The sequence below is a fragment of the Clostridium aminobutyricum genome (genome assembly GCF_017255415.1).
In the GTDB taxonomy this organism is placed as follows: Bacteria; Bacillota; Clostridia; order Peptostreptococcales; family Anaerovoracaceae; genus Aminipila; species Aminipila aminobutyrica.
On the sequence record NZ_JAFJZZ010000001.1, the window covers coordinates 57672 to 113717 of the forward strand.

Consider the following 56046-nt stretch of genomic DNA (forward strand, 5'->3'; position numbering starts at 1 on the left):
TGGAACAGATTTCGAGGACTTCAGATGAGATTCGAAAGGTGATTAAAGAAATTGATGATATTGCTTTTCAAACCAATATTTTGGCTATTAATGCTGCTGTGGAGGCGGTTCATGTGGGTGAAGCCGGAAAAGGCTTTGCTGTGGTTGCCAATGAAGTACGGACGTTAGCAGCAAAATCGGCTAAGGCTGCAAAAGAAACGGAAACAATGCTTGAAAAATCCTTTGTTATGGTGAAAAATGGAACAAAGGTGGCCAATCAAACCGCGGTTACGTTGATGGATTTTCTGAGTAAAACTGAAAATGTGCATACTTCAATCTATGAAATTTCTCAAGCTTCCGGACGCCAGAAGGAAGAGATGGACTCTATTGTAACCAAAGTAGAAGACATTTCGGCTGCGATTCATATTAACTCTTCGACGGCGGAAGAAAGCGCAGCGGCAAGCAATGAACTCAGAGAGCAGGCTCAAATTTTGAAAAATTTAGTAGAGCGTTTTCAGTTAAAAGACCAAGGCGAACCTGTGCTAAATTTTACGCTAGAAGATTAGGTAAAATCTGTTATAATGGACGAAAGAAGAACAGCGTAGAGGAAGCTGGTGCAATAAGCCAACATCCTGTTCGGATGTACCAATAATCATACGTGGATGGAGATTATATGTTTTACATTTTAAATGATAGAGTTGCAAAGTCCATTGAATTAGCAGATTTAAAAGAAAATGATATCAGTGTAGGCTATCTTACCTTACAAGACCTGGAAACAAATATTGACAGGCTAGAGATCAACGAAAATATATTGCATGATTGCATGTCTGATCAGACACATTTTAGAGACGGTGTAGATGCCTATGAGGATTTTAGCTTTGGTATCATCAATATTGTCAATGTGATGGATGTCAAAGGGGCTAAAGACAGGGTGGCTTTTATCATCAAGAAAAACCAATTTATTTTAGTGAAGCTGATTGATGAAGATGATAGCTGTCGGCTTATATTTCAGAACTCAGTGAAACGATTTAGACAAAATGCAACCCTCGAGAAAGTAATATTCGGAATTTTGGACGGCTTCTTGGTTCATGGGAATGAAGCACTGGAAGCAGCAGAGCAGAAGATTTTGAGGATGGAACAAAATCTTGCAGAAGGAAAGATGTATCAGGAGTTGAATCAGGATATTTTCCATCTTCGACAAGAGTTGTCCTTGCAAAAAAATTATTACGAACAGCTTTTCGATATAGGGGAAGATCTTCAGGAAAATGGAAACGGTTTGTTTGATGAGGAAGTGCTGCACTATTTTAGAGTCTTTACGGCAAAAGCGGAACGATTGAGTGACCTCACGCAAGCGTTAAGTGATAGTTTGATTCATTTCAGGGAAGCCCTTCAAGAATACTCAAACTATAAACAAAATAATATCATGAAGGTCTTTACGGTAGTGACTACTATTTTCCTTCCTTTAAATCTAATTGTAGGCTGGTACGGAATGAATTTTCACATGCCGGAACTGACTTGGAAATATGGGTATGCTACGGTCATTTTGCTATGCATTATAGTAGTCATTTCTTGTTTCGTTATATTTAAGAAGAAAAAGTTCTTTTAATAAGGCTGATCGTTAAAGCTGTAATCTTTCATGTGTTCCCGGATAAACTCGATAAATTTGATGGAAGCGGAAGAAAGCGCTTTGTTTTTATTGTAGATTAGACTGTAAGAGTAATCAAATTCGAAGTCAGGTGCATTGAGCCTCTTTAATAATCCGAATTGCAGCTCAAATTTTACGGCAACATAAGGAATAAGGGTAACGCCTAAGTTGGAACCCACCGCTCTTTTGATGGCATCGATATTTCCTAAACACATGCTGATGTTCTCAGGAAGGTCCAGTTCATCGATGAGTTTTTTGTAATAGATGTATAGCTGTGAATTGGTTTTATGTACAACGAAATTCATTTTGCTCAAATCGTCACGAGTGATATTTTGATGATTGCAATATGGATTCTCCGGCGAGGCAACAATAATCAGTTTATCATCCAATAGCTTTTCTGCGAAAATATAATTGCTGTAAAGATAGCTTCCTCCATTGATGGCGATATCGAGGGTACCGTTATTGATAAGGTGAGCTACTTCTGTTGTATTGGCAATATCCAAATTGATTTCTATTGTTGGATATTGCTTTTTAAATTCTCCAATGATTTCAGGCAAAAGATACGTGCCCGGCGTGTTGCTGCCGCCTAAGTGCAGGGTGCCGCCAATGTATCCTTTTTTATCGGCAATACCGTTTTCCAGTTCTTCAATGATATCAAATATCCGGTTCGTATAGCCTTGAAGCATAAACCCATTTTCACTCAAGCAAATCTTATTGCCGATTTTATTAAATAGTTTTAATCCTATTTGTTCCTCTAACTTCTTGATCTGAACCGAAAGTGCAGGCTGACTGATATGAAGAATATCAGAAGCCTTTTTGTAGCTTTCATGCTGTGCCACCGCATTAAATATTTCAAGGTAATGTAAGTCCATTTTTTCTAACTCCTATTTCGTTATATTTGTAAAGAAGATTAACTTTGGTATATGATACACATTCATATTATGTATTTGATTTAATACATAAAGAATGTTATTACTAAGATAGAAGAATAAATTATTACATGACAAATTTTTTTCTAAGGAGTGAATAGTATGCCACTTAGTATCTTTATCCCAATCCAGGTATTCGGAATCGGGGCTGTTATAGCCTTTGGAATTGCTGTATTAATTAAGTTTATGCTGGATGCAATCATTTTTTTAACTAAAAAACCTAAAAAACAATAATTAAAAGTCAGCAAACCCAAAAAAAGAACCGCAATCAATCAAGAAGGTAGGCGATAGAATGGAATTATCTCAATTATTTCAGGGCATCGGTACGATGTTTGAACAAGAGCCAAAGATTGTTGTATTTCGAATTGTTTTAATGTTTGTAGGATTTCTGCTAGTTTACTTGGGCGCGAAAAACACCTTGGAACCGCTCATTATGATTCCAATGGGATTAGGAATGTCTGCAATTAATGCAGGTGTACTCTTTATAGAGGGGAACCAGATCGGAAATTTAATTATCGATCCAATGTTGACCAATACGGATGAGTTGATGAAATACATGCAAATTGATTTCTTGCAGCCAATTTATACGTTCACGTTCAGCAATGGATTGATCGCCTGTTTGGTTTTCATGGGAATTGGGGTGCTATGTGACATTGGGTTTGTCTTGGCTCATCCCTTTTCCAGTATGACCTTGGCCATGTTTGCAGAACTCGGTACGGTTGCAACGTATCCGATTGCAAAGCTGATGGGATTATCGGATGGGGCGGCGGCAGCTGTTTCCATTATCGGAGGGGCGGATGGCCCGATGGTGCTGTTTGCTTCACTCAAATTAGCTCCGGAATACTTTGTTCCCATTACCATTGTGGCTTATCTATATCTCAGCTTGACTTATGGCGGATATCCGTATCTGATTCGCCTGCTGGTTCCTAAAGAATTAAGAGGCAAAGCGGCCATCAGTCCAAAGCCGGTTCATCGCATTTCTTCCAAAGATAAACTGATTTTTGCAGTTGCTGCGAATACCGTACTATGTTTATTATTCCCTGTAGCTGCTCCTTTGTTTTTAAGCTTTTTCTTAGGTATTGCAGTAAGAGAAGCGGGGCTTACAAAATATACAACACTGATCGAGAATGGGTTTCTTTATTTTGCCACATTTTTCTTAGGCTTGATGCTTGGCGTCTTATGTGATGCACGAACACTTCTTGACCCTGTTGTGTTGAAATTATTGGTTCTCGGTATGCTTGCTCTATTGCTTTCAGGAATCGGCGGAATAATAGGCGGATACGTTATTTACTTTATAAAGAAAAAGAACTTTAATCCTGCAATCGGTATCGCCGGAGTATCCTGTGTTCCTTCTACAGCGAAAGTTGTGCAGAAAGAAGTATATAAAATAAATAAAGAAGCGTTTGTAATGGAATATGCTTTGGGCGCTAATATATGCGGAGTCATAACAACAGCTATTTTAACCGGCATCTACGTAACGCTTTTACAATAATAAAAAAGGCTGCAATATTATTTAAATATCTGCAGCTTTTTTGTTATGCAGGAAATATCAAAACAAACCTGCGAATGAAACGTGAGCGGCTGCGGGCTAAAAAGTTCATCAAAGACGATTTTTTCTTATAAAATAAACTTGACAGGGAAAAAGGTACCAATTATGATCTATGATGTAAGTAAGCACTTACTTACATCATAGGGAGGTTCATTATGATTCAAGATATTCATCCTACTAAATTTGCTATCATGCAAGCAGCAGTAGAAGTTTTTGGGCAAAAAGGCTTTAGTGGGGCCACAACAAAAGAAATTGCTCAAATCGCTAATATATCAGAAGGTACCATTTTCAGACATTTCCCCAATAAGACTGAAATCTTATATGAGGTAGTCAACCAGGTTGTACCTCTAATAGGTGTCGAATCATTGCAAAAAGCAGTGGCAGATTCAGCTGATATGGATGCAAGGACTGCGCTGAGATATATCCTTCAAGATCGCTTTGAGAACATCAATAAATTAAAAACCTTTATACGGATTATTCTCACGGAGATTCAGTATGATGAAAGGTTACGTGATATTTATGTGAATCGGGTTTACAATCCTATCAGTCAGATCTTAAAGACATTTTTCTTGGAAAGAATGGAACAGGGAGAATTTAAGAAGAAGTCACCGGAACTCTTTTTAAATATGATTTTTTCTTATGTTCTTTTTTCCATAGTAAACCCGGAATTACTAAAAAATTTAAATCAACAAAGTTTTTTTGATCAAAATGCAGCAGACGAATTGGCTGATTTATTATTAGACGGAATAAAAGGAGGAAGCAATGAATAAATGCAGAATTTATATTGTACTCATGATTGTAATAGTTTTTTTGTTAAGCGGATGCACTTTGTTTCGCCAAGAAGCAAAAATAGTCGATGACAAGAGTGATACAGAAAAGGTAACGGCTCAACAAGGGTCAATAGACGAGAAAGATGCGTTGAGCGGACGTGCAGAGGCGGGAGAAGCTGTCAGCGTGGTGAGCAAAACTGCCGGCAAGGTTGCAGCGGTTTTAGCTGATATAGGCTCTGAAGTGAAAAAAGGTCAGGTTCTACTCCGCTTAGATGCGCGAGATTTAGAAGCAAGCGTAGAGTCTGCCAAAGCAAGTTTAGAGTCCGCTAACGTTGCTTACAAATATGCGCTTGAAAATCAGCAGAGAGCAGTAACCCTGAAGGCACAAGGGGCGATGAGCCTCGCAGATTATCAAAATAACTATGAAAGTGTTTTAGAAAAGGCTCAAAGTACTGTTGACTTGGCACGGGCCAATTTGGACAAAGCGGAGATTGCTTATCAAGACAGTATTATCGTAGCACCAATGGATGGCACTGTAACAAAATCAACTGTAGAAGTAGGCGAACTGGTAAATTCTCAAACTCCGGCTTTTACGATAGTCAATTTAGATCAGGTTAAGATTCAAATTCTAGTGAATGAAAATAAAATAAATTCGTTGCGGGTAGGACAAACCTATCAAGTGAAATTGTCAGCCATCCCGGAAGAGACATTTGTCGGTAAAATTACCGATATATCCGAAGCCATGGATACGGACTCTAAAGCATATCCGGTGCGGATCACCGTAGAAAATCCACAGCATTTGATAAAGGACGGAATGTTTGCAAAAGTATATTTGTCGGAATCAAGCGACAGCAGCACACAGAATTCAGGAGGGCAACAGTAAAATGAAAAATAAAAAAGTTAGGATAATCCTTGGTTCGTTGATTGTGGTATTAGCTGTTGTCTGGGGCTATTTCGGATATCAGAACACGCACTATATTACAACAGATGATGCAAAAGTGGATGCGACGATTATAAAGATCAGCCCTCAGATAAGCGGCAAAATGAAGGAGCTGTCTTTTGAAGAAAATCAGATGGTTGAAGAAAATCAGATTCTGGCCAGACAGTCAGACGAATCGTTGCCTTCAGGAGCCAATATCGATATGACGGTAATCAGAAGCCCAATTAGCGGTCAGATTATTAAGAAGATGGCAAGCGTTGGTGAAATGGGGAATCCTTCTGTACCTATTGCGCTGATGGTCAACCCAAGCCAACTTTACATAACGGCCAATATTGAGGAAGACAAGATTGAATCGGTTAAAGTGGGTCAAGAGGTTCATTTTACAGTGGATTCCTTCTCTAAAGTTTGGTTTAGGGGAAAAGTGGAATCCATCGGCAGCGCCGCCAATTCGATGACGTCTCTTCTTTCTGTCCAGAGCAGCGGAAACTCCTTTATTAAGGTAACACAGCGCATTCCCGTAAAAATCAGCTTTAGCGGGGAATATGAAGAAAAGCTGCTTCCAGGCATGAATGCTGAAGTAAAAATCTATCTGTAGGAGGAAATACGTATGAATTCTTCGACGGATTTAAAAGAGCAGGCTAAAATTCCGATGGTGCCTCTTCTGGTTGTAGTTGTGGGCGCATTTATGTCCTTTTTGGACAGCAGTATCGTGAATGTTGCCCTGCCCCATATGATGTCTGTCTTCGGGATTTCAAGCAGTGATATGCAGTGGGTTTTAACGGCTTATATGCTTACCTCGGGAATTGTAATACCGACCAGCGCCTTTTTGTGCAAACGGTTCGGACATCGCCGTGTGTATATCGTTTCTTTGACTATTTTCACGATAGGATCCGCTTTGTGCGGGATTTCATGGAACCTCAGCACGATTATCGCGGCAAGAATTATTCAGGCAATCGGTGGGGGTCTCGTTATCCCAGTTAGTATGGCAATCGTTTACTTTTTAGCCCCCCGTGAAAAAATGGGAATGGCCATGGGTATATGGGGTCTGGGAGCGATTTTAGGACCTTCTATCGGGCCGACATTAGGCGGATATATAGTAGATACGTGGAGCTGGGAATGGATTTTCTTTGTAAACCTGCCGATTGGTATCCTGACCGTACTGCTATGCCCGTTTTATTTAAAAGAAACGCCGACGGATAAGAGCGTAAAATTTGACTTACTGGGAACTGTTTTTATCGCCGTTACCTGCTTTTCCTTACTTTTAGCTTTAAGCAAGGGTACGGATTGGGGCTGGACGTCCCAAAGCATCATTTCATTATTTTTAATCAGCGGGTTTGTCTTAGTGGCGTTTATTGTGTGGGAAGGCTCCATAGAGCATCCGCTTATTGATATCCGGGTATTTAAAAATAAAGTGGTGCTCGCCAGCATGATGGCCATGTCCCTATTAACCATAGGTATGATGGGTGTGATATTTGTCGTTCCGCTCTATTCGGAAAATTTGTTAGGTTATTCACCGCTCAAAACAGGACTCATCATGATGCCGATGGCATTGGTATCTGCTGTTATGATGCCGATTAGCGGGAAACTTTACGATAAACTCGGAGCCTTTAAAATTGGACTTGTAGGCGTTATTATCGCCATGATAACAACACTGAATTTGCAAAGGCTCGGACTAGACACCTCTTCCGGTGACTTACAGGTGATGTTAGCTGTGAGATCGTTGGGTTTCGGATTAGCTCTCATGCCGATTGGCAATACCGCAATGGCTGCTGTTCCTGAAGCGTTGGCATCGAGTACTTCTGCTATTGTAAATACGATTCGACAGGTTGCGGGTTCCATGGGGATAGCTGCAATAAATTATATTATTGTAATCAAACAGGCCTATCATCAAGAGGTTTTGAGGGATTTAATTCATTATGGTTCGTATCCTGCCTATAAGACCATGACCCAGCTGCAAGCGGCATTTATGTCAACCGGCATGGATAGTGTGTCTGCACAGGGCAGTGCATTAGCCACGATCAACGGCTGGATTGTCCGTCAGGGGGCAATGGATGCGATCACAGACAGTATAGCAATATTGGTCTTGATGATGGTAATGGCATTACCGTTTATATTCCTGCTTTCGCCTAAGCAGGTGGAAGGGGCACGCCTTCGTCAGCAAAAACAGATTCAATAACAATCACCTCTAAAAAACTTTATAGAAGGTATAGAAATAATTGGGAATAGTGGTAAAATAAAAGCACTGTGGAGAAAATCCTCACGGCAGAAAACGCTATAAATGTATTGGAGGGGGGCAATAAAATGGAAGTCATTAAGACCAAAGATTCAAAGTTTACTTTAAGATTTGCAAAACCTGAGGATGCAGGTTTGGTTGTAGAGTACATGAAAAAACTTGGGGCTTATCAAAAAATGCTGGATAAAATCACAGCTACTGAAGAAGGAATTTCCAGAATTTTATCGGAAGGAAAAGGGGAAGCCATTTTTGGAGATTATGATGGCGAAACAGTTGCCTTTATGTATTTTTTCCAAAATTCTTCTGCTTTTATCGGGCAAACCGGGGTTTATATTGATGCCTTTTATGTAGAAGAATCTATGCGCTTTAAAGGACTGGGAAAGATAATGATGTCCTTTATTTCAAAAATAGCGCTTGAAAGAGGCTGCCAGAGATTGGAATGGGGCTGTTTGGATTGGAATGAACCGACAGTGAAATTTTATAAAGATTTAGGTGCTGTAGGCGTGGATATCATGACGATATATCGCTTTACACCGGATAAGCTGGAAGCAAACGCAGAGCAGTTTTAATACATTTGAAATCATCATAAAAGCCTGCATTAATCTTGCAGGCTTTTCTTTGTTTTTTTCTCATTTTTATTGGCATACATCAAATGATCTATGTGATTTATAAATTGTTCGATACTGGAATAGCTTGAACTAAATAGCTCTGCTCCTAAGCTGCATTCTAACGTATAGCTTTTCTCGGAGAGGGCATTGTACTGTGCAAAGCAGGTATTGATTTGATCGATCAGTTCTTCCAATTGATTTCTGGAATTACAATCGAAGAGAATAAAAAATTCGTCTCCGCCGGCCCGTGCGATAATTCCTTTTTTCTGCAAAACACTTTTTATTAACTCAACTGATTTTCGTATGGCAAAATCTCCTTCTAAATGACCATATTGATCGTTTATTTGCTTTAGACCGTCCATATCAGCAAAGATGACACCGAACGGATGGTCTACTTCCAGCTTAATTCGTTGAGCAATATACGTTTCAAAAGATTCTCTCGACCACGCCCCTGTCAATTTATCCAGATGTACCATTCGCTGCTGTAAAAAAATATAAACTAAAATAAGCGAAAAGGCAGAACTGCTCCACATGAGAAGAATTCCATAAAACAGCGTTTGAAGGAGACCGCCGATAAGCGGTAAAATCCCCGATACCAAAAGTGGAATAAATTCCTCTGCTACAATTTTTTTTCTATTCTTTAAGATAAAGGCGAAAGCAATGAGAATATATAAATAGATAATAACGGCAGAAACCAAAAATAGAGGTCCACGGTGATAAATATTTGAATGATCAATTGAAAATACAAGAGCGTAAAATGGAGAGAGTACTGTAATAATACAATTAAATACTACCGGAATCAGCAATATGATTTGTTCTGTTTTCGAAATATAGGCATTGGGAACGACGCATCTGCAAATAAAACTATATAAAAAATATGTTAGCAGGGGGCCCGCAGAAAATAGACAGACATGGAGCAGATTGGAAAGCGGGTTACACCACGGCTCAGGTCTTCCGTTGAGAACACAAGTAGCTGATTCAAAAAAGAGCTCCAGAATAATCACAAAAGAGGTTATCAGGAAGGCTCTATTGAGTCGGTCTGTTCTATCCAGATGATTATATGCAATTAATAAGACTACGGTCAGTAGTATCATTGCTGCAATATTAATATCTATACGTAAGAATACATTCATTGTTCTACCAACTTATCATCTAAATCAAATTGATTTCTTTACTCTGCTATTCTAGTATATTAACAATTCGTTTTTTCGCTGTCAATAAGGCTAATTAGGTATTTTTTGGATACTATTCCTATTTGATATAGAGGTAGAATAATGAGCGGAAATGTGATGCATACTAGCAGTAACCATTCAATCGAAGGAGGAGTAATCATGCCAAAAGATAGTCAGCCTGATAACAAGCAGGCGCGTAAAGAAAAAGCAAAAGGTCAAACGCCGATCACCGAGGAAAACCAAAATCACAATAAAAATGCTAAGAAACAATCGATTAAGCATAATGATGTTTAAATCGCAGCAAAATTGTTGTAAAAAGATGAAAAAAGTGTTGACTTTATGTATTCGTTTATTTATAATGAGGTCTAGCAAAAGCGCTTAGAGACTTTTGCAGGAATTTTTAAATTAATCCTTATATGAATTTTATAAGTTGATGTTAAAATTTTTAACATTGAGTTGGTGACTGTACAACCGTGTGCTTCAGAGGCACATCACACTTGTGAAAAAATCAATAAGAGTAGTAAAAGTAATTCTTGCTATATAGACTCTAAAAGGCTACATTGGATAAATAAAATGCGAATGGAAATTCAAATATAAATAATACAAATAGTAGAAAGATTCAAGTGTACTGTTTTAACTAACTCATTACATTTGGATCTTTTTTTGTTGTATCAACGTTTGCAAAGGAGCAACTTTTATGAAATTGGATCAGAATAAAATGCCTATTTATGAAGCATTAAATAAATTTAAAAAGGAGCGAATCGTTCCTTTTGATGTACCCGGACATAAGAGGGGAAAAGGAAACCTTGAATTGACGGAATTTTTAGGTGAAAAATGTATGTCGGTCGACGTGAATTCCATGAAGCCGCTGGATAATTTGTGCCATCCGGTATCAGTTATCCGTGAAGCCGAGGAACTTGCAGCAGATGCCTTTGGCGCAGCGCATTCCTTCTTTATGGTTGGAGGGACAACTTCAGCGGTGCAGAGTATGGTTCTAGCTGCTTGCAAAGAAGGTGAGAAAATCATCATGCCGCGGAATGTGCACCGAAGTGCAATTAATGCGTTAATCTTAAGCGGAGCCATCCCGATTTATGTCAATCCGGAATTGGACAAGCGTTTAGGCATCTCGCTTGGCATGTCTTTGAGTGAATTAGAAAAAGTCATAAAAGAAAATCCGGATGCAAAAGCGGTACTCCTAAACAACCCAACCTATTATGGGATCTGTTCTAACTTAAAGGCAATTACGGACTTAGCTCACCGTTATGGCATGCTTATGCTTGTGGATGAAGCTCACGGAACGCACTTCTACTTTGATAAAGGCCTTCCGATGTCAGCCATGGAAGCAGGTGCAGATATGGCATCGGTAAGTATGCATAAGTCAGGAGGAAGTTTGACTCAAAGTTCTTTCTTACTGTTGGGAGAAAAAGTGAATGCGGATTATGTAAGGCAAGTTATTAATCTGACGCAAACTACAAGCGGAAGTTATTTACTTATGTCCAGTTTGGATATATCCAGGAAAAATTTAGCCCTTAACGGTGAAGCGATTTTTGCAAAAGTGCGAAAGCTTGCTCAATATGCCAGAGATGAAATAAACCAAATCGGTGATTATTATGCGTACAGCAGAGAACTGAACAACGGCGATTCTGTTTTCGATTTTGATGTAACCAAGCTGTCTATTAACACGTTAGATGTAGGGTTAGCCGGAATTGAAGTATATGACTTACTGCGAGATGAATATGACATTCAAATTGAATTTGGAGATATCGGTAATATACTGGCGTATATTTCTGTGGGTGACCGGGAAAGGGAAATCGAACGGCTGGTAAGCGCTCTTTCAGAGATTCGTCGACGATTTAAAAAAGAAAGAGCCGGCATGTTGGAACACGAATATATCAATCCGAAAGTGATAGAAACACCAAGAGAGGCCTTCTACGGCGATAAGGAATCTGTTCCGATCATGGAAACGGCAGGCCGGGTTTGCAGAGAATTTGTGATGTGTTATCCTCCGGGTATTCCGATTTTGGCACCGGGAGAAAGGATTACAAAAGAGATATTGGAGTATATTCAATATGCGAAAACAAAAGGATGCTTTATGACCGGACCGGAAGATATCAATATAGAATATTTAAATGTTTTATAATAGATCTGGCAGAATAAGCAAACGATATATAGAAGTTATCTTTATGACAGGTAGGAGGAACAGGAATGGAATTATGGTTCACGGAAGAGCATACCCCCGAAGTGAAATTGTCTATAAAAGTAGATCGGCAGTTGTTCAGTGCGCAGAGCGAATATCAGCGAATTGATGTATTTGATTCCAAAGAATTCGGACGATTTTTAACGCTGGACGGTTATATGATGTTAACCGAAAAGGATGAATTTATTTATCATGAAATGATTGTACATGTACCGATGGCTGTACATCCGAACGTAAAAAAGATCTTGGTTATTGGTGCCGGTGACGGCGGTGTCGTTCGGGAACTGACCAAATATGAAACGATTGAGCATATCGATATGGTTGAAATCGATGAATTAGTCGTAGAAGTATGTAAAAAGCATCTGCCTTTTACTGCTTGCTGTTTTGACGATCCGAGAGTTCACATTTTTTATCAAGATGCGTTGAAATACATTCGAACTTGTCAAAATGAATATGACTTAATCATCGTAGACTCTACCGATCCCTTTGGACCGGGAGAAGTACTTTTTACGAAAGAATTCTATGGGAACTGCTATAAAGCGCTAAAAGAGGACGGGATCGTTGTAAATCAACATGAAAGCCCGTTTTATCAAAAGGATGCGTTAGCGATGCAGCGTGCGCATAAACGAATCGTAGAAAGTTTTCCGATTTATAAGGTATATCAGGCACATATTCCGACTTATCCGTCCGGACATTGGTTATTTGGATTCTCGTCCAAGAAGCATCATCCGACGAATGAATTTAATCCAACTAAATGGAATTCTCTTGGCTTGAAAACACGGTACTATAATACGCGATTACATGTGGGAGCATTTGCGTTGCCGAATTATGTGGAGGAGATGCTGAAAGATGTGGAATAAAAATATAGAAACGTTTATTGGCTGTGAGTCCTCTTTTGAAGAAGCGGAAATTGTCCTTTTCGGTGCTCCTTTTGACTCGACGACCTCTTATCGTCCGGGAACCCGATTTGCGAGCAGAACCATGCGGGCAGAGTCCTTCGGGCTTGAAACGTACAGTCCTTATCAGGATAAAGATTTGACGGGAATCCATGTATTTGACGGAGGTGATTTGGAATTGCCCTTTGGGAATACCGAAAGGGCATTAAACGAAATCAGAGAGGCCGCTCAAGAAATAGTAGATGCCGATAAAATTCCTTGCATGATTGGCGGGGAGCATTTAGTGACGTTGGGCGCAGTGAAAGCGGTTTTCGAAAAATATCCGGATTTGCATGTGATCCATTTCGATGCGCATACGGACTTAAGAGACGACTACTTGGGGGAATCTCTTTCCCATGCAACGGTGATACGAAGAATATGGGACTTAGTGGGAGACCATAAAATTTTTCAATTTGGGATTCGAAGCGGAGACCGAACGGAATTTAATTGGGCGAAGGAACACACCGATCTGCATAAGTTTAACTTTGAAGGCTTAGAACAAGCCGTAGAGGCTTGCAAAGGACACCCGGTGTATTTCACTATTGACCTGGATGTAATGGATCCTTCTGCTTTTCCGGGAACAGGTACCCCGGAGGCAGGCGGAGTGACGTTTCTGGAATTATTAACTGCTATAGGTAAAGTTGGAAAGCTTGATATTGTTGGGATGGATGTCAACGAACTGTCTCCGATTTATGACCAATCGGGAGCATCCACAGCTGTGGCCTGTAAAGTACTGAGAGAATTACTGCTTGCAGTGAATAAATAAAAATGTTATTGCAATATTTTAAAAAGGATAGGAGAAAAGAAAAATGGGAAAAGCGTTAATCATTGGTTGTGGTGGAGTAGCAGGGGTTGCCATTCATAAGTGCTGTCAGAACAGCGAAGTTTTTGAAGAAATTATGATTGCAAGCCGTACAAAAAGTAAATGTGATAAATTAAAGGAAGAATTGGAAGGAAAAACTAAAACCATTATTCATACAGCACAAGTCGATGCAGACAATGTGGATGAATTAGTTGCGTTAATCAACGATTTTAAACCGCAGCTGGTGTTAAACCTCGCCCTTCCATATCAGGATTTAACCATTATGGATGCTTGTCTGGCAACAAAGACACATTATATCGATACAGCAAACTATGAACCGATTGATACGGCTAAATTCGAATATAAGTGGCAGTGGGCTTATCGTGAAAAATTTAAAGAAGCAGGTATCATCGGTTTGCTTGGAAGCGGCTTTGACCCTGGCGTAACCGGTGTATTTTCAGCCTATGCAATGAAGCACTATTTTGACGAAATCAATTATATTGATATTTTAGACTGCAATGGCGGTGACCACGGCTATCCGTTTGCCACAAACTTTAATCCTGAGATCAATATCCGTGAAGTTTCCGCTAACGGAAGTTATTGGGAAAACGGTGATTGGGTTGAAACGGAACCGATGGAGATAAAGAAAGAATATGACTTTAAAAGCGTAGGAATGAAAGATATGTATCTTCTTCATCACGAAGAATTAGAATCTCTTGCACTAAATATCAAGGGTATCAAGCGGATTCGTTTCTTTATGACTTTCGGCCAGAGCTACCTAACGCATTTAAAGTGTCTTGAAAACGTAGGAATGACTTCCATTGAACCGATTGAATACGAAGGAAAGCAGATTGTTCCGCTTCAGTTCTTAAAAGCTGTTTTACCGGATCCTGCAAGCCTTGGCCCAAGAACAGTAGGAAAGACAAACATCGGTTGTATTTTCCAAGGGAAGAAGGACGGGCAGGACAAGACGTACTATGTATACAATATCTGTGATCACCAAGAATGCTATAAAGAAGTCGGCTCACAGGCAATCAGCTATACAACAGGTGTTCCTGCTATGATCGGTGCCATGATGATCATGAACGGAACTTGGACCGGAGCAGGCGTATATAATATTGAAGAATTTGATCCGGATCCATTCATGGAAGCATTAAATAAATGGGGACTTCCTTGGGAAGAAGATTTTAACCCAACGTTGGTTGACTAAGGATGGGAACCATGACATTACAAACAATTCATACCCCAAGCTATGTAGTGGATGAGGAACTCCTGATTAAGAATTTAGAAATCTTGAAGCATGTCATGGACGAGACGGGGTGCCGCATCCTACTGGCTCAGAAATGTTTCTCTATGTTTTCCGTCTATCCGTTGATCGGCAACTATCTGAACGGAACGACAGCAAGCGGTCTATTTGAGGCAAAATTAGGCAAAGAACACATGGGTGGCGAAACCCATGTGTATGCCGCTGCCTTCAGAGAGGATGAAATCGATGAGATTTTAGAAGTTTGTGACCATATCGTATTCAATTCTTTTTCACAATGGGAGCGTTTTAAGGAGAAGGCGCTGAAATCCGGTAAGGAATGCGGGCTTCGTATCAATCCACAGTGTTCCACACAGGAAGGCCACGAGATCTATGATCCTTGTGCTCCTTTTTCCAGAATGGGCATCACGAAAGAACAGTTTCGGGAAGAGCTTTTGGAAGGTATCAGCGGACTGCATTTTCATACGCTTTGTGAGCAGAATTCGGATGCATTGGTGACTACCTTGGAAGCGTTTGAAGAACAGTTCGGCCCTTATTTATATCAAATGAAATGGGTGAATTTCGGAGGCGGGCATCACATTACCAGAGACGATTATGATCGAGATACCCTCATCAAAACGATTAAACAAATTCGTGAGAAATATGAGGTAGAGGTTTATCTGGAACCGGGTGAAGCCGTGGCACTGAATGCCGGAACCTTGGTCTCAACCGTGCTGGATATCGTGCACAATGGGATGGATATTGCTATTTTGGATACTTCGGCTGCTTGTCATATGCCGGACGTACTTGAAATGCCGTATCGTCCTCCGATTATCGGGGGAAAGCTTCCCGGGGAAAATCCGTATACTTATCGGTTGGCTGGACCTACTTGTCTGTCCGGCGACGTGATTGGGGACTATTCCTTTGAAAAACCGCTTCAAGTTGGAGACCGTGTGATTTTTTGTGATATGGCAATTTACTCCATGGTAAAAAATAATACGTTTAACGGAATGAATCTGCCCCATATTGCATGGAAAGAAAAAAATAAAGATAGCATAACTATTATAAAAGAATTTGGCTATATGGATTTTAAAAATCGGCTTTCTTAAAATTTTATGATAATTTATGAAGTTTTCATATAATGTTCACAAAATTGTAGTATAGTAAGAGAGGATAAAATTTATAATAAAGCCATAAAATGGTGGAAACGGAGACAATTAATAATGAAACTTAAAAAAAATTCGGGTGCTAAATCAAAGATTTCAATCCTCTTGTATGTGGTCGCTGCGATTGTAGCAGTTTTCGGAATTGCAATGCTATCTGTAAATATTTATATTTTTAAATCTACAATCAGCCAGTATGTGGCTCAGGGTTATCCGGCAGAGCTGGTAATGCAAAGTCTGATTCCAAGCCAATTGCTTCCTGGAATATTTGAACCGATTGCGTTATATGGCGGACTGGCGTTTGTACTCATTGGTGTAGGAGTGGCGAACAGTAAAATTGCTGCACACTTTGCAAGTGTAACAGCAGAAGAATTTAATACGTTTGATGCGGATGAAATACCGGTTCTTGAATCGGATGAATACGGCACTGAGTATGCAGATGCTATAGAACCGATAGAATCAGAAGAAGAAGCACAGGATATCGCTGATTTAGAAGATTCGGAGATCACTGATGCGGAAGAAACAAAAAACGCCTAACGTTTTTTATTACGTAGGAAAATATCGCTTGCGATAGGACGGAGTATCATAAAAAGCTACCGCTAAAACGCGACCGAATGGGATCTAAAATCGCCTCGCAGAGGCTTTTTTTAGATATTCATATTCGATGGCGTCCGTCGGACAAACGCTTTTACATCGTCCACATCGAATACATTCTAAACTGTTTGGATTTTCTAAAGGACTTACATTCATTTTGCATGCGTTTGCACAATCGTGGCAACGTATGCATTTTTTTTCATTTACCTTAATTTTATAGGCTGAAATTGGGTTAAATACGGAATAAATCGCACCTAAAGGACAAATATATTTACAAAATGGGCGATAAATGATAATAGACGCTATAATGGTTATGACTAACAATAGCATTTTCCAAGCGTATAACCAACCGATCGTTTGCTGAAGGTTCTTATTCATAGCTACCAATGGTATACCGCCCTCCAGTGTTCCGGCAGGACAAATAAGCTTACAAAAATACGGTGTACCTTGTCCAATAATATCAACGATAAATAGTGGCATTAGAATAACAAAAACGACCAATATTACATATTTTAATTTTCGTAAGAGCCGGTCTCCTTTAAAGCGAGTTATCTTTTTCCAGAAAGGGATGTGATACAAACCTTCTTGTATTAAGCCAAAAGGACAGAGCCAGCCGCATGCAAAACGCCCTGTTAATGCACCGACAAAAATCAAGAATCCGACGATATAATAGGAAAACTTGAATTCATAACTTCCTATAACAGCCTGCAACGATCCTATAGGACAAGATGCGATAGCTCCTGGGCACGAATAACAGTTCAGGCCCGGCACACAAACGTTTTTTATCTTTCCTTGATAGATCTTTCCTTGAATAAAACCGATAATAAAACTGTTTGTAATCAGGGCCCACAGCAGCTGTATAAAATGTCTATGTTTATCATTGTTACTGATTTTTCTATCCAATTCCGATACACTCCAAACATATATTGATTGCTTTTTCAAACATAACAGGAGTTTCCCCGCGAGAAACTCCGTAAATGATTGAACATATGCCAATGAAGGCAATGAATATAGGAAAAAGGTTTGAATGCATCTTCTTTTCAGTCTGCATAAAAGTTCCTTTCTGCTATTTCTTCAGCTTTGCAAGTTCTTTTTCTATAATTTCAGTCCATTCTGCTTTGGAATGGGAACCCAAATAAGTTTCACCGACAATTTTACCGCTTTTATCAACAAAGAATGATTCCGGTACAGAGTTGACTCCCTTTAATCGACCGTTACGAAGGACATCATCGGGTAATATAATGTCGTACTGTGCATTCGTTGATTGAATGATCTGATTTAATTTATCTAATTTCGCTTGATCGATTTTACCATTTTCATTGACATCAAGAGGAATTCCGATTACATTAACTGACTTGTCGGCCATTTCTTTGTCTATTTCATTTAAATAAGGGATTTCGTTTATGCATGGCGAACACCAAGTTGTGAATAGATTCACAAGAGTCAGGTCATAATTAGAAAATATATCTTTTGTTACTTCATTTCCATTTAAATCCTGGGCTTTAAAATTGCCGATGTCTGTTGCATTGGCCTCAACGGATGAAATGGTATCGGCTGCATCTGTGTTATCATTTATATCCCTTGATGTATAAGAGCATCCGGTAAATACAGAAACACTGAGGATTCCGACTAATAATAGTGAAAGTAATTTTTTCATTTTGATTTTTCTCCTTTATTTTTTTAATAATTTTTGGCATAATTTTAAGTACATGCAGAAACTATAAGCGAAATGTAATTAAAACTGTATTTGATAGTTAGTATGACTAAAATCAAAAAGATTACACCGACTTAATTTTAGAAATTTATTGCTTCAAAATAAGTAGAAAAGGTGAATTCATGAAAAAAATAATAAATCTAGCCAATAAGCTAAAAGGCTTGAACGATGCAGTCGTTCGTTATCCGTTAACATCCCTGTTTTTGCTGGCAATTGCAGCAATTATTACGATTTCCATCCATTCAGACAAAAATTATGAAGAATATATGTGGAGCTGTATATTTGGTGCCGTTCTATGTGCTGTTTTGCAATCTGCACACGAACGGTTTTTTAATAAACTCTCAAAAAGAGTCGCTTTAATGGGAATCGGTATTATATTGACCTTGTCTTATTTTTTATTAATAAATAACGCCCCTGAATTCAGTATGGAAATCAGTATAAGAACGTGGGTCGCATTGATGGCATTATTTGTTGCCTTTATGTGGGTTCCGGTTTTTCGCAGCCGGTTCAGTTTTAATGAAAGCTTCATGGTTACCTTTAAAGCATTTTTCCATTCGTTGCTTTATGCCGTTGTTATTTTTTTAGGGTGCAGCTTGATACTGGCTGCTATCGATACACTAATTGTTCCGATAAATGGGAATGCCTATATGGATACTGCCAATATCGTTTTTGTGTTATTCTATCCGCTGTTTTTCCTTTCCTTGATCCCGACCTATCCGGGAAACCGTGATTATGAAGTGGGACTTGGAAGCTTTGAAGACCGTGAACGGCAACTGAACAAGGCCGCCTCTTGTCCAAGATTTTTAGAGGTACTTATTTCCTATATCATCATTCCGATTATAGAAATTTTTTCGGTGATCCTTGTAGTTTATATCGTTCTAAATATTAGAGGAGATTTTTGGACGGACAATCTATTGGAGCCTATGCTGATTTCTTATGCGATTGCTATTCTATTTGTGTATGTACTTTGCAGCACATTGGAAAATAAATTTTCCGCTTGGTTCCGGCTGATTTTCCCGAAAGTCTTGGTTCCTATCGTTCTTTTCCAGCTCGTATCCTCTCTGATTATTTTGAGAGATTCAGGCGTTACGCATACCCGTTATTTTGTCATTTTGTTTGGCATTTTTGCAATTCTCTCCGGTGTTTTCATGAGTATCGCTCCGGTTAGAAAGAACGGCGTACTCGCGGCTATGTTGATTGTTTTTTCCGTGGTAGCTATTACGCCGCCGATAGATGCATTTACAATCAGCCGTATTAGCCAAGAAAACAGGTTAAAGGGCGTACTTGTACAAAATAAAATGCTTGAAAACAATGAGATAAAGCCGAATGGGAATATTTCAGATGAAGATAAAAATAAGATCGTATCCTCCGTAGAATATTTGGATGCACTGAAATATACAGGTAAGATTTCTTGGTTCCCTAAAGACTTTGCTATTTATGAAGACTTCTACGACACCTTTGGATTTTATAAATATGATATCCCTGATAAAGAATATAAAAATATTTATGTAGCTTTTAATACCGAAAAGCCGGTAGCAATTGAAGAATATGGTTATTTTACGCGCACCTCTGTGAATAGTAATGACAGCGGAAAAATGACTGTTTGCACGATAACACAACAGGACAAAACGTACACGATGATAAAAGAAAAGGGAGGCGAATCCCAAAAGATAACGATTCTAGACGAAAAGAATAATGAGATCATTTATTTTAATACGAATGAAATATTCTCAAGATATAAGAGCTACGCCATAGACCAGTCCCGATTATCGGAAGAGGAAGCTACATTTTTGGTTGAGAATGAGAAAGCTAAACTGAAACTGCTCGTTCAAGAAGCCAATCTTAGTCTCTCTCCTAATCAGCCGTTCTATTATGCTGATTTATATATTTTGGTACAATTAAAGGAATAGAATAAAGGAAAATTCGAACACCCAACGCTTTTTGGATTCGTTGAATGAATCAACCGATCCATCGGTGTTGGTTGTTCGAATAAAACCTATTGAAAGGTAGGTAATGCTGAAATCGCATCGATTGTATCACTATTAGGGTCATTTCTCAGGAATTCTCCGCCGTCTTTTCCGCGGACAACGATAGTACCGTCTATCCGTCCTTCTTTTGCCATCAATATTGCATGATTGATTGGCACAACTATTTCATTTTCAAGCATTACATCGGTTATATCTCCCTCTTTATTTTTTTTGATCTTTATGATCTTGCTTGTCTGTCTTGACATATGATTTCTCCCATCCTATTACAAGTTTGTTAACGTCTCTTTCGGATATCTATTAAGTATTTACAAAATAAATTTGAAATATTCGCACGGAGAGAGAGCAGACTTTCATTTATTTTGTAACAAAACAAATGGGAGTGTTTATCATAGAATAAGGGAAAATATAAGGGAGTGAAAGTATGCGTATCTCGCAATTATATCCTGTTGCTGTTCAAACCTATATAGATGGCCGAAACAATGGCGACGACAGGATGACAGAATGCATTGTGGTTGGAAAATGCAATACCAATATCTATTATGCATCTGATTTGATCTTTCCGCCAATTTTGCTAGGTGATGATGAAGTTGTCCAACGTGCTGTTTTGAAAATGTTTTGCAAAAGAGTATGCGGCTCCTTTGAAAATATAAATGTATGTATCAATGACAGTAATAACTGCATCCGAGTAGATCAAATGGGAATCTATGCGTGGGATGTGACTAAGAGTATAAATTTAAATAACAGAGAGCGTTTTGTAGTATGCGCGCATACAAAGGACCTGATCAATACTTGCACGATAAGGGAATTTGAAGCTTTTGAGTGTCATACAAAACCTGTTCTGGAACTTACTATTGCAAATGAAATGCCGGAATCTCAGCATCGGTTTGTGAACCTTGTAAAGGAATATTGGGTGGATGACATATGGAAAAATACAGAGTGGATTGATACCAGCTGGTTTGAAGATTATTATTTTTTCATTGAGAATGTAAGCGGAAATGTGGTAGAGTTTATGCTGGAAATAAGCCCGGACAAAAATATGGTGTTTCAAGATACCGGACCCATTGCTTTGGCCGCTCAGGAAACTGCTTATTTGCAACCGATGAGGGTTGCTCAATTTCTGAGACTATCCTATAAAAATGTTGCCGTAAGCCAATCAAATCAGATTAGAATCTGTTTTCAAGGCAAAAAAGAAAAGAAAAGAATGGCAATTTCATGATACTGACATATTATAATTGAGGGTAACACCAAAACCAAATATGGAGTGATTTAACATGCCAGGAATGCCAATATTTCAAGATTCACCTAGTCAATTAAAGGGTCAAATTTATGTTCTGGACAGTACTACAAGCAATGTAGTGCCTCTAGAAGTGGATGCAGCAGGAAATCTTCCTATTACAGGTTCTGTAACCTTTGAAGCAGGCGCAGAAGTAAGTTTAGCAGCGGGAACTACAGTAGGCTTAGAAGCAGGAACAGATATCAATACAGTTACCGAAGTTACTACGGTAGGTACTGTAAGCAATGATGTAAAAATTGTAAATGGTTCCACAGCATTGACAGTAGGCTTAGAAGCAGGAACAGATATTGACACAGTTACCGAAGTTACTACGGTAGGTACTGTAACCAATGATGTAAAGATTGTAAACGGTTCCACAGCATTGACAGTAGGCTTAGAAGCAGGAACAGATATTGACACAGTTACCGAAGTTACTACGGTAAGTACTGTAACCAATGATGTAAAAATTGTAAATGGTTCCACTGAGTTAACTGTAGAGTTATCAGCAGGATCTAATCTAATCGGTAAAGTAGAAAACCAGCTTGTTTTTACTAACTTGGATTCATTCGGTGCAGCGACTCCTTTAACATCAAATACGATTGATGCAGGATTAACTGTAAATTCAAGTACTCAAGATATTTCACAGCAATCGTCCTATAACTGGTTTATAAAAAATACCGGAACCACAGCAGATCAAGATATCACATTAAAAGTAGAGTTAAGCCCAGACGGAACAAACTGGCTCGAGGATACAGGGACAACGATATCCGTACCATTTGGAACTTCCAAAATGATTACAGTTACAAACTTCTTACAGTTTGCAAGATTCGTAATCACTGGAGGAACGTCGGATACAACCGTTATCTCATCGTATCAGGCACAGCATTAAGCAACTTGAAAATTTCCGGAGCGGAGTTTCTTCCGCTCCGTTTTTTTATGATTTTATCGTTTAAAAATACTTGGTCTGTTTAGATCAAGCTTGGAGGAAGTTAAATGAATGAACGTTTCCTCGACTGCTGATAAAACGGCAGCAATCAGGACGGGATACAGGATAAAGGTTTTATCATATAAAAGAAACAGCGGAGCAATAAATACAAGAAAGCCAGACAGCTTATTTCCCCAAGTATGGAGTAGAGCCGCCGAATGATATTTATGTACAGCGATTGCAATATTAATGCAGCGAAGGATAAAAATGAAGAGAATCCACGGTAAAAATCCGAATATATCATTGCCCATCCAGTAAATGACTGAAATCGTGATCGTTATAAAAAACAAAACATCTGCAAAAGAATCCAGTTTCGCGCCAAACTCACTTTGCGTATGCGTTTTTCGAGCAATGAATCCGTCCAAGACATCGCTGAATCCGCAGATCAGATATAGGATTAAAAAAAGCATAGCGTGGTCCAATAAAAAGAATAGCACAAAGAGAAGTATGATTCGAGACAACGAAATAAGATTTGCTAAATGTTTCAAAATCCTTACCTCCCAACCCACAATAAAAGAAAACATAAATTGTGATCTATATATTTTAACAAAAATTATAACATATTACACTATTATAAGCCTAGATTTGTTCCAAAATATCATCTTCAATCATACTATATAAAAAAATCTATTATGAATCAGGTGTCATATGGGAGAATATAAAATTTGTAAACATGCCAACAAGAGTTCGAGGAATAATGGGATTATCAGGGTGAAGGATGCATTTATAGAGAAACTTTCTATGGAGAATAGAACCGGCTATGTAACGATATCTTACGGTGTTAAAGGTGACTTTAACATGATTCATATGCAAATGGTGGTTTTGATCGTAAGCCACGATACATCAATTCAAAACAAGTTCGGCCGAACTATTTCCTTTAGAGATTTACGTGAAGGGATGATCATAGATGCTGAATTTTCTACCGTAATGACTAGCAGCATCCCGCCTCAATCCAGAGCTTTTCGTATAACGGTTATGGATCAAAATCGTTCTTCGCATGTGGTTGTAGATGAAGTGCTAAGTGTGGATCTTAGAAACCGTTTCCTCTATACCGGAAATGCACGGGACCTGTCAAGTCAGATGAAGTTTCTGATAACCGACAATACAACCATATTGAACAGCAGGGGCAATTCTATTCCATTAAAAGATATACGGCCCGGTCAAATTGTTCGAGTGAAGCATGCATCCTTTCAAACAATGAGTATCCCCCCTCAAACTACTGCATTTGGTGTGCGGGTATTATAATCTTTGTAATACCGAGGACTCTAATCGAGTCAAAAAAGTATTTCCAATGGATAGCGCCTCAGGCAAAAATTGGCTGCCTGAGGTGTTTTTATGTATATATTGAAAATATACCGGACTTATGGCATAATATTACATAGATTTGTACGAAAATTTGGTAAATGGGGTTATGAGATATTTACTTTCCGAGTTAAGTTATTGCGGGGAAGTCCGCTGTTTTGCGGAAATGGCGTAGACATTTTTAAAGGGGAAAATCATGGGCTACAAAAGCAAAAAATTTGAATACAAAGCGTTAAACTCATTTCTAAATACAGTACCGGGCGGAATAGGAGTTTATGAACTCTCAGACAAAATTAAAACCATCTATGCCAATGATGGTTTATGTGCGTTATTTGGCTATTCCAGAGAAGCGTATCACAAGTTGATTGCCCAAGACAGTACTGTAGTAATTCATCCAAGAGATCTAGAAGGCTTGAAGAAACAACTGGATATTTGTATCAAGGAAAAACGAAGAGTGAAGTATTCCTTCAGAGCGAAAAAAAGAGATGGAAATTGGGGTTGGATACTGATACAAGGCAGCCAAATCGGTGATAATGAGGGACGACCTATTTTTGTTGCGATGGTGATTGACATTTCCAAAGAGAAAGATGTGGAAAGAGAACTACAATTAAGTGAAGAACGGTTTAAATTTGCGTTTTCTCAAACTTCTGCACAAATTATGGAGTACGATATCAAAACGAAAGAAGTCATTACTTATGACAGCAAAGATGCAGACAGTAGAATCTATCGTGTAGATGATGATGTACCGCAAAGCTATTTTGACAATGGAATCATTCATGCTCATTTTATTGATGATTGCAGCGAAATGTTCCGTAAAATTGATGAAGGACAAAAAAATGTAACGAAAACCATCAAAATGAAACAAAAGGATGGGGAATACCATTGGATGAAACTGTCCTATACCAATATCTATGATGAAGACGGGAAGCCCTATAAGGCGATCGGTATTGCAGAAAATATCGAAACCATTATGGATATTCAGATACAAGCCAATATGGCACAGCAATATCGGGCAGCCATTACCAGCGATGCAATTATTGCGATGGACTGTGACTTGGCAGAGGACCGTTTAGTCAAATGCGACACGAACGTGAATGGATTCATCAAATTGAACAATATGGAGTCCTATACCGAAGCGATTGAATTTGTTTCAGATAAATCTGCAGATGCCGCTCAAAAAGCAGAATTCATTCATCGGTTTAGCAGAATTAACCTGTTATCTTACTTTATAGACGGCAAAAATGAGGTTTATTTTGAACATCAGAACAAAGACGAAAACGGTGAGCTGATATGGATTGGTACGACGGTTAATATGTTTCGGCATTCTGAAACGGGCAATGTGTGTGCTATTTTACATATAAAAAATATAGACGAACGAAAAAAGTATGAAGTATCTTTAAAGGCTATTGCAGAGAGAGATTCTCTTACGGCGTTATACAACCGAAATGCTATGGAGAATATTGTTAAAGCGGCAATGGAGGAAGGTCAGCGGGGAAGAGCTGCTTTTTTCATGTTGGATATTGATAATTTCAAAGAACTTAATGATACCTACGGGCATATGTATGGGGATCAGGTTTTAAAAATGGTCGCTGATAAATTGAAATCGACCTTTCGTACCAATGATATCATTGCCCGTATGGGCGGCGATGAATTTGCAGTGTTTATTCAACATATCCCTTCCGATGAATTCATTAATTCCATGGCGATGGAACTTTGCAGACGTCTTTACATAAAAATATCAGAGGGCAACACCTCACAAAATATTTCTTGTTCTTTGGGAATCGCCTTCTCACCGGATAACGGTGCGGATTTTCTTGCACTATACAACAATGCAGATATGGCACTTTATTATGCGAAAGGGAATGGAAAGAACCAATATGCGGTTTGCAAGCGTGCGCCAAAGAGGAAAATGACAGAAATTCGACCAAACAGTGAAGATATCGTTACTCATAAGTTTAAGCTGGATTGCCGGAAGGAATATGACAGGTTAACGAATATATTCAATAGAGAGAGCTTTTATAAAGAAACGAAAAAAATGCTCGAAGAGAATCCGGATATCACTTATATATTAATTCGCGGAAATATCGAACGATTTAAACTAATCAATGATTTATTTGGCACAGAAGTGGGAGACCGCGTACTTAGAGGAATTGGGGAGGAACTAACCTCTCGATTGAAAGATAAAGGGACGTATGGACGTTTGGTATCGGATAATTTCGTGATGTGCTTTCCCTATAAGAAATTAGATATTACCGGACTAATGGAGAATTGCGAAAGTTTGTTCGCCAGTTTTAAACTAAATTATAACATACAGGCCTGTTTTGGCATGTATATCATTACGGATATTACCATTCCGGTGGACCTGATGTGTGACCGGGCAGGACTTGCCATGCAGACTGTCAAGGGAAACTACATGAAGCGATACGCTTTTTATGATAATAACCTGAGAGATACCATTTTGGAAGAACAGGAAATTATCAGTGAGATGAATCAAGCTTTAGAAAGCGGTGAATTCCATATCTTTTTACAGCCTGTTTACAGTGCCGTTACAGGAACGCCGATGAGTGCCGAATCTCTTGTGCGATGGTTTCATCCCAAGAAGGGCATTATCTCTCCGACAAAGTTTATTCCCTTGTTTGAGAAAAATGGCTTTATCATGAAGCTGGATTTGTATGTGTGGGAATGTGCTTGCAGACAACTGCGAAAATGGAAGGATGAAGGGCATGATATGATGCCGATTTCCGTTAACATCTCACGGGTAAACTTTTTCAATCCTAATTTGTGTGATGAACTGATCGGATTAGTAAAGAAATATGACCTTGAACCGGAGCTGTTAGAATTGGAGATTACGGAAAGTGCTTACACGGATAATCCGGAACAGTTGGCTCAGACGATAAAGGTGCTGCAGGCGTACGGCTTCCCAATTTTAATGGATGACTTCGGAAGCGGATATTCTTCCCTGAATATGCTCAAAGATTTACCGGTGGATGTATTGAAAATAGATTTAAAATTTTTATCGGATTTTGAAAAGTCGACACGTGCAGGAAGTATTTTAATTTCTGTGGTACGTATGGCAAATTGGCTGGATATACCGGTTATTGCAGAGGGTGTAGAAACCAAAAGTCAGTTGGACTTTTTAACCAATATCGGCTGTGATCGGATTCAGGGCTATTATTTGGCAAAGCCCGTCGCTACCTCTGAATTTGATAATCTAATGTAAAAGAATGGGACGCGGCGTATTCGATCGTTATTTGGCAATAATTTGCGTCCGAAAGGACGAAGAATAGGAGAAAGACAGTGGAATTCAGACCATGTATTGATATACATAACGGACAAGTAAAACAAATCGTCGGAGGTTCCTTAACAGATATCAATAACCAGGCTTCCGAGAACTTTGTCTCAGAACAGGATGCGGGCTTTTATGCGAAACTGTATAAAGACCAAGGCATTAAGGGAGGGCATATTATCCTGCTGAATCCGGATTCCTCAGAATATTACGAGAAGACGAAGGAACAAGCGCTGCTTGCGTTAAAAGCGTATCCCGGCGGCTTGCAGGTAGGCGGAGGGATCACGGCAGATAATGCAGAGGAATTTCTGCATGCCGGTGCCACTCATGTAATCGTGACTTCCTACGTTTTTAAAGATGGACAGATTCACTATGAAAATTTATATAAACTCGTAGATAAGGTGGGCAAAGAGAAGATCGTTTTAGATTTAAGCTGCCGACGAAAAGGAACCGATTATTATATTGTAACCGACCGATGGCAAAAGTTCACGGACGTAAAACTGAACCATGAGATACTGGATGAATTGTCGCGGTATTGTGATGAGTTTTTGATTCATGCAGTTGATGTGGAAGGGAAAGCATCCGGAATCGAAAAAGACTTGGCTGAACTGCTTGGGGAGTGGAATGGAATACCGGTGACATACGCCGGAGGCGTAGGAAGTTTTGACGACTTGGCTGATTTAAAAAGATTAGGTCAAAACAAACTTAACGTCACCATCGGAAGTGCTCTTGATATTTTTGGAGGGCCTATGAATTATGAAGAGGTACAGCGCTATATTGTTCGGGAATCCTTTTCCTAAGGAAAAGTAGAACGCGACTAAACACCATATGAATACAGCATTTAGTCGCGTTTATATTGAAACCCATCTGTACAGATATATTGGGTTACTACTTTGGGGCTGCATGTAATTAGCAGCCATGCCGATTATGAAAAATCGATAATCGGCAAATGAGATCGGGATTTTATCCACTTGTGAAGAAAGTGGAGCAGAAAAAACTTTATACATATTGTATGAAGTTATGGTTTGCATTTTTTGATAACTTATACTTGAAATTAAAGAAATTGATATAAAAATCTGAGAATCAAAAAACAATTAAATCTTTACAAAGAAAAGATAGTAGTGTAAGCTGAATGATAATAAAACTAAATAATGATGCTAGGGGTGCCCAACTGTCTTATCCTTTTTAGAACTGTGATAAGGGGTTGTGCTGAGACTGCAATAGCTAAACCCTTTGAACCTGATATGGCTAGTACCATCGATAGGAAAGCTTTTGAATTTTAAGATGATAGATAGAAGATAAAGAGTGTTTCTGATGGAGACACTCTTTTTTTATCGAATAGGAAATGGATTCCGGATATGAATAGACGTTTACAAAATAAAAATATAATGGCACCTGCACTTGTATTTATACTCCTATTGGCAATTTGGGAATGCTGGGTGGATCTGAAAGGTATTCCATTGTATTTATTGCCGTCCCCTTCGAAGATTGCATTATCGCTTATTTCTGAACGGGGGGATTTAAGCTTGCACGCTGCGGTAACGCTTGAAGAAACCATAATAGGGCTAGTGATCGCTTTTTTATTCGGCCTGTTGATTGCCGTTTTAATGGATCGATTTTCTTTGTTTCGAAAGGCGGTTTATCCGCTTCTAGTGGTGAGCCAAACCATTCCGGTCATCGTTCTTGCGCCTATTTTTATTTTGTATTTAGGATTCGGCTTAGCACCGAAAATATTGATTGTAGTGCTCATGTGCTTTTTCCCGATTGTCATCAATTTTGCAGACGGCATGGGGCAAGTGGATATCAATCAAGTGAATCTTGTCAGGCTGTTTGGCGCAGGAGAGTGGAAAGTGTACACGATGATTAAAATACCGGCAGCCGCATCCTCGATGTTTTCGGGCTTAAAAATAGCAGCGACCTATAGCATTACAGGGGCAGTAGTAGGGGAATGGCTTTCTTCAAACAGCGGACTCGGCTATTACATGCTCCGCGCAAAGAATGGATTTATGCTGGATAAAGTTTTTGCCTGTGTGGTCGTTATCGTAATCTTAAGCCTGTGCATGAACGGCCTGATCAAGCTGTTAGAATATGCGTGGATGCCCCATTGCAGAACAGAGAAAACCAAGGAAAATGGATTAAACCAGATATGATTTTCCTATTAAAAATAGTACAAAAAGAGAAGGAGAAGAAAATGAAAAAACGACTAATAAGTATTGGACTGGTGGCGGCATTGCTGCTTTCAATGACCGCTTGCGGAAACAAGAAGACGGAAGAAGAGAATGCATCAAAATCTGAATTAAAAGATGTAACGGTTATTTTGGATTACGTTCCGAATACGAACCATACGGGACTATATGCGGCGAAAGATCTCGGATATTATGAAGATGCCGGTTTAAATGTAACAATTATCGAGCCTACAGACGGGGTAACAGCAACGCTGGTTGCTGCCGGAAAAGGGGATTTCGGTATTAGTTATCAGGAAGATGTAACCTACGCGTTAGCATCGAAAGATCCGCTTCCCATTAAAGCCATAGCGACGATCATTCAACATAATACGTCCGGCTTTGCGTCTATCGCCTCTAAACATATTCAGACACCGAAGGCTTTTGAAAATAAAGTGTACGCAGGATGGGGAGCCCCCTCTGAAGAAGCGGTTATTCATGCGGTGATGAATGCGGCGGGAGCAGATTTCAGCAAATTGACAATGGTTACGGCAGATGGTGCAGACTACAGCACATTGGACAATAAGATTGATCTTATGTGGATGTTTTGGGCGTGGGACGGAATAGCAGCAACAAGACAAGGCTTGGATTTAAACTACATTGAATTGAGAAGCTTGGATAAGAGGCTGGATTACTATACTCCTGTGATTATTGCAAATACCGATACTATTGAAAATGATCCTGAGCTGGTTCAGGCATTTATGGATGCAACAACAAAGGGCTATGAATATGCGATAGACAATCCGGCCGCTTCTGCAGAAATTTTGCACAAGTATGCAGATACGTATGATTTAGAAATGCTGAAGGAATCACAGGAATATCTAGCGAAAAAGTACAGTGAAGACAGCGAAGTGTGGGGCCTGATGAAAGATTCTGTATGGGATGGCTATACTGATTTCATGGTAGAAAACGGTTTGATTGATAAATCCATTCCGGCAGCGGAATGCTATACGAACGAATTTATTAAAAAGAAGTAAATAAATCGAAAAGATTTGAGAAAAGCAGGTTAAAATGAAACTGAGGGTGATTGATACATCTTGCTCTTTTCAGGGCAACGCTGTTTTGGAAAAAATGAATATGGAAGTGGAAGAAGGACAGTTTGTCAGTATATTGGGACCTTCAGGCTGCGGTAAATCTACTTTGCTGAATTTTATAGCAGGACTCATTCAGGCTGATTGCGGTCAAGTACTGGTAGATGGCAGACCTGTTGAAGGAATTTCGGAGCATTTTGCTTATATGCCGCAGCAAGATTTATTGCTCCCATGGAAGAACATCATGGATAATGTTTGTTTATATGGACGTATTCATGGAAATATAAAGCCTATGCGGCAGCAGGCCGAAAAAATTTTTGAACGTTTCGGACTTGCCGGATATGAAAAGAAATACCCGTTCCAGCTTTCAGGAGGCATGCGACAGCGTGCGGCATTCCTCCGAACGGCTTTGTGCAAGGCGGATATTTTGCTCTTAGATGAGCCTTTCGCGGCGTTAGATGTGATTACCAGAGGGGACATGCAGGATTGGCTTCTCAGCATTCGAGAGGAGCTGAACCGAACTATGGTGTTAGTTACTCATGATATCGATGAGGCGATCTATTTGTCCGATAAGATAGTTGTTCTATCAGGGAAACCTGCTTCCGTTCAGCGAGAGCTTGTCATCATGGAAAAACATCGTACAAAAGAGTGGCTTTTCGCCCAAAAGGAAATTAGAGAAGAAATTTACCACCTGCTAAAGAACCAATCAAACAATTTGGAGGGATCATGATTTTTGACAGCCATGTACATATTGATGCGGAAAATACGGAACCATTTATAAAAGTATGTAAAGAATATCAAATCGGTGCGTTAATTAATGCCGAGTCGGTTTGTGAGTATGAAGCAGCACAGCAGGTGATGCAAAGTCAGCCTACCTGTTTTGTATCATTCGGAATTCATCCGTGGAAATCCAAAAAATTTTGCTCCGAAGAAAAGCCTTTGCAAACTTCAGAGCGGGTGGCAGCCTTAGAAAACTACTATAGACACGCGGATGCAATCGGTGAAATCGGGATGGACAGCGTATGGTGTGACATCGATTTGATGATTCAACGGGAAGTCTTTACAGCCCAACTGGACATGGCGGAGGCTCTTTTAAAACCAATTGTATTGCATACGAAAGGACAGGAAAAAGAGATTGCACAAATCCTCCGGAATTATTCTGTCAAAAAGCTGCTTCATTGGTATTCCTGTAAAGAACATTTGGAAGAATACCTGGAGCAGGATTGTTATTTTACTGTTGGCCCGGATTTTAAACGGAATCAAGCGGTCAGCTCATTGATTGAACGAGTGCCGCTGGATAGACTGTTGGTGGAAACCGATGGAGCTATGGCCGTTCAATGGGTGCTGGAACGAAAAGTATATGAACAAGAACTGCCGGGCATTCTTTCAGGTACGATTCAGGCCATTGCCACTATTAAAAATAGGAAAGCTTCCGAAGTGGAACAACTATTGGAAGAGAATTTTTATCGTTTCCTGCAAGGGAATGGGAACAGCCGTTGACGTGAGTGACTGTGAAATCATTAGATAGTAAGACCCATAAATATTTTATTAAAAATGACATCGAAAAATGATGTCATTTTTTTATATTTAGTTTACCTATTTGTCTAAATATGGTATAATACGCATATAGAGTATACTAAATGGAGGGAACGATGAAGTTTTTATGTAGTGGTTGCAGCTTAAATGATGAAATAGAAGAGTATAAAAAGAATTTGAATAATTTAATATCGAAAGACGCTATAAGCTTTTTAGATGAACGGGTTATCGGGTGCAGTCAAGCTTTAGATAAACTGATCTGTAAATGCGCATTCTGTGAAAAAAATCTGAACGTGAACATTACTGATTTACGCAGTTTAAAAGACAGACTCGGAACCTATTCCACTTTCTATTATTATGGAGAAAAGCATCTTTTTGCTAACCTACTTATTTATATTACGGAGGGCATAAAGAATAACGAACTGATTTACATTTCCATGCAGGAACAGCTATATGATCGATTAATAGAGTTTTTGAAGGCCAAAGAAATAGCTATTCATTCCATTCAGTTCAGACGTATTGAGGATCTTGTTCTGAGCAACAAACAAGAGGGGTTAATCAGTTTAAAAGATAAGCTTAATCAAATAGGTTTAAAAGAGCAGTTGACACAATATAGTGGAATCCGCTGGATTGGCCAGCCTGCCTACGCAATCGAAAAGACTTCACAAGATGAGTTTTTAGGTTTAGAAAATTCTTTAAGCACAGCGATACAATATACCGCCACTTCGCTTCTTTGCATATATGATGCGTATGATTTTATACCTGAGAAGCAATTTATCAATAAAGAAGTAATAAACAAATCTTCTGTAGCACCCTCATGGTTTAAAGAAATAGAATTAAGAGAAATTGTCTAATGTGTTTAGCCGAAAAATTAAAATGATAAAAATTCTTTTCTGTTTTGTCGGTTTTTAATAATGAATTTGCATTGACATGAGATATAGAGCAGTATTATAATCGTAAGGTAGTGTTTGATTTCGGCTCACTGAGCTGGTTAAAAAGCACTGAGCAATTATAATTTGCGGATATGGCGGAATTGGCAGACGCGCACGGTTCAGGTCCGTGTGTTGAACAGACATGCAGGTTCGAATCCTGTTATCCGCACCAATTACCTTGGAATTTAAATGATTTCAAGGTTTTTTCTTTTACAAGATGAAATTATAACCACTAATTTAACGCACACGGTCTTTTGAGAAAAATGATGAGCCGTGTGAGGCAGAAAGGTGGTTTTTTTATGTCTAAAATTAAGATGTGTGACAGCGAAAGTAGGAGCATTAAAGATGGTTGTGAAGAATTTTTATTGATGTGTAAGGTAAGAAATTATTCAAAATACACGATTAAGTATTATGAGAATGTAATACGTTCATTCGAAATTTTTTATAGCCTTGATAATGACATTGAAGAGGTTACGGAATTACTTGTAAATAAGTATCTTCTATTTCTTAACAATAAGGGTATTGCGGGAAAGACAATCAAAACGTACATAGGTGGTATACGAACGGTGTTTTACTTTTTTATGGAGAAAGGTTGGATTGAAAGATTTATCATTAAGATGCCTAAATTTGAGAAGCCCATTAAAAGTGTTTACACAAAAGAGGAACTTACTATATTGCTGAAAAAGCCAGATTTAAAGAAATGTGGTTTTACTGAATATAGAAATTGGGTAATCGTGAATTATTTAATTGGAACAGGTCAACGGCTTAATTCAATTATTAATATTAAAATCGGACATATTGATTTATTAAATGCCGTTGTATTCTTGCGTGTGACAAAGAATAGAAAAGAAACGATACTTCCTTTAACATCTTCATTGGTTGATATTTTAAAAGAATATTTGAAATACAGAAAAGGGAAAACCAATGATTATTTATTCTGCAACAGTACGGCAGATCAAATGAGCAGAGGTTGTATCACTTGTGCTATAAGAAACTACAACAGGGCGAGAGGAATTGAAAAGACTTCAATACATATGTTTCGACATTCATTTGCATATAATTATTTGCTAAATGGCGGTGATGTCTTTAGGCTTCAAAAACTGATGACTCATAATGATATTTCAACTACAAAAGAATATCTAAATTTATCGCTTGAAGATTTGCAAGTAGATTTTGAAGAGTATAACCCCTTAGAAAATATCGTTAAGAAAAACCATACGATAAAAATACGATAGGAGTGTGATTATAAAATGGAAAAGCGTTTAATAAATAAGGAAACTTTATCTAATATTGCGCACTTAATATATCATTCAGATCAATTAGATATTCCAATGCAGTATGATTATGAGCAGTTAATAAATAATGATCTATCAGAACTGAATAAACAGCTACATTCTAAATTATCCTATGATGATGCAGAAAACCTTTTCAATATGATTATAGATTATGGAGAGAATAAGGGGATTAAGGATTTTGAAGAAGGAATGATTACAGGAATCAGATTATACAAGGAACTTATATATACATAGCATAAAATCAATTTGCAGAAAGATATAAGCCACTTTATTTTTCTAATGGATAGATAATACCAAAAGGCAATAATCTTCGAAATTAGGACTAACAAGTGGCTATTTTTATAAGGAAATCACTATTATGAAAATTAAAAGTGAAGAGGATATTTAAATAATGTATTACCATTATTCATTTACAGTTCAAAACTATAATGGTAAAATTATCTAACATATAGTAAGAATAGTAGGAAAGGTCGTGATCTAGGATGAAAGCAACAGGCATAGTAAGAAAAGTAGATGAATTGGGAAGGGTAGTTCTTCCAAAGGAATTAAGAACGGTATTAGATATAGAGATAAAAGACCCTATTGAGATTTATGTTGATGATGAATACATCATATTAAAGAAGTACAATCCTTCATGTATCTTATGTGAGAGCATGAAAGATTTAGAGAATGTGAACGGTAAGAATATTTGTAAGAAGTGTATTGAGGAATTATAAAAGCAAAACGTTTAATATAACTGTGTTGCATGTTGAAGGAGATTGACATTATGATTTTTATAGAAGAAGATGGTCAATATATAATAGTAAAATGTGAGGAATGCGGAACGGAACATAAAATTCATAGGATAAAATATAAACAATACGGTGATGAATATCATTTCAATCCTAAAATCATATGCCAATGCGGGAATACTGAGAGTATTATTAAAAAAGATTTAAAGCGCGATTGTATAGATCAAACTGGTGATATAGGTGCGGTTAAATGCCCTTATTGCGGTTCAACTCAGATTCAAGCATTTAACAAAGGCTTTGGGTTAGGGAAAGCTGTTGTAGGTGGTGCATTGTTAGGATATGCTGGATTATTAGGTGGATTTGTTGGAAGTAAGAAAGTAATGGTTACTTGTTTGAAATGTGGTAAACGATGGGAAGCAGGTAAATATTAATATATATTTTGTAAATTTAACTTACTTTAAAGAAAGGTTGTTAATATGTTAATCAAATGTGAAGAATGTGGTAAAGAAATATCCAGTAAGGCTATTGCCTGTCCTAATTGTGGATTCCCTGTTTCTATAGACAATATGAATGAAAATGTAGCTGAAGATAACGGTTTAGTATGTCCTATATTTCCAGATGACTTAAATATAGGAATGTTTTTAAAGGTATCAAAAGATACTGCAATACAATGTAAGTTTGATAAATCAGATAATGATTTTGAGAAATTTCAAGATGAAAAAATGATGATAGTATTATGTAAAAATGGTATTGATTTAAAAAGTTTTGGAACTAATAAATTAGAAATTCATAAGTCCCAAATAATTAAATTAGAGCACATTTCAAAACAAGAAATTTTAATTAAAGGTAAGTCAGTAATTGGTCGTGCTATTATTGGTGGTGTCTTAACTGGTGGTGTTGGGGCTATTGTTGGCGGACTATCAGGTATAGGTGAAAAGAAAACTAAAATAGGTTTAAATTATCTAGTTATTAATTTTTGGGATATTGAAACTAAGACACCGCAAGTTATAATATTAAATAGCGAGCAAGATATGAGCGGATTAGTTTTTAAATTTAACAGGGAAATTATGAAATAAATTTAAAAATAAAAGGAATATAAATGACTAAAAACATCAAAAAAAATATTATATACACTCCTTATACCGATATCGTTTTCATTAGGGTATTTTTACAAATATCCAGTAAAACCGATATTCCTATAGACCGTGATCTCTTTAAGTCACACAGCAAGCTGTTTTTTCAACTGACTACTATATATAAATGGATTATAGGACAGTTTCAGCCATTTAAATTTTGAAGAGGATCATTGTACCTAAAACATAATAAAAACGAAAATAAGGACTATTTCGTGCGATTTAGTCCTTGAAACTGGAAGCATCTGAACAACCTCTATAATCTTTCTAAAGGGAAATGAAATTTAGTTTTCCATCTATTGTCTGTAAGGTCCGGAACATTATTCCGTACATATGGAAAGGTACGTCTTTAATAACGCACCTTTTGACACCCTCATCTTGAAGGTTTCAAATGAATCCGACAAAACGGAAAGCATGAGCAATTAAGAAATTTGCATATTCAACTGCTGATATATTTATATTTACTTTGCAATTTAAATATTAAATCAAAAGCTACAAATACAAAAATATATTGAAATTTCAATGCTTATAAATGGTAGGGCGATACTTTGTATTTGAGCGTGATAATATAAAATCCTATTATCATCTAATACTAAGAGCAATACAATTTTTGCTTGCGTTTTATCTTAAAAACCTTTAAACCCACCAATTTCAATGAATTCATGTACATGATGCAGAGTGGGCATATTTGCAATTTCAGTATTTACATACAAAAAAACACTCATAACTTGAGTGCTTTTTTGTAAATGTTTATATTTCATTATTATTTTTTTCTTCTGAAGAATCTTTAACTACATATTTATCTAAGTATTTTTTTACGACATCACTAATATCATTGAATAATTCTTGTCTGACAGATTTATCCGTACCTTTTAAAAGATAAAATGGGATTCTAATTAGTGCAAGAGTAAAACCTATATCAAATTGTATATTCTCCATAAAATTCCCTACGCTTGCAAAAGCATATTGAGAATTATTTTTGAAAGCTTTATCAAACTTAAATTGAATATTATCTGTTATTTTTTTAAAACTTTTTAGGTTATTATCATTGTTCTCCTCATCATAATAAACGATTTCTCCATCCTTATTGCTATCTTCTGTATTAGATTCAATTTGACTTTCGGAATTAATAAGTTCTATTATATAATCTTCAGCTTCTTCTTGGCTTAAATTAAGTAAAGCAATCCAAATACTTTTAAAATCTTCTTTTTTTATACTCTTAATTGTACCGCTTTCTATTAAAGAAATAAAATTATTAGCCTTTCCTATTTCCATTGATAATTTTGATTTATTCCAACCTTTTTTTGTACGTTCCATAATTAATAATTGTCTTAGTGTATCATTCATTGAAATGACTTTCATTAAATTCACCTCTTTTTATAATTTATAAGAATTATAACATATAATAAGTATGGATGCAATAAAAAATAAGCGTATAAATGAGTAACGTTTATAATTTGTAATAAGTATAAAAAACATTAAATTGAATTTCCTATAAAAAATACGTTTTATTGACAATAAATATAAAAATATAGCTTAAATATGTGAATAGGTGTATAAAATATAAAATTAATTGAAAATAATAGAGCGATTTCTAAAAATAAAATGTAGTATTTGGATACTAGTTTGCAATCATATTTATAAAAAATACATAAATATGATTGACATAAAACATATGAATATATATAATGGCAATATAAACTAACAAAGAATGGGGATATAAAAAATAAATATAAAAGAAGGAGAAAAGAAAGATGAGAAAACAAAACCTATCTACAATTAAAGAGGACTCAAAATTAGTACAGGGAATCAAGAATTTGGCAGTAGATTACAGACCTGTAGATATTAAGAGATTATGCAAGGCGATAACCACAGAAGAACAGTTAGCAGACTTTGAAGCATTTAATAAGATGCTTAAGAATTATTACGACCAACGTTTAATCAGCAGAGAATTTATTGGGTACATTGATAATATCAGAGCAATCATGGAAATGAATATAAGATTAAAGGCGGTGGGTATAGTAACTTATAATCACAGATTAAGCACACAAGCATTGAACGAACTGACAGAAACAATTCATTCTGATAAAGATTTTGAGGATTTTGTGCAGATTTGGAAAGATAATTGTCATTGCCCTGGTTATTTGTGGATTTTAAAGTTATATAAAGAAAGTAAAGGTATTGATACAAAAAATCAAAAGCGTACTGAAGAACTGGAAAAGGCTATGTTCGGCAAGAATTACGATGCACTTTTGGAATGGAGAAAATCAAAGACTATTTGTGTAGAATGTTAAAGATTGAAAGCGGTGTATATAGACAAGCAGTTATCTGTTTGTTGATATAAATAGTAAATTGAAAGGCGGTGATGCTTTTGATTGTAATTAAATTTTGCAAATAAAATAAGCCATATTCTTTATGAATAGATGTCCCCACATCTATTTTGAATAGGCTCATACAAAATAATTCAATTAATATTGTACCTAAAACACAGCTTTTATTCAAGATAAATAAAAGTTATAGGAGAAATAAAATGAATGAAACAGAAGAATGGTATGGAGTTGCTTATAATGAACAGCTTCAGGATATAGCAGAAGCTAATAAAAGATGAAGTAATGAGCTATTGCAACTTAAATCTAATCTTCTAAACCCAGTGATAGATAAAGAAAAATTAACCGATCATATAAAAGTTTATTACGGAATAGAAGCTAGTAATGCATAGGTTTAAATTTAAATTTTACGAGGAGAAACAAAGATGAACAAATTCTACAATATTAATAAAAAGTATCTTGCTGAAGCACTATCATTTTTAGGCTTTAGGTACTATAAGTACATAAATGATGAAGGAAAACAAGTTTATAGTTTTGAGGACAGCAATGAATTTCAAGAGGCTCTGTCTGGATTGTTTGCGTTGAAAGGCAATTTACAAAGCAATTAAGGAAAAGGCAGGGTGATTATGAACAAAAACGATTTTCCTTTAGAGAAAGGACAGGTAATTAAGAATTATAAAAAGTTATGTGAGATTATTGGGGTAGAAGAAAAAGATGGTAACGGTAAAATTGCACAAATGAAAGAATTGAAAAGATATTGTACATTCCATACGCAAGGGCAAAAATATATTATTGATGAAGTTTATGATATTCCAAAAGGAAAAAATGATGGCAGAGTAAATAATGGTGGACATGTAGCCCATACAATATATGAAGATTTGATGGATAATCTAATACTAGATTTATTGTCTGAAGAGCAGATTGAAAGTTTAAGTTTCCATGAATTATTCCAAGACATTATACCGTTATTTACACAAGAGTATTCTGACCTGCAAAAGGAAGGATATGAATACTATTCAATTCGAAAAGAAATGAGCAAGGGTTTAGTTCTTACATATTCTCAAAAAACTAAAAGAAATAGTTAAGAAATGTTTTGAAACGGCTTTAAACAGGCTTGAAAGAAATAATACTATTACGTGGAGTAATGATATCATAGTAAATGATGTCATTGAAGGAGAAACAATTGTTGATTATGATGATGAAACATACCATAGAATTAAAGAAGTTGAGAAAAGTGTATTAGAGGAAATGGAAATTACTCATTATCATCGTACAAATCCAAAAACAAATAGAAAATTCAAAAGAAAAGTTTGCAATATTTTGTGTGAGGATACTAATTTAGAAATAAGTCCATTAAGCTATTGGAACGTTTACACAATAGAACTGATTGATGAAACTGTTGAAGGTAGGGAATTTAAAACAGATATAAATGAGTTGATATTGAGATTCAAAAATAGTATTCATCAAGCAGTGGCAAATAAGACCAGTAAAAATGATTTTGGCATAGAGTATTACCCTTATCGTTCATCAAAACATAATGAAGATATTTTAACTCTGAATGATTCAATATGGGTAGATAATGATCAATATATTGAAGAAGCTGAGGAAGAGTATGATGAAGATGAAAATATACCTTTTTAATACTACAATTTACTGATAATTTTTTATTTAATTTATAAAATCAAAAATGGAACAGATGGAATAATTAGTTAAAAGTTGTACATCTTTAAAAGCATAATATAAATATTATATATATAGTACCTTTAATTATGTACAAATTTTGATATGAATAATTCAGCATAATTATGTGTATAAAAAATGTATATCTGGAATGAGCGTAGCGAATGTAAGCCAATTGTAGGTTTAAAATAGTAAATAAAAGTAAAGAAAAAGAAACGATTATGTTATTTTTCAATCCGTTTCACCATAATACTGTGAATATTTCCATAATTTACACGAATCTGATTGCTTTATTCGCCGCTGCGATATATAATATTTATTCGGTAAAGGAACGTTTTAATGGACTATATGACAGCGAAAGAAGCAGCAGAAAAATGGACAATCACTCCACGCCGGGTGCAGGTGCTTTGCGCACAGGGTAAAATACCGGGCGCTGTTCGGTTTGGGGTTACTTGGGCAATACCTAAAGATGCGGTGAAGCCCAAGGATGGTAGAGTTAAGAAAATAGGTATGGGGAGTGAACGTAATGAGTGTTATAGAAGAAAACTTTAAGGATCAAAAACATTATTTAAAGATAGGTAATTATACGGATTCTTTAGGTGATTTTAATATGGCTGATAATGCAAACAACGATAGTTTAAGGGATTCATATAGGAAAAAAATTGAGCCGTGGTTGAGTGCTATACTTCAAAGTGACCATTTATCCCTCTTATGTGGTACGGGTCTAACACAAGCAATTTGTTCGATAGCAGAAATCCCCCCAGCTTCAATGAATCGCATGACATTTATTGAGCAATATGAAGAAAAAATAAAGACTTACGCAAATAATAGTGCAAAAAGGCTAGGACGTGGTAATGCTAATATTGAGGATGATATTAGAACTGCTCTAGAATTATATAGAGGATTGGAAATCGGAGGAAAGTCTGATTCGACGAAAATTTTAGGTGATGATATTGATAGAGTCTTAAAGCAATTTGCAGATAGTATTCTCAGCCCGGAACAAATGTTTTACAAAAACCTTATAGAGGACGAAAATGGTAAATCTCACTATGCTTTGCAGATTTTAAAATCATTCCTGTTGACTTTTTCTAGTAGGTCAGCAACAAGAGATAGGTTGCATATATTTACAACCAATTATGATAGGTTTATTGAATACGGTTGTGATAAAGCTGGAATAAATATAATCGATAGATTTTTAGGAAAAATTGAACCTGTATTTCAAAATTTATCTCCTAATTTGGATTATCATTATATAGTGCAGGGAAGCAAAAATGACTTTAGATACGTTGAAGGTGTTGTTCGTTATAGTAAGATACATGGATCATTGGATTGGATTCAAAGAAAAAATAAAATCATTAAAGCAAATTTAAAATTTGGAGCGCAAAACTTAGAAGACGTTAGTGATTATAAAGACCAATTAATGATTTTCCCTAATTCCATGAAGTCAATTGAAACTGCTTATTATCCTTATTCTGAGCTGTTCCGAGATTTTAGTTATTCAATTTGTAGACCAAATTCTTCTTTAATTACATATGGGTATGGGTTTGGAGATTCACATATTAATAAGATAATTTTGGAAATGCTTAGAGTTCCATCATCCCATATTGTCATAATAAGTTATAGTATAGATGACAGATTAAAAAACTTTTTGCAAGAAATTAATTCCTCACAAGTAACTTTACTCTGCGGTAGTGAATTGGGAAATCTGGAGAATTTAGTAAGATACTATTTGCCAAAATCTGCAATTGATAATATTACTTCATTAGCAAGCGATATTCTAAAACGTAGAGAGGGCTATTCTCCTAAAAATGACCAAGAAGCTTCTTTAACATATGGTGAAGAAAATGAATAATGAATTTGAAAATCTAAGAAGTCGTTGTATTGGTACTGTAGATAGCGTATCTCCCAAGGAAATAAAGGGAATATTGTTGGACGAAGCTCCACTTAGCGTTGCAATTACTGATGGAAATATCAGTTTTTTCCCAAAATTAAATAGCTATTTATTAATTCCTAATGAGGCTGGTTGGGTTGTTTCAATAGTTTCTTGGATTGGCTATAATCACTTGAATAATAAAAATAATGAAACATATATCGATCTACCACAAGGGTCAAGGGCAATTTATTTAAATCCGTTGGGACAACTAAAAAGAACATTTGAAAGAGTCGAATTCGAAAGAGGTTTATTTTCTTTTCCTACAGTTGGTGATTCAATTGTTTTACCAACGCAAGAACAATTAGGTGCAATAGTGTATAACGCAGACAAAAATGCTACTATTTCCATTGGGATTTCTCCTCTTGCAGGAAACCAAGAGATCAAATTATCTCCTGATAAATTGTTTGGAAGACATTTGGCTGTTTTAGGCAATACCGGAAGTGGTAAGTCCTGTACAGTAGCAGGAATTATACGCTGGTCATTGGAAGCTGCGAAATCCAGTATTGGTAAATCCCCCAATGCTAGATTTATAATTCTTGATCCAAACGGAGAGTATAAAAACGCTTTTAACGATTTAGATGTTGATATAAAATACTCTTGTGTCAACCTTGATAAAAACGATCAGAAGAATATTAATAAAAAACAACTTCGAATTCCGGGATGGTTATGGACAAGCCAAGAATGGGCAGGTGTTTTACAAGCTAGTGGAAAAACGCAGAAACCTATTTTACGGGAAGCACTAAGGGATTTGAAAGCTAGCAATGATGAGGCTACTACTGTTACGAATATGCAAAATATAGATATGACTATTAAGACATATTTGTATAAATTGTTATGTTTTGCGAAACGTGCGAATGCTTCACAAGAGTATATTGTCGACAAAACTAATTTTGGTAAAACTCTTAATAAGCATTATGAAAATATTAATTATTTTATATCCAAGTTAGCATCAGATCAAGATGGTATAAAGGATTTACTAACCTCTTTAAACACTAAAATTGAACAGCAGTTAAAATCAAATAAAAAATCTTTTAATAAAAGCGGAGAAAATGTTGAATATTATGACGCATTTTCTTTAGCATTTATTGATGACTTGATTACTACATTAGCTGAACTCATTAAAAAATTGGGTGGGTTAGATGAATGTTATACTGTTAATGAAGATATGCCAGTGGAATTTGACTTGCAATATTTAGCGCCATATATGGATTTAATTTCTCAAGATACAAATTCTGAGCAATATATCGAATTCATTATAATGAGAATTAAAAGTCTTTTAAATAACACAACAATATCATCTGTAATTGGAAACCAATCAGGAGAAACTTTATTGGGGTGGATTAATGATTTTGTGAGTAATCAATCATCCTCAAAAGGTCAAATTTGTATCATTGATCTTTCTATAGTACCTTTAGATATTATACATCTAGTGGTTTCAGTTATATCAAGATTGATTTTTGAGTCTTTACAGAGATATAGAAGATATTATTCACAAGAATTACCAACGATATTAGTGATGGAAGAAGCACATACATTTATAAGGAAATATACTGAAAGCACTGAAGAATTTTCAGCGGATAAATTGTGTACACATATATTCGAAAGAATTGCTCGGGAAGGTCGTAAATTTGGATTAGGACTTGTTTTATCATCTCAAAGACCATCAGAGCTTTCCCAAACTGTACTTTCCCAATGCAACTCATACATACTCCACAGAATTGTTAATGATAGAGATCAAGAACTTATCCGTAAACTAGTTCCAGATAATTTGGGGAATCTTCTTGATGAGTTACCCTCATTACCAACCCAAAAAGCAATTGTATTAGGAACTTCGGTTCCTTTGCCTACAGTAGTTGAGATTAGAGAATTATCGTTAGGCAAACGACCCAACTCAGATGATCCGGCTTTCTGGGATGTATGGACGAACAAAGAAACTAGAGATTTGAACTGGAAACCTATCGTTGATGAGTGGCAAAATAAAGAGTAACGATTTAATTAGATAACAGTTTAATAAAAGTGTGGTGATTATATGGTAATAATACGTCCGAGATTAGTTGATTATTTTAATATTCCGATCACTCAAGAAGAAGTTGATTTTGCAATTCCATTTTTAGATGAAGATATTCCGCTATATCTTGATCCATTTCTTTTATGGAAATCTCCTGCTCTACAAGACAATGCTTTGCATCTTTCATTGGTAAACTCATTTAATCATTTGGGGTATTTACGCATTAAAGGGAATATAAGTGAAGCTAGTGACACCCTAATAAATATATCTGAATGTAGCGAAGTGGGACTTGGTACTGGTAAGTCAAAACGTGGTCTTAAAATTTCTCAAAGGACGGCATCCGAAATATTAGATTTGTTTAATGCTGTTCCTGCAATAAAATTATCGGGGTTTTCACATTTCGAAGAAATACAACTATATGTAAATAATATTTCTAAAGATCGCGTCAGTGATATCGCATGTAATTTTTTAAAATCTTTCATGATAGATTTTACGCAAGATGAATGTAAAAAATATAATATCCCGATGCAAATGTTTACCGAAATAGAGGTTTACAACAACAAAACTCATCGACTTGAAAAAGAAGATATCAATTTGCCTTTTAATCCCGAAAATGAAAGCCCGATTATTTTAGTACCCAAAAGGTGGCTGAGGTATACGCCTTGGATTAACTATGATGAGTATTTTGATAAGGGATATATTAAAGCTGGCGAAGAAAATAATTTTGAAAAAATACAGGTGTTAGATTATAATAGAAAAAATTACGACGTTGTATCCGCATATATTTCAGCTAAAGAACGTTGCCAATCTGATTGTAAAAATGATCCTCTATTTAAACAAATACCTATAACTTCAGCAAAAAAATCTTTAAGTGGAATACTAAAGTTGCCTACAGGAAAGGAAAATAATGCAGATAAAAAATTTGAAGATTATTGCACACGGTTGATTTCTTCTTTGTTATATCCGCATCTGGATTTTGCACAAGCACAAAGCCGTATAGAATCTGGTACGCAAATAAGAGATTTGATATTTTATAACAATTGCTCTTTCCCTCTATTAGAAGATCTATATAAAAATTATGATTGTAGACAAATTGTGTTTGAAATGAAAAACGTCCAAGAAGTATCTAGAGAACATATAAATCAAGTAAATAGATATCTCTCTGAACAATTTGGTCGTTTTGGAATTATTTTAACTCGTAATCCTCTTAAGAAAAGTATTTATAAAAATACTATTGACTTATGGTCGGGGCAAAGAAAATGTATCTTATGTATTACTGATGAGGATTTAAAATTAATGGTTGATGTATATGAAACTAAACAACGCGACCCAATGGAAATTATAAATAAAAAATACGTTGAATTCATTCGCTCTTGTCCATCTTAAAAGAAAGAAGGTTAGTTTATGAAAAAAGAACTTATAGATAAGTTTGAAAAGTTACATTTCCAAATAAAAAATATTTACTCAGAATTAGGAATTCTTTCAAAAAAGTCTCCAGATGGTGCTATTAATAAATTTAAACTTAAATTTGTTAACCAATTATTGACACAAGCAAATACTTTACTGGATGAGCAATATAAACCTTTTGCAGATTTTGACTTATTTCAAGAAGAAGATATACCCTCAAACAGTGATGTTGTCCTTGTGCTTTCTCAATATATTCAATGTCTTGAAAAGCTAAAAATGGATAATGTAAAGATGTTGTCTGGAAATTGGTACTGGATTATTCCGAATAGTAAAGAAGAAATAAAGACAACGCACCCATCATTTGATTTTACGAGATAGGAGAAAACTCCATGAAGGATAAAATTACTCAAATTGAAGTTAATCAGTATCAATTGCTTTTGCCGTTGTTAACAGCTACATATAATGAAATTCAAGAATTATCGAAGAAAAAACCAGAATCTCCATTAAACGCTTATAAGGTAAAAGCCATAAATCGTATCCTTAATCCCTTAAAAGAAATTTTAAAGAATGAAGATGTATTTGAATTTCTTGATATATTAGATTCTGATGATCTTCCTACGAATAGCGATGTGATTTTGTTATTAAGTCAGTATAGAGAAGCTATGGATTTATACCACAAAAAGTATTACGTTAGAAGTCAGAGAGATGGCTCATGGGATTGGAATATAAGGTAAATTATAGTGCATCTATTTTGACCTAATGACACATAAAGGCATAGTATTTCCACGAAGGGGATATTATGTCTTTTTTTCCCACGATTGTACAAAAAAATTCGAACACCTTTGAAAATGGTTGTTCGAATTTTTATTGCGGAAAATAGGATGTACTTTGCCGTTTACTGCAAGGAATTCAAACCACTCCGTGCCCAGCCGGGCAGATGCCGTTTTCATAGTTATACTTGACATACATTTATGATAGTGATATATTTGTATCATAAAGATATAAATATATCACAAAGGAGTTTTTATGTATAACAAGTTAAAGAGATTTGCGCCTTTTTATGGTTTTTTTGGCTTTTTCGGGTTCTTTGGATTCCAATATTTTTCTACGCATGATGTTGGCGATTTGTTTTATTTTTCTTTTTTTGCGTTCTTCGCCTTTTTTCTAATTGGAAAGCTATCTAAGGAAATGCGTGACGAGCGGTTTGTAGAAAACTCGCAAAAAGCTGCGGCAAAAGCCTTTTACATTCCAATGCTGGCGGTGTTCATCATCGGCTGGAGTGCAACACAACCCTTTGGAACAAAGGAGTTTATGGTCATTGTAAGTGCATTTGCATGGGCATCGAGTATGATTACTTATGCGGGGGTATTTTACTACTATGAAAAACACTGAGCGACGGGAGGCTATTATGGGTGAATTTACATCTAACTTAAAAAAATACCGCCAGCTTGCAAACTTAACGCAGGATGAATTAGCTGAAAGAGTTGGGGTGCGCCGTGAAACAATTGTTAGGCTCGAAGCGGGAAAATACAATCCCTCACTCAAATTGGCAATAGACATTTCGAGAGTAGTTAATACTGCTATTGAAGACATTTTTATTTTTGATTAAACAAGGTGTGTATGCCCCTGTTGCAGTTGAATCGGAAAATCTTTTTTCCACCATCTTTACAAAAAAATTCGAACACCTTTGAAAATGAGTGTTCGAATTTTTTATTGCGGAAAACCGTTTACTGCAAGGAATCCAAAGCGCGCCGTGCCCAGCCGGAATCTGCCATGGCTTTGCGCCCTACGCCAATTACATCCGCAGCATTTTGCTCCAGCAAAGCCTCAGCCTCTTGACCTGTGGTGACGCCTCCGGTGAGCATGACTGGAATCTGTACAGCGGAGCGGATGGCGATGCTGGAATCCGAAAAATATCCTGCAAGGGTCCGGTCTTTTATCGTATAGCGGCAAAAACCGCCGGAAACATCCAGAAAATCCACTCCAGCCTGTTCCAGCAGTGCGGCAGCCTGTGCGCCATCTTCGGTGGTGTTGCCGCCGGGTAGGTAATCACACGCGCCTAGACGCATAAAAATGGGGTAGGCTTCTCCAACGGTCTGGCGCACGGCGTGGATAACCTCCCGGTGCAGCCGGACACGGTTTTCGAGGGAGCCGCCGTATGCATCTTCCCGATAATTGGTAAGAGGGGAATAGAACTGGTTCAGCAGGTAGGCATGAGCGGAGTGAATTTCCACCGCGTCAAATCCGGCCTTTTGCGCGCGGCGGGCGGCTGCGGCAAACAAATCGATTATACGGCGGATGTCGTCGTGTGTCATCGCGCGAGGCATTCTATCGGAAAATGGATTTATGACTGCGGAAGGAGCGATCATCGGATGGTCACAGTCCGCGCAGGCGCTGCCGCCATGGTTAATTTGCAAAACGGCAAAGGAGCCGTTTTCCCGGATGGCGTCTGCAAGACGGGAGAGCCCATCAAGGTCGGTATCGTTTGCGGCCGAAAGTTGCACACCGCGTGCTTTTCCTTCGCTGGAAATATAGGAATGCTCTACAATGATCAGACCAAAGCAGCCGTCCGCACTTTTTTCCCTGTAATAGGAGAGCAGCTCCGGTGTCAAATGTCCTTCCGCATCGGCTTTGCCCGTGGCGATCGGCGGGAAGGCAAGGCGGTTTTTTAAGGTGAATTTGGGAGTGGAGAGGGGAATGTTTAGCTTTACCATAGAATACCTCCTGTATTGAACAAAAGAATAAAGATACTATATAATGATTTAGATTTGTTATGGTTACCATATCATATTTGGATAAAAGCGGCAACAATAAAGAGCTTATTCAATTCCTGTTATCCGCACCAACTGGAAAAAATACCACTTAATTGGACAGTTTTTATTGAAAATCCAATCAAGTGGTACTTTTATTTATACCTTAAAATAAGTCCGTCTTTCTTAATAAATTAATGTTAGTATTAATACTTTAGAGAAATTTTAAGATAGAGAATGAATCATTAAAAGCTGAGTTTTATTTAAGAATTGCAGATAATTAAAATGCAATCTTACGATCTCTTCAATGCGTTCTTCTATTCCAACAGTGCGCTGGGTGAATGTTTAAAAAAATCCAAAGCGCCTTTTGCCATACACAATGTCACAAGGTTCGTATATTGAGTAACATAGGAGAGTGTTTTTGGATCTTTATCCCCGGTGTTCCCCAGTGTTTTCAATGCAATCGCTGTCGCCTCTAACTCTTTATTTCTTATTGCAGAGGTAGCAGTTTCGCTAAATTGTTCCACCATATAAGTGATAAGTCCGCACAGTGTTTTAAATGTGGATTCCAACCCTTTTTCAATAATCATTGGTTTCAAAAGATCGTCAAACAGGATCTTCACTTTACTTAATGGTAATATTGGCTTAAACATGTCTACTAAAATATAGTAAATAATCTGTTCTTTTGTGTAATAGGAGTATCTGGAGTTTTTCACTTCTTGTTCCGCCGGGACGAGATTCTCCGTGAGGTACGAGAAAAACATTTTCCGGGTAACATCAATATCTATAGATCGAAGATATTTTTCAACTTTAGAATAGCTTACATGATCCGGGATTTTTTGAAGATCGATCGCATTGTATTTCTCTTGAACATTTTTTGAAATACCAGTAACGACTTTCTTTACGATGGCTTCATAATCACCTTTTTCAATATTCTCTAATTCCGCTGTCTGCTCTTTGCTCATTTCTGCAACCTTTCTTAATTCTTGAATTTCATTACCATGTTTCACTATTGCTTTGCAAGGCATGCTGTTCGATCATGATGCGCTGCTGCATATTTTCCGCCTTTAACTGTTCGATGTCCTTTTTTAACTGCTCGATTTCCCTTTTCGATTGATCGTAGGTCTCTTTTCTCAGTTGCACATTTTCTTTTTTTTGTTGAGAGTTTTCTCTTCTCTGATGTGCGCTTTCTCCAATCCGTCGAACATATAGGACAATCAGCAGACCCAGTACGCCAAGGGCAATCGCGCCCACGTTGGCGTAAACCGGATAAGTTTTAAATATCGGCAACAGCTCTGTTAGGCCCAAAAATCCCATTACCAGGAAAGCCAGACTAAGAATAAAACTTGTCATTCTTACCATATGAAGCACCTCCAATGCTTTTAGAAGTTTTTAATTGTATATGTTGATTGCAATCTGCCACAGGCAAATCAACCAATGAGGTAAAAGCCGTCAATTGATGATCCTGTCACCACTTGTACTTTTTGATTATATCCACAACTTTGTTTTTCATAGGAATCACGTATTTCCTTTCTTGGTTTGAAGCGGTAAAAACCCAACTTCTGTGATCGGGCAGGTCTTTAACAATATTTCGCTCCATAAAGTGTTACCTTATGGTTATACTTACATGTTATACTTTATTCCAATAGATGTCAATGGCTTTATGCAATTAACTATGCGATGAAAAAACTTTTTCTCCATCATTTCTACAAATTTGCTTGCTACAATAATACAATAAATATATAAAAAGATGAATGGAAAGGAGGAGTTCGCTTATGACATTTTGGATACGAATCAAAAAAGCTTTTCAGGAGTATTTAGCTCGCATGGAAAAGTCGAACAAGGAGATATTCGGAAATGGAACACCTAGTTGCTGCAAAATGAACCGAGACCAAACAAATAAGCGGCGGCAATGAACAAATTATTGGGCAGACTATCCTCCCCATTATTTCTGCCAAGACATCAGATATATAAAAGTATAAGGAGTAACAAGAAAATGCAAGAACACAACGTGAGACTTAAAAATACGACAAGGAAAGTGATGCCGGGTATACTGCTGGCACTCATTCTCTTATTTTCATTGACTGCCTGTTCTGAAAAAAGCAGCGCTTCCAATGACGCAGACCCCAACGCTGAACAGCAGAGGACAATCAGCACCGTCTCAGAAGACAGCGGCTTAGTCATCCCTGTTGGAGATATTACGGAAAAAGCCGCCTTCTACCCGGTAGACGTTGATGGTACAAAAATGGAGGTCATTGCTGTTAAGGCTCCAGACGGGACAATACGCACAGCCTTCAACACCTGCCAGGTCTGCTATGATTCAGGAAGAGGTTATTATGTACAATCCGGCGACAAGTTAGTCTGCCAAAACTGCGGCAATCAGTTCTCTATGGATCGCGTTGAGGTGGAAGCAGGAGGGTGTAACCCTTATCCGATTTTTAAGGAAAATAAGACGGTGACAGACGACTCCATTACGATTTCATATGACTTCCTGAAGGAATCCAAAGACATATTCGCAAACTGGAAGTAGATGTATGGAGGAGTGAATTGATTCGCGTCAAGTTAAAGATTTCAGTTTGAGCTTATTCAGGATTATTCTATCTTGAATAAGCTCACAACCGAAATACAGACTATAGGAAAAGTATATTTCATTGGAATTAAATGCATAACTTGGTTTAGCTCTTAGCGTCAACAAGCTTATCTAAACTTTCAATGGCAAGTTGCCCTAAATAGGTTAGTGCAATACTGCCAAACTCCAAGCTTGGAATGTCAAATAGAAATTCATCCTTATCTTTTGTCTGAGCTACGGTTTCTTTAAAGTAAGCATAGAGCGCTGAATCCGAATAATCAGTATAATTCCCATTTTCCAATGGCTCTTCATAATCCAAAGTAATGAGCCCTTTATCTTTAAGACTTTCCAAAACAACAGCCATACTCTTTACCGTTTCCATGGAATCCGTTCTGTTATTTATATAGACTGGAGCCAAGGCTACCGATTCTAAATGACTTGACTTGGTACTTTTCAGCACAAATTGAGCTAACGGTAAATACGGAGTCTGTGCTAATTGTTTTAGAAATTCTGTTTCTTCTTCCGATATCTGTATCTCTGTTTGATGAGGTCCGCAATGGCATCCGCCACAGCTATGTCCCTGTTCTTGAGTGCTATCGCTGCTATCCTGACAGCAACAACCTTGATGTGTATTATTCATGGTATAATCCCTTTCTCTTATGCTATCACATCAGCCTTATCAGCCAATGAAACCGCGAACGTTATTCTTCTAGAAGATGTTCAAATACACCTCTATTTATAGAAAATCACTTCGTGTAGTCGGTAAATATCAACTTTTTAATTTTAAAGAATCATATAGTATCCGATTCGTGCAAAAGTTAGTTGCCGCTAACCAGTTAAAATAGAATAGCATATGGCAACAGACTTGTCAATAAGTATCCTCATCTATCGAGTCCCAATACTCAACTTCATTTCTATCATTTGGACAGCCGGCAATCAAAAAATTTGACAACTTATATAAATTTAATTATAATTATCGTTAAGTTTGAATAAAGACAGCCAACTGCATGGAGAGGAGTATTGTATGGACGACATTTTTAACAGTAATATAGGTATCATCATTGATGTAGTACTTGCATTTATAGTTGTATTCTTATTAGGCATAGGATATGTAGGGTATAAGGATTATGCTAAGAATAAAGGATCGCAAAAGACGGATGTTAATTCAAATCATTCAGATGATGAAAATAATAATTTAAATATATAATTGAAAAACCAATTGTCATTAACAATATAAAATTCTCAATAAAAAAGCCCGCTGGGCTTTTTTATTATGCAGTAAATAACAACTTATGGTTTGCTATTTCGTATCAGTGTCTGGACGGCACATCACCATGATCTTCTCCCTGATCTCTCACGATAAGAACGTCTTCTAAGTGCATATCGACCGGTGGATGGACCATTTTATCATTGATCGCTCCTGATGACATATTCTTTAAATTTATATTTTCGTACATGATATTCACCTCCTTGATATTAGACTAACCAAATTTGTTGCCGGTATTCTATGTGTATGCTATCCAAATAACCCAAGCAGATCGCGAGAAGACACTTAAAAGGGTCTTCCCGTCAATTATTCCGTTTACAAGGTGAGTTCATACCTGCGAAGCAGAGTGATCGACAGGCGGTTGAAATAAGTCCCTTTGATGGACTTGGTCTCGGACATACCTGAATCCACGATAAGCTGCATCGTCAGATTTCATTGTTAATGTTTCATCTATACCCTTTTCACAAAAATCCGGTGTCGGCGGCTGGCACTTTCTCCAGATGCCTTGCGGGAATGTGAAAATATTAAACGGATCATACTTCGCTTTGACCTTTTTCAGAGTGGAGGCATGAGCGCCATAATACTCCTCCAAATAGTTAGGCAGCTCATTGTATGGGAAATTAACATAAGAGCCTGTCGTTACGGACGCCAACGCTGGGAAGCGATCGTATATCCAGCATCTGTTTGCCTCTTTAAACCTGTTTTCCTCCCAAGTAGTTTCCAGCCAGATGATAAAGTGTGCATTTCGATAAAAGAAGGCGGTCTCATCTGTTTCGATTTCACTGACTCTGCCGCCTAGTGCATACATGGATAAACCTGCAAAGACGGAACCTTCCGGACGCTCACCAATTAGTTTGACAAGTGCTGAAATTTCACATTCATTAAAATCTTTTAAAACAAAACGACTGACAGACTGGAATTTCTCAAAGTCCGGATAGTTGCTTCCGATGATGGTAACGGCATCTAAAAATGTCACATACTCGAAGTCATACTCCGCCCCGGCGAGTTCAAGAAACGGTTTTACGATTTGCTCGGCTTCGTCCGGTATGCCATAAAAGAACCCTCGAATCAACATTGCCAGACCGTCATTGACAGAGTTGTAGATTCTTGAAATCAGCGTGATTCTGGGATCGGCATCGGACAGCCATTCTTGCCAGGTCTGAAGGAATACTTCCTGCTCCTCCGGTGATACCTGGAGATAGTCAATTTCGATTAAGGTAACGTTGTCAATCTTCGGAGGAAGCTTAAATGTCATAGATACGATAACACCGAAATTACCGCCGCCTGCGCCGCGGCATGCCCAAAAGAGATCTGCGTTGCAGTTCCGGTTTGCTTTAATAATGTTCCCCTCGTAGTTCACAAGCTCTATCTCCTCAAGACTATCACATCCGAGCCCAAAATATCGGCATGAAAGTCCCCAACCGCCTCCCATGGCATATCCGCTTACACCGACAGTCGGGCAGGTGCCCCCGGGAAATGGATAGCCTTTTGAAGCCACAAATTCGTACAGCAGCTTGTTGGTTACACCGCCCTGTACATATAATCGGTTTTTCCTTTCATCAAGATCAATGCCGGTCATCTCACTTACATCAATGACTAGGGTACAGTTACCGTTTGAATACCCTTCATAATTATGACCGCCGTTGCGAATTCGGAGGGGTGCGTGACACTTTCTTGCCCATATCACGGCGTGGGCTACATCCCATTTATCTCTGCAATAGTTGATGATGCAGGGATACTGCTGAATAGCTCGATTGTAGTCCTGTCTTGCTTCGTTATATAAAGGATCTGCAGGTATGACAATACGGCCGGTAAGACCGTAGAAATAGTAATCCAAATCCAATTCCTCCTTTGGCAAATGTTAAATTTATTACTGAAAATAAACGAAAATAGATGATGGTACACTATATGAGGACCGTTCCGTGAAGGTTCTGGACCCTTTTGACTTCATCATTCATACTATAGTAAGGGTCGTGTTTTAATAAACGATCCAAGCAGCACGAAAACGGATCAAATACAAGTTCTGTTATCGTTATGCAGTCAGATGAAATATTATTTTTAAAATTATTTCGCTAGGAGAGTAGAGTCGCATTAACAATGATGAATTTAATGCAAATTTCAACAATAGAAAGGGAAGATGAGATGAACATTAATTGGAAATTAAGAGTTATGAATAAAATAACAATTACAGCATTACTCGCTTGCGTGGTAACGTTTATTTATCAAGTGCTCAGTATCGTTGGGATTACTCCTGCTGTATCGGAGAATCAAATCACTGACATTATCGGAGTAGTACTCAATCTATTGGTTGCAATTGGAATCGTAGTGGATCCAACAACAAAGGGAATATCTGATAGCGAACGGGCATTGGCCTATAAGCAACCAAATTAGAATGTAGAATAAAGAATAACTTAAACAAAAATTTTGTTTAAACAAGAACTAAAGTGCACCCGAAAAGCCAAAATATACGCTTTCACAGGTGCACTTTTTATTGCTCATAATAAGCTGGTGTGGATTCCAATGGAACGTTTTAAGGTTGAATCTGTTTTGTGAATTTATGCATAAAGTGCTATGATATGGTTGAAAAAGATTTCATATCCAATATACTGTAATAGAGAGATTATGTCGGATAAGGGGGAAACTGAAATGCCATTAATAAATTGTCCTAATTGCGGAAAGGATATTTCCGAGCAATCATATAGTTGTATGCATTGTGGCTTTACGATAAAAGAGAGACCCATAAAAGATGCAGAGGAGAAACTTGTTCAGAAAAGTGGTTATTCCAACGCAAAGAATTCAGGCTTAGACTATAGCCGGATAGGAAAAATCAGTATTGCGATAGGGTGTATCATTTGGTTGGTTGAACTGATAAGACTATTCATTGGGATGTGCTCGTACCGGAATGAAGAGGTGTACATTGCAATACTCAATGCCGTATATTTTGTGGGGTGGACGATAATGGGAGGTTCGCTGATTTTGGCAGGAATATTCGCAATGATTTACGGCAGGTTGCAAGAGAAGTAATCCTGAGATTTTACATGAAGGAGTTTTCGTATGGAGTTTAACTGGATGACAACGCTGGCAACGGCATTTAACTTGGCATTGCTTGTGTCGATCGTAATAGGGCTGTATTGCGCAGTAAGAGGATATAAGAATTTTTTGAATCGAAATAGAGAGCTGGAAAGAAAGGTTGATTTGATTCTGAGCAAAATGGATCAAGAAAATCAAAAATAATATGTTCATTGTTGGCATCTACCCAATTATTTTTTAAATAAAAATGTAGAAATTTATTGGAAATGGTAAAATATTGTAGTAATATAGTATATGGAGTAAAAAATTAATCCGTTTCTAATCAAATATATAATGAACGCTATGGATTTAATCCAACGTTGCTGTAGAGAAGCGTTCATTGAATCATACGGCGACATCGCTTGTATGGTGTAATGCAAATTATTAATTATAATGGGAGCTAAGTTTATGGACGATATTACTAAAGATTGTGCACAGTATTGGGAGAGTGTAGGTGTCAGCTATCAAGAATCAGGCGATTATGAGAATACGATAAAAGCTAAAATTAGAGCGACAGAACTTGAAACTAACGATACACAGGATTGGGATCGTTTCAGTGAAAATTATTATGATTTAGGAAAATATGAAAAGGCTATAGAAACAGCACTCAAAGTAACAGACAACAAGCCTGACAATGCACAGTATTGGAACAGTCTGGGAATTAGTTATTATGAATCAGGATATTATGAAAATGATATAAAGGCTAAAATTAAAGCGACAGAACTAAAAGTTAAAGATAATCGTTTTTTGGTGTAGTAATAAATTATCTTCAAAATTAAACCAGCATTATTATCGTACCATTGGTCATACTAATGAATGAAAAATTGTTACATTTTTTATGGAATTTAA

General features: G+C 37.1%; 65 protein-coding genes, 1 tRNA gene and 1 riboswitch (1 of these 67 cut by a window edge). Of the genes, 52 read left to right on the plus strand and 14 right to left on the minus strand.

Features of this window, described 5'->3' with window-relative positions; genetic code table 11:
• Window positions 1–545, plus strand: the final stretch of a protein-coding gene (locus JYB65_RS00295; protein ID WP_206580593.1) for a methyl-accepting chemotaxis protein. 1651 nt of this gene lie to the left of the window's left edge; only the last 545 of its 2196 coding nucleotides appear in the window; its start codon lies beyond the left edge, outside the window; the stop codon is at window positions 543–545.
• A gap of 107 nt (window positions 546–652) precedes the next feature.
• Window positions 653–1585 carry a magnesium transporter CorA family protein gene (locus tag JYB65_RS00300; RefSeq protein ID WP_206580594.1) on the plus strand — a complete coding sequence of 311 codons (933 nt, stop codon included), beginning with the start codon at window positions 653–655 and terminating at the stop codon, window positions 1583–1585.
• On the opposite strand, the gene JYB65_RS00305 is transcribed toward JYB65_RS00300, so the two are convergent.
• A complete protein-coding gene (locus JYB65_RS00305) occupies window positions 1582–2496 on the minus strand; it encodes a LysR family transcriptional regulator (RefSeq protein WP_206580595.1) in 915 nt (304 codons plus the stop codon). The two genes, JYB65_RS00300 and JYB65_RS00305, sit on opposite strands and share 4 nt — an antisense overlap.
• A gap of 159 nt (window positions 2497–2655) precedes the next feature.
• Here JYB65_RS00305 and JYB65_RS15035 point away from each other — a divergent pair, with 159 nt between their 5' ends.
• The 7 genes from JYB65_RS15035 (at window position 2656) to JYB65_RS00335 (ending at window position 8614) form a co-directional block, all read left to right on the plus strand.
• A complete protein-coding gene (locus tag JYB65_RS15035) occupies window positions 2656–2787 on the plus strand; it encodes a hypothetical protein (protein ID WP_280634470.1) in 132 nt (43 codons plus the stop codon).
• Between the two features lie 58 nt (window positions 2788–2845).
• Window positions 2846–4045, plus strand: a complete 1200-nt coding sequence (locus tag JYB65_RS00310; protein ID WP_206580596.1) for a sodium ion-translocating decarboxylase subunit beta — start codon at window positions 2846–2848, stop codon at window positions 4043–4045.
• 212 nt (window positions 4046–4257) lie between these two features.
• Window positions 4258–4872, plus strand: a complete 615-nt coding sequence (locus tag JYB65_RS00315) for a TetR/AcrR family transcriptional regulator (RefSeq protein WP_206580597.1) — start codon at window positions 4258–4260, stop codon at window positions 4870–4872.
• Window positions 4865–5755 (plus strand): efflux RND transporter periplasmic adaptor subunit, encoded by an 891-nt coding sequence (locus JYB65_RS00320; protein WP_206580598.1) that lies wholly within the window; start codon window positions 4865–4867, stop codon window positions 5753–5755. The genes JYB65_RS00315 and JYB65_RS00320 overlap by 8 nt, the downstream gene beginning before the upstream one ends.
• Window position 5756: 1 nt before the next feature.
• On the plus strand, window positions 5757–6407 hold the full coding sequence (locus JYB65_RS00325; RefSeq protein ID WP_206580599.1) for an HlyD family secretion protein: 651 nt from the start codon (window positions 5757–5759) through the stop codon (window positions 6405–6407).
• 12 nt (window positions 6408–6419) lie between these two features.
• The gene (locus JYB65_RS00330; protein WP_206580600.1) at window positions 6420–7988 is read left to right on the plus strand and encodes a DHA2 family efflux MFS transporter permease subunit; all 1569 of its coding nucleotides are present in this window, start codon (window positions 6420–6422) and stop codon (window positions 7986–7988) included.
• Between the two features lie 125 nt (window positions 7989–8113).
• A complete protein-coding gene (locus JYB65_RS00335) occupies window positions 8114–8614 on the plus strand; it encodes a GNAT family N-acetyltransferase (RefSeq protein ID WP_206580601.1) in 501 nt (166 codons plus the stop codon).
• 29 nt (window positions 8615–8643) lie between these two features.
• Here the strand turns inward: JYB65_RS00335 and JYB65_RS00340 are convergent, their stop codons facing one another.
• Window positions 8644–9786 carry a GGDEF domain-containing protein gene (locus JYB65_RS00340; protein WP_206580602.1) on the minus strand — a complete coding sequence of 381 codons (1143 nt, stop codon included), beginning with the start codon at window positions 9784–9786 and terminating at the stop codon, window positions 8644–8646.
• 198 nt (window positions 9787–9984) lie between these two features.
• Here JYB65_RS00340 and JYB65_RS15040 point away from each other — a divergent pair, with 198 nt between their 5' ends.
• The 7 genes from JYB65_RS15040 to JYB65_RS00370 all read left to right on the plus strand — a co-directional run bounded on the left by JYB65_RS15040 (window position 9985) and on the right by JYB65_RS00370 (window position 16702).
• Entirely contained in the window at window positions 9985–10119 is a 135-nt protein-coding gene (locus tag JYB65_RS15040; RefSeq protein WP_280634471.1) for a hypothetical protein, read from the plus strand.
• 403 nt (window positions 10120–10522) lie between these two features.
• A complete protein-coding gene (locus tag JYB65_RS00345) occupies window positions 10523–11965 on the plus strand; it encodes an aminotransferase class I/II-fold pyridoxal phosphate-dependent enzyme (protein WP_206580603.1) in 1443 nt (480 codons plus the stop codon).
• Between the two features lie 65 nt (window positions 11966–12030).
• Window positions 12031–12882 carry a polyamine aminopropyltransferase gene (speE, locus tag JYB65_RS00350; protein WP_206580604.1) on the plus strand — a complete coding sequence of 284 codons (852 nt, stop codon included), beginning with the start codon at window positions 12031–12033 and terminating at the stop codon, window positions 12880–12882.
• Complete coding sequence (gene speB / locus JYB65_RS00355) at window positions 12872–13723, plus strand: agmatinase (protein WP_206580605.1); 852 nt, start codon at window positions 12872–12874, stop codon at window positions 13721–13723. Before speE ends, speB begins: the two co-directional genes overlap by 11 nt.
• Window positions 13724–13766: 43 nt before the next feature.
• Entirely contained in the window at window positions 13767–14969 is a 1203-nt protein-coding gene (locus JYB65_RS00360) for a saccharopine dehydrogenase family protein (protein WP_206580606.1), read from the plus strand.
• 11 nt (window positions 14970–14980) lie between these two features.
• A complete protein-coding gene (gene nspC, locus JYB65_RS00365) occupies window positions 14981–16111 on the plus strand; it encodes a carboxynorspermidine decarboxylase (RefSeq protein WP_206580607.1) in 1131 nt (376 codons plus the stop codon).
• Window positions 16112–16225: 114 nt separating this feature from the next.
• A complete protein-coding gene (locus JYB65_RS00370; protein WP_206580608.1) occupies window positions 16226–16702 on the plus strand; it encodes a hypothetical protein in 477 nt (158 codons plus the stop codon).
• 84 nt (window positions 16703–16786) lie between these two features.
• Here JYB65_RS00370 and JYB65_RS00375 read toward each other — a convergent pair whose 3' ends face one another.
• From JYB65_RS00375 to JYB65_RS00380, 3 genes are read right to left on the minus strand one after another with little or no spacing between them, the layout of a single operon-like run.
• Window positions 16787–17662: a 4Fe-4S binding protein gene (locus JYB65_RS00375; RefSeq protein ID WP_209010465.1), complete on the minus strand. Its 876-nt coding sequence runs from the start codon at window positions 17660–17662 to the stop codon at window positions 16787–16789.
• A complete protein-coding gene (locus JYB65_RS15045; protein ID WP_425331108.1) occupies window positions 17655–17810 on the minus strand; it encodes a CD1871A family CXXC motif-containing protein in 156 nt (51 codons plus the stop codon). Before JYB65_RS15045 ends, JYB65_RS00375 begins: the two co-directional genes overlap by 8 nt.
• Window positions 17811–17825: 15 nt before the next feature.
• Window positions 17826–18416, minus strand: a complete 591-nt coding sequence (locus JYB65_RS00380) for a TlpA family protein disulfide reductase (RefSeq protein ID WP_206580609.1) — start codon at window positions 18414–18416, stop codon at window positions 17826–17828.
• Between the two features lie 179 nt (window positions 18417–18595).
• On the opposite strand from JYB65_RS00380, the gene JYB65_RS00385 reads away from it, so the two are divergent.
• Window positions 18596–20383, plus strand: a complete 1788-nt coding sequence (locus JYB65_RS00385; protein WP_206580610.1) for a DUF4153 domain-containing protein — start codon at window positions 18596–18598, stop codon at window positions 20381–20383.
• 86 nt (window positions 20384–20469) lie between these two features.
• Here the strand turns inward: JYB65_RS00385 and JYB65_RS00390 are convergent, their stop codons facing one another.
• Window positions 20470–20706 (minus strand): DUF3892 domain-containing protein, encoded by a 237-nt coding sequence (locus JYB65_RS00390; RefSeq protein WP_206580611.1) that lies wholly within the window; start codon window positions 20704–20706, stop codon window positions 20470–20472.
• 176 nt (window positions 20707–20882) lie between these two features.
• Between JYB65_RS00390 and JYB65_RS00395 the strand changes: the two genes are divergently transcribed.
• Window positions 20883–21677 (plus strand): DUF6385 domain-containing protein, encoded by a 795-nt coding sequence (locus tag JYB65_RS00395; RefSeq protein ID WP_206580612.1) that lies wholly within the window; start codon window positions 20883–20885, stop codon window positions 21675–21677.
• A 55-nt stretch (window positions 21678–21732) separates the two neighbouring features.
• Window positions 21733–22623: a DUF6385 domain-containing protein gene (locus JYB65_RS00400; protein ID WP_206580613.1), complete on the plus strand. Its 891-nt coding sequence runs from the start codon at window positions 21733–21735 to the stop codon at window positions 22621–22623.
• A 53-nt stretch (window positions 22624–22676) separates the two neighbouring features.
• Here JYB65_RS00400 and JYB65_RS00405 read toward each other — a convergent pair whose 3' ends face one another.
• Window positions 22677–23207, minus strand: coding sequence for a CDP-alcohol phosphatidyltransferase family protein (locus JYB65_RS00405; protein ID WP_245156546.1), 531 nt, complete (start codon window positions 23205–23207; stop codon window positions 22677–22679).
• A 253-nt stretch (window positions 23208–23460) separates the two neighbouring features.
• Here JYB65_RS00405 and JYB65_RS00410 point away from each other — a divergent pair, with 253 nt between their 5' ends.
• The 14 genes from JYB65_RS00410 to JYB65_RS14840 all read left to right on the plus strand — a co-directional run bounded on the left by JYB65_RS00410 (window position 23461) and on the right by JYB65_RS14840 (window position 36130).
• Window positions 23461–23964, plus strand: a complete 504-nt coding sequence (locus JYB65_RS00410; protein ID WP_206581805.1) for a hypothetical protein — start codon at window positions 23461–23463, stop codon at window positions 23962–23964.
• Between the two features lie 253 nt (window positions 23965–24217).
• Window positions 24218–27241 carry an EAL domain-containing protein gene (locus tag JYB65_RS00415; RefSeq protein ID WP_206580615.1) on the plus strand — a complete coding sequence of 1008 codons (3024 nt, stop codon included), beginning with the start codon at window positions 24218–24220 and terminating at the stop codon, window positions 27239–27241.
• Between the two features lie 77 nt (window positions 27242–27318).
• Window positions 27319–28107, plus strand: a complete 789-nt coding sequence (gene hisA, locus JYB65_RS00420) for a phosphoribosylformimino-5-aminoimidazole carboxamide ribotide isomerase (protein WP_206580616.1) — start codon at window positions 27319–27321, stop codon at window positions 28105–28107.
• A 349-nt stretch (window positions 28108–28456) separates the two neighbouring features.
• Window positions 28457–28591, plus strand: a riboswitch (TPP riboswitch).
• 74 nt (window positions 28592–28665) lie between these two features.
• A complete protein-coding gene (locus JYB65_RS00425) occupies window positions 28666–29457 on the plus strand; it encodes an ABC transporter permease (protein ID WP_206580617.1) in 792 nt (263 codons plus the stop codon).
• Window positions 29458–29498: 41 nt separating this feature from the next.
• Window positions 29499–30506, plus strand: a complete 1008-nt coding sequence (locus JYB65_RS00430; protein WP_206580618.1) for an ABC transporter substrate-binding protein — start codon at window positions 29499–29501, stop codon at window positions 30504–30506.
• A gap of 34 nt (window positions 30507–30540) precedes the next feature.
• Complete coding sequence (locus JYB65_RS00435) at window positions 30541–31290, plus strand: ABC transporter ATP-binding protein (RefSeq protein ID WP_206580619.1); 750 nt, start codon at window positions 30541–30543, stop codon at window positions 31288–31290.
• On the plus strand, window positions 31287–32060 hold the full coding sequence (locus JYB65_RS00440; RefSeq protein ID WP_206580620.1) for a TatD family hydrolase: 774 nt from the start codon (window positions 31287–31289) through the stop codon (window positions 32058–32060). Before JYB65_RS00435 ends, JYB65_RS00440 begins: the two co-directional genes overlap by 4 nt.
• A gap of 152 nt (window positions 32061–32212) precedes the next feature.
• Window positions 32213–32950 (plus strand): MEDS domain-containing protein, encoded by a 738-nt coding sequence (locus JYB65_RS00445; protein WP_206580621.1) that lies wholly within the window; start codon window positions 32213–32215, stop codon window positions 32948–32950.
• Between the two features lie 164 nt (window positions 32951–33114).
• Window positions 33115–33200 (plus strand) — tRNA-Leu (locus tag JYB65_RS00450).
• 127 nt (window positions 33201–33327) lie between these two features.
• Window positions 33328–34263 carry a tyrosine-type recombinase/integrase gene (locus JYB65_RS00455; RefSeq protein WP_206580622.1) on the plus strand — a complete coding sequence of 312 codons (936 nt, stop codon included), beginning with the start codon at window positions 33328–33330 and terminating at the stop codon, window positions 34261–34263.
• 15 nt (window positions 34264–34278) lie between these two features.
• Entirely contained in the window at window positions 34279–34557 is a 279-nt protein-coding gene (locus tag JYB65_RS00460) for a hypothetical protein (RefSeq protein ID WP_206580623.1), read from the plus strand.
• A gap of 248 nt (window positions 34558–34805) precedes the next feature.
• Window positions 34806–35039, plus strand: coding sequence for an AbrB/MazE/SpoVT family DNA-binding domain-containing protein (locus JYB65_RS00465; protein ID WP_206580624.1), 234 nt, complete (start codon window positions 34806–34808; stop codon window positions 35037–35039).
• A gap of 50 nt (window positions 35040–35089) precedes the next feature.
• Window positions 35090–35485 carry a hypothetical protein gene (locus JYB65_RS00470; protein ID WP_206580625.1) on the plus strand — a complete coding sequence of 132 codons (396 nt, stop codon included), beginning with the start codon at window positions 35090–35092 and terminating at the stop codon, window positions 35483–35485.
• 45 nt (window positions 35486–35530) lie between these two features.
• A complete protein-coding gene (locus tag JYB65_RS14840) occupies window positions 35531–36130 on the plus strand; it encodes a zinc ribbon domain-containing protein (RefSeq protein WP_245156547.1) in 600 nt (199 codons plus the stop codon).
• 807 nt (window positions 36131–36937) lie between these two features.
• Here JYB65_RS14840 and JYB65_RS00480 read toward each other — a convergent pair.
• Window positions 36938–37549 (minus strand): hypothetical protein, encoded by a 612-nt coding sequence (locus JYB65_RS00480; protein WP_206580626.1) that lies wholly within the window; start codon window positions 37547–37549, stop codon window positions 36938–36940.
• A gap of 392 nt (window positions 37550–37941) precedes the next feature.
• On the opposite strand from JYB65_RS00480, the gene JYB65_RS00485 reads away from it, so the two are divergent.
• From JYB65_RS00485 to JYB65_RS00540, 12 genes are all read left to right on the plus strand, one after another.
• Entirely contained in the window at window positions 37942–38481 is a 540-nt protein-coding gene (locus JYB65_RS00485) for a hypothetical protein (RefSeq protein ID WP_206580627.1), read from the plus strand.
• Window positions 38482–38939: 458 nt separating this feature from the next.
• Window positions 38940–39122 (plus strand): hypothetical protein, encoded by a 183-nt coding sequence (locus JYB65_RS00490; RefSeq protein WP_206580628.1) that lies wholly within the window; start codon window positions 38940–38942, stop codon window positions 39120–39122.
• 18 nt (window positions 39123–39140) lie between these two features.
• Window positions 39141–39599: a hypothetical protein gene (locus JYB65_RS00495; protein WP_206580629.1), complete on the plus strand. Its 459-nt coding sequence runs from the start codon at window positions 39141–39143 to the stop codon at window positions 39597–39599.
• A gap of 163 nt (window positions 39600–39762) precedes the next feature.
• The gene (locus JYB65_RS00500; protein WP_206580630.1) at window positions 39763–40155 is read left to right on the plus strand and encodes a hypothetical protein; all 393 of its coding nucleotides are present in this window, start codon (window positions 39763–39765) and stop codon (window positions 40153–40155) included.
• A gap of 378 nt (window positions 40156–40533) precedes the next feature.
• A complete protein-coding gene (locus tag JYB65_RS00505; protein WP_206580631.1) occupies window positions 40534–40746 on the plus strand; it encodes a helix-turn-helix domain-containing protein in 213 nt (70 codons plus the stop codon).
• Window positions 40721–42046 (plus strand): SIR2 family protein, encoded by a 1326-nt coding sequence (locus JYB65_RS00510; protein ID WP_206580632.1) that lies wholly within the window; start codon window positions 40721–40723, stop codon window positions 42044–42046. The genes JYB65_RS00505 and JYB65_RS00510 overlap by 26 nt, the downstream gene beginning before the upstream one ends.
• Window positions 42039–44114, plus strand: a complete 2076-nt coding sequence (locus JYB65_RS00515; RefSeq protein WP_206580633.1) for an ATP-binding protein — start codon at window positions 42039–42041, stop codon at window positions 44112–44114. Before JYB65_RS00510 ends, JYB65_RS00515 begins: the two co-directional genes overlap by 8 nt.
• A 42-nt stretch (window positions 44115–44156) precedes the next feature.
• Entirely contained in the window at window positions 44157–45521 is a 1365-nt protein-coding gene (locus JYB65_RS00520; protein ID WP_206580634.1) for a hypothetical protein, read from the plus strand.
• Window positions 45522–45539: 18 nt separating this feature from the next.
• The gene (locus tag JYB65_RS00525; RefSeq protein ID WP_206580635.1) at window positions 45540–45920 is read left to right on the plus strand and encodes a hypothetical protein; all 381 of its coding nucleotides are present in this window, start codon (window positions 45540–45542) and stop codon (window positions 45918–45920) included.
• 11 nt (window positions 45921–45931) lie between these two features.
• Window positions 45932–46276, plus strand: coding sequence for a hypothetical protein (locus JYB65_RS00530; protein ID WP_206580636.1), 345 nt, complete (start codon window positions 45932–45934; stop codon window positions 46274–46276).
• Between the two features lie 292 nt (window positions 46277–46568).
• Entirely contained in the window at window positions 46569–46934 is a 366-nt protein-coding gene (locus tag JYB65_RS00535; protein WP_206580637.1) for a DUF2178 domain-containing protein, read from the plus strand.
• Between the two features lie 16 nt (window positions 46935–46950).
• Entirely contained in the window at window positions 46951–47151 is a 201-nt protein-coding gene (locus tag JYB65_RS00540) for a helix-turn-helix transcriptional regulator (RefSeq protein WP_206580638.1), read from the plus strand.
• A 118-nt stretch (window positions 47152–47269) separates the two neighbouring features.
• Here JYB65_RS00540 and JYB65_RS00545 read toward each other — a convergent pair whose 3' ends face one another.
• The 3 genes from JYB65_RS00545 to JYB65_RS00555 form a co-directional block, all read right to left on the minus strand.
• Window positions 47270–48256, minus strand: a complete 987-nt coding sequence (locus JYB65_RS00545) for an NADH:flavin oxidoreductase (protein WP_206580639.1) — start codon at window positions 48254–48256, stop codon at window positions 47270–47272.
• A 353-nt stretch (window positions 48257–48609) separates the two neighbouring features.
• Entirely contained in the window at window positions 48610–49257 is a 648-nt protein-coding gene (locus JYB65_RS00550; RefSeq protein ID WP_206580640.1) for a hypothetical protein, read from the minus strand.
• Window positions 49258–49288: 31 nt separating this feature from the next.
• The gene (locus tag JYB65_RS00555) at window positions 49289–49654 is read right to left on the minus strand and encodes an MreC domain-containing protein (protein ID WP_206580641.1); all 366 of its coding nucleotides are present in this window, start codon (window positions 49652–49654) and stop codon (window positions 49289–49291) included.
• 413 nt (window positions 49655–50067) lie between these two features.
• Between JYB65_RS00555 and JYB65_RS15245 the strand changes: the two genes are divergently transcribed.
• Both JYB65_RS15245 and JYB65_RS00560 read left to right on the plus strand, forming a co-directional pair.
• Complete coding sequence (locus JYB65_RS15245) at window positions 50068–50208, plus strand: LDCC motif putative metal-binding protein (protein ID WP_425331109.1); 141 nt, start codon at window positions 50068–50070, stop codon at window positions 50206–50208.
• Window positions 50209–50288: 80 nt separating this feature from the next.
• Window positions 50289–50822 carry a DUF2318 domain-containing protein gene (locus JYB65_RS00560; RefSeq protein WP_206580642.1) on the plus strand — a complete coding sequence of 178 codons (534 nt, stop codon included), beginning with the start codon at window positions 50289–50291 and terminating at the stop codon, window positions 50820–50822.
• Between the two features lie 145 nt (window positions 50823–50967).
• Here JYB65_RS00560 and JYB65_RS00565 read toward each other — a convergent pair whose 3' ends face one another.
• Window positions 50968–51501, minus strand: coding sequence for an Abi-alpha family protein (locus JYB65_RS00565; RefSeq protein ID WP_206580643.1), 534 nt, complete (start codon window positions 51499–51501; stop codon window positions 50968–50970).
• 384 nt (window positions 51502–51885) lie between these two features.
• Between JYB65_RS00565 and JYB65_RS00570 the strand changes: the two genes are divergently transcribed.
• On the plus strand, window positions 51886–52068 hold the full coding sequence (locus JYB65_RS00570) for a hypothetical protein (protein ID WP_206580644.1): 183 nt from the start codon (window positions 51886–51888) through the stop codon (window positions 52066–52068).
• A gap of 103 nt (window positions 52069–52171) precedes the next feature.
• Here JYB65_RS00570 and JYB65_RS00575 read toward each other — a convergent pair whose 3' ends face one another.
• A complete protein-coding gene (locus JYB65_RS00575) occupies window positions 52172–52318 on the minus strand; it encodes a hypothetical protein (protein ID WP_206580645.1) in 147 nt (48 codons plus the stop codon).
• 138 nt (window positions 52319–52456) lie between these two features.
• Window positions 52457–53965, minus strand: coding sequence for an FAD-binding oxidoreductase (locus JYB65_RS00580; protein ID WP_209010466.1), 1509 nt, complete (start codon window positions 53963–53965; stop codon window positions 52457–52459).
• Between the two features lie 305 nt (window positions 53966–54270).
• Here JYB65_RS00580 and JYB65_RS00585 point away from each other — a divergent pair, with 305 nt between their 5' ends.
• The 4 genes from JYB65_RS00585 to JYB65_RS00600 all read left to right on the plus strand — a co-directional run bounded on the left by JYB65_RS00585 (window position 54271) and on the right by JYB65_RS00600 (window position 55953).
• On the plus strand, window positions 54271–54519 hold the full coding sequence (locus JYB65_RS00585; RefSeq protein ID WP_206580646.1) for a phage holin: 249 nt from the start codon (window positions 54271–54273) through the stop codon (window positions 54517–54519).
• Between the two features lie 255 nt (window positions 54520–54774).
• The gene (locus JYB65_RS00590) at window positions 54775–55152 is read left to right on the plus strand and encodes a zinc ribbon domain-containing protein (RefSeq protein WP_206580647.1); all 378 of its coding nucleotides are present in this window, start codon (window positions 54775–54777) and stop codon (window positions 55150–55152) included.
• 30 nt (window positions 55153–55182) lie between these two features.
• Window positions 55183–55362 carry a hypothetical protein gene (locus tag JYB65_RS00595; protein ID WP_206580648.1) on the plus strand — a complete coding sequence of 60 codons (180 nt, stop codon included), beginning with the start codon at window positions 55183–55185 and terminating at the stop codon, window positions 55360–55362.
• 243 nt (window positions 55363–55605) lie between these two features.
• Entirely contained in the window at window positions 55606–55953 is a 348-nt protein-coding gene (locus JYB65_RS00600; protein ID WP_206580649.1) for a tetratricopeptide repeat protein, read from the plus strand.
• The last annotated feature ends 93 nt before the right edge of the window (window positions 55954–56046 follow it).

What these genes read in the sequence shown, in the direction of transcription:
- JYB65_RS00300 (WP_206580594.1), top strand. Translation starts at nt 653, where the DNA reads ATGTTTTACATTTTAAATGATAGAGTTGCAAAGTCCATTGAATTAGCA.
- JYB65_RS00305 (WP_206580595.1), bottom strand. Translation starts at nt 2,496, where the DNA reads ATGGACTTACATTACCTTGAAATATTTAATGCGGTGGCACAGCATGAA.
- JYB65_RS15035 (WP_280634470.1), top strand. Translation starts at nt 2,656, where the DNA reads ATGCCACTTAGTATCTTTATCCCAATCCAGGTATTCGGAATCGGGGCT.
- JYB65_RS00310 (WP_206580596.1), top strand. Translation starts at nt 2,846, where the DNA reads ATGGAATTATCTCAATTATTTCAGGGCATCGGTACGATGTTTGAACAA.
- JYB65_RS00315 (WP_206580597.1), top strand. Translation starts at nt 4,258, where the DNA reads ATGATTCAAGATATTCATCCTACTAAATTTGCTATCATGCAAGCAGCA.
- JYB65_RS00320 (WP_206580598.1), top strand. Translation starts at nt 4,865, where the DNA reads ATGAATAAATGCAGAATTTATATTGTACTCATGATTGTAATAGTTTTT.
- JYB65_RS00325 (WP_206580599.1), top strand. Translation starts at nt 5,757, where the DNA reads ATGAAAAATAAAAAAGTTAGGATAATCCTTGGTTCGTTGATTGTGGTA.
- JYB65_RS00330 (WP_206580600.1), top strand. Translation starts at nt 6,420, where the DNA reads ATGAATTCTTCGACGGATTTAAAAGAGCAGGCTAAAATTCCGATGGTG.
- JYB65_RS00335 (WP_206580601.1), top strand. Translation starts at nt 8,114, where the DNA reads ATGGAAGTCATTAAGACCAAAGATTCAAAGTTTACTTTAAGATTTGCA.
- JYB65_RS00340 (WP_206580602.1), bottom strand. Translation starts at nt 9,786, where the DNA reads ATGAATGTATTCTTACGTATAGATATTAATATTGCAGCAATGATACTA.
- JYB65_RS15040 (WP_280634471.1), top strand. Translation starts at nt 9,985, where the DNA reads ATGCCAAAAGATAGTCAGCCTGATAACAAGCAGGCGCGTAAAGAAAAA.
- JYB65_RS00345 (WP_206580603.1), top strand. Translation starts at nt 10,523, where the DNA reads ATGAAATTGGATCAGAATAAAATGCCTATTTATGAAGCATTAAATAAA.
- speE (WP_206580604.1), top strand. Translation starts at nt 12,031, where the DNA reads ATGGAATTATGGTTCACGGAAGAGCATACCCCCGAAGTGAAATTGTCT.
- speB (WP_206580605.1), top strand. Translation starts at nt 12,872, where the DNA reads ATGTGGAATAAAAATATAGAAACGTTTATTGGCTGTGAGTCCTCTTTT.
- JYB65_RS00360 (WP_206580606.1), top strand. Translation starts at nt 13,767, where the DNA reads ATGGGAAAAGCGTTAATCATTGGTTGTGGTGGAGTAGCAGGGGTTGCC.
- nspC (WP_206580607.1), top strand. Translation starts at nt 14,981, where the DNA reads ATGACATTACAAACAATTCATACCCCAAGCTATGTAGTGGATGAGGAA.
- JYB65_RS00370 (WP_206580608.1), top strand. Translation starts at nt 16,226, where the DNA reads ATGAAACTTAAAAAAAATTCGGGTGCTAAATCAAAGATTTCAATCCTC.
- JYB65_RS15045 (WP_425331108.1), bottom strand. Translation starts at nt 17,810, where the DNA reads ATGCAGACTGAAAAGAAGATGCATTCAAACCTTTTTCCTATATTCATT.
- JYB65_RS00380 (WP_206580609.1), bottom strand. Translation starts at nt 18,416, where the DNA reads ATGAAAAAATTACTTTCACTATTATTAGTCGGAATCCTCAGTGTTTCT.
- JYB65_RS00385 (WP_206580610.1), top strand. Translation starts at nt 18,596, where the DNA reads ATGAAAAAAATAATAAATCTAGCCAATAAGCTAAAAGGCTTGAACGAT.
- JYB65_RS00390 (WP_206580611.1), bottom strand. Translation starts at nt 20,706, where the DNA reads ATGTCAAGACAGACAAGCAAGATCATAAAGATCAAAAAAAATAAAGAG.
- JYB65_RS00395 (WP_206580612.1), top strand. Translation starts at nt 20,883, where the DNA reads ATGCGTATCTCGCAATTATATCCTGTTGCTGTTCAAACCTATATAGAT.
- JYB65_RS00400 (WP_206580613.1), top strand. Translation starts at nt 21,733, where the DNA reads ATGCCAGGAATGCCAATATTTCAAGATTCACCTAGTCAATTAAAGGGT.
- JYB65_RS00410 (WP_206581805.1), top strand. Translation starts at nt 23,461, where the DNA reads ATGGAGAATAGAACCGGCTATGTAACGATATCTTACGGTGTTAAAGGT.
- JYB65_RS00415 (WP_206580615.1), top strand. Translation starts at nt 24,218, where the DNA reads ATGGGCTACAAAAGCAAAAAATTTGAATACAAAGCGTTAAACTCATTT.
- JYB65_RS00425 (WP_206580617.1), top strand. Translation starts at nt 28,666, where the DNA reads ATGAATAGACGTTTACAAAATAAAAATATAATGGCACCTGCACTTGTA.
- JYB65_RS00430 (WP_206580618.1), top strand. Translation starts at nt 29,499, where the DNA reads ATGAAAAAACGACTAATAAGTATTGGACTGGTGGCGGCATTGCTGCTT.
- JYB65_RS00435 (WP_206580619.1), top strand. Translation starts at nt 30,541, where the DNA reads ATGAAACTGAGGGTGATTGATACATCTTGCTCTTTTCAGGGCAACGCT.
- JYB65_RS00440 (WP_206580620.1), top strand. Translation starts at nt 31,287, where the DNA reads ATGATTTTTGACAGCCATGTACATATTGATGCGGAAAATACGGAACCA.
- JYB65_RS00445 (WP_206580621.1), top strand. Translation starts at nt 32,213, where the DNA reads ATGAAGTTTTTATGTAGTGGTTGCAGCTTAAATGATGAAATAGAAGAG.
- JYB65_RS00455 (WP_206580622.1), top strand. Translation starts at nt 33,328, where the DNA reads ATGTCTAAAATTAAGATGTGTGACAGCGAAAGTAGGAGCATTAAAGAT.
- JYB65_RS00460 (WP_206580623.1), top strand. Translation starts at nt 34,279, where the DNA reads ATGGAAAAGCGTTTAATAAATAAGGAAACTTTATCTAATATTGCGCAC.
- JYB65_RS00465 (WP_206580624.1), top strand. Translation starts at nt 34,806, where the DNA reads ATGAAAGCAACAGGCATAGTAAGAAAAGTAGATGAATTGGGAAGGGTA.
- JYB65_RS00470 (WP_206580625.1), top strand. Translation starts at nt 35,090, where the DNA reads ATGATTTTTATAGAAGAAGATGGTCAATATATAATAGTAAAATGTGAG.
- JYB65_RS14840 (WP_245156547.1), top strand. Translation starts at nt 35,531, where the DNA reads ATGTTAATCAAATGTGAAGAATGTGGTAAAGAAATATCCAGTAAGGCT.
- JYB65_RS00480 (WP_206580626.1), bottom strand. Translation starts at nt 37,549, where the DNA reads ATGAAAGTCATTTCAATGAATGATACACTAAGACAATTATTAATTATG.
- JYB65_RS00485 (WP_206580627.1), top strand. Translation starts at nt 37,942, where the DNA reads ATGAGAAAACAAAACCTATCTACAATTAAAGAGGACTCAAAATTAGTA.
- JYB65_RS00490 (WP_206580628.1), top strand. Translation starts at nt 38,940, where the DNA reads ATGAACAAATTCTACAATATTAATAAAAAGTATCTTGCTGAAGCACTA.
- JYB65_RS00495 (WP_206580629.1), top strand. Translation starts at nt 39,141, where the DNA reads ATGAACAAAAACGATTTTCCTTTAGAGAAAGGACAGGTAATTAAGAAT.
- JYB65_RS00500 (WP_206580630.1), top strand. Translation starts at nt 39,763, where the DNA reads ATGGAAATTACTCATTATCATCGTACAAATCCAAAAACAAATAGAAAA.
- JYB65_RS00505 (WP_206580631.1), top strand. Translation starts at nt 40,534, where the DNA reads ATGGACTATATGACAGCGAAAGAAGCAGCAGAAAAATGGACAATCACT.
- JYB65_RS00510 (WP_206580632.1), top strand. Translation starts at nt 40,721, where the DNA reads ATGAGTGTTATAGAAGAAAACTTTAAGGATCAAAAACATTATTTAAAG.
- JYB65_RS00515 (WP_206580633.1), top strand. Translation starts at nt 42,039, where the DNA reads ATGAATAATGAATTTGAAAATCTAAGAAGTCGTTGTATTGGTACTGTA.
- JYB65_RS00520 (WP_206580634.1), top strand. Translation starts at nt 44,157, where the DNA reads ATGGTAATAATACGTCCGAGATTAGTTGATTATTTTAATATTCCGATC.
- JYB65_RS00525 (WP_206580635.1), top strand. Translation starts at nt 45,540, where the DNA reads ATGAAAAAAGAACTTATAGATAAGTTTGAAAAGTTACATTTCCAAATA.
- JYB65_RS00530 (WP_206580636.1), top strand. Translation starts at nt 45,932, where the DNA reads ATGAAGGATAAAATTACTCAAATTGAAGTTAATCAGTATCAATTGCTT.
- JYB65_RS00535 (WP_206580637.1), top strand. Translation starts at nt 46,569, where the DNA reads ATGTATAACAAGTTAAAGAGATTTGCGCCTTTTTATGGTTTTTTTGGC.
- JYB65_RS00540 (WP_206580638.1), top strand. Translation starts at nt 46,951, where the DNA reads ATGGGTGAATTTACATCTAACTTAAAAAAATACCGCCAGCTTGCAAAC.
- JYB65_RS00545 (WP_206580639.1), bottom strand. Translation starts at nt 48,256, where the DNA reads ATGGTAAAGCTAAACATTCCCCTCTCCACTCCCAAATTCACCTTAAAA.
- JYB65_RS00550 (WP_206580640.1), bottom strand. Translation starts at nt 49,257, where the DNA reads ATGAGCAAAGAGCAGACAGCGGAATTAGAGAATATTGAAAAAGGTGAT.
- JYB65_RS00555 (WP_206580641.1), bottom strand. Translation starts at nt 49,654, where the DNA reads ATGGTAAGAATGACAAGTTTTATTCTTAGTCTGGCTTTCCTGGTAATG.
- JYB65_RS15245 (WP_425331109.1), top strand. Translation starts at nt 50,068, where the DNA reads ATGACATTTTGGATACGAATCAAAAAAGCTTTTCAGGAGTATTTAGCT.
- JYB65_RS00560 (WP_206580642.1), top strand. Translation starts at nt 50,289, where the DNA reads ATGCAAGAACACAACGTGAGACTTAAAAATACGACAAGGAAAGTGATG.
- JYB65_RS00565 (WP_206580643.1), bottom strand. Translation starts at nt 51,501, where the DNA reads ATGAATAATACACATCAAGGTTGTTGCTGTCAGGATAGCAGCGATAGC.
- JYB65_RS00570 (WP_206580644.1), top strand. Translation starts at nt 51,886, where the DNA reads ATGGACGACATTTTTAACAGTAATATAGGTATCATCATTGATGTAGTA.
- JYB65_RS00575 (WP_206580645.1), bottom strand. Translation starts at nt 52,318, where the DNA reads ATGTACGAAAATATAAATTTAAAGAATATGTCATCAGGAGCGATCAAT.
- JYB65_RS00585 (WP_206580646.1), top strand. Translation starts at nt 54,271, where the DNA reads ATGAACATTAATTGGAAATTAAGAGTTATGAATAAAATAACAATTACA.
- JYB65_RS00590 (WP_206580647.1), top strand. Translation starts at nt 54,775, where the DNA reads ATGCCATTAATAAATTGTCCTAATTGCGGAAAGGATATTTCCGAGCAA.
- JYB65_RS00595 (WP_206580648.1), top strand. Translation starts at nt 55,183, where the DNA reads ATGGAGTTTAACTGGATGACAACGCTGGCAACGGCATTTAACTTGGCA.
- JYB65_RS00600 (WP_206580649.1), top strand. Translation starts at nt 55,606, where the DNA reads ATGGACGATATTACTAAAGATTGTGCACAGTATTGGGAGAGTGTAGGT.